This window comes from uncultured Caulobacter sp. (assembly GCF_947036865.1).
GTDB lineage: Bacteria > Pseudomonadota > Alphaproteobacteria > Caulobacterales > Caulobacteraceae > Caulobacter.
This window is the reverse complement of record NZ_CAMQSF010000023.1, coordinates 1-53,502: the sequence shown is the minus strand read 5'-3', so window position 1 is coordinate 53,502 and position 53,502 is coordinate 1. Positions and strand designations below refer to the sequence as shown.

The window sequence follows — 53,502 nt, the reverse complement described above, 5'->3', positions numbered from 1 at the left end:
GGCGCCGAGACGCGCTGGCCGAGCGTTCGCGCTGCCAGGATCGCGCCCGCCGCGCCGGCCAGGATCGCGAGCGCCGGCGCCCAGCCGGCGAGCAGCGCCAGGGCAAGGCCGGCGCCCAGGCCCGCCGCCGCGCTCCACGGGGCCGATAGGCGGACGAAGCGGGTCTCGACGGCGTCGACGTCCTGCACCAGCCGCGCCGAGGCCTCGCCCCGCGACAGGGCCAGCGACTCCGAGGGCGGGGCGGCGGCCAGGCTCTCGAACACCGCCGGCCGGATGGCGGCCAGGGCGCGCAGGGCGGCGGCGTGGCCGGTATAGCGCTCGCCGTAGCGGGCGACGGTGCGCAGGATGGCTAGCAGGCGGATCGCGGCGCTGGGCAGCAAGACGTTGAACGCGTGCGCAGCGGCCAGACCCGCGGCGCCGGCCACGGCGCTGGCGACGATGAACCAGCCCGACAGGCCGAGCAGCAGGGTCGAGGCGGCGCCGACCACGACCGCGCTGGCGATGGCCAGGCGCAGGTCGCCGGCGCGCGCGCGCTTCTGGGCGCGGATCAGGGCGTCGAGGGGGGAGTTCGAGGCGCGCATCAAACGACGTCCTCGAAAGAAGCCGATGGAACGGGGCTTGTGGGAGGACCGGACATGGTCACAACCGCACCACCTGGTCGGCCAGGGCGGCGACGGCCTCGGAATGGGTGGCGATCAGGGTCGTGCGCCCTCGGGCGGCGGCGCGAATCGCGGTCAGCAGCTCGGCCTCGGCGGCGGCGTCCAGATTGGCGGTCGGCTCGTCCAGCAGCAGGATCGGGGCGGGCTTGAGCAGGGCGCGGGCCAGGGAGAGCCGCCGCCGCTCGCCGCCGGAGAGCCCCGAGCCGCGCTCGTCCAACAGGGCGTCGAGACCCCCGGGACGGTCGAGGACCAGGCCGACGGCCCGGGCCGCCGCCTCGATCTCGGCTCGAGTCGCCTCACGGCGCGACAGGGCGATGTTGTCGGCGATCGAGGCGGGCAGGATCAGCGGCGCCTGGCCGGCCCAGGCGATGTTGGCGGCGTCGGGCGCCTGCCCGTCGACCAGCACCCGCCCGGCGGTGAGCGGCGCCAGGTCCAGCAGCAGGTTCAGGATCGTGCTCTTGCCGGCCCCGCTGGGGCCGACCAGGGCGGTGACGGTTCCGGGCGCGAGGGAGAGATCAAAGCCCTCCAGGGTCGGGGCGTCGGCGTCGGGATAGCGCACGGTGACGCCCTCGAAGCGGATCGCGGGCGCCTGGGCCAGCGGGGCCGGGGCGGGCCGCGCGGGCGGCGGCTCGAACGTCGCCAGGCGGACGGCGGCGGCCTCGGCGGCCTGGCGGTCGTGATAGGCGGCGGCCAGGCGCCGCAGCGGGGCATAGACCTCCGGCGCCAGGGCCAGGACGAAGAAGGCGCGCTTCAGGTCCAGTTGCTCGGGGACGGGGAAGGGCAGCAGGCGCAGCAGGTTGAAGCCGCAATAGACCGCCACCAGCGCCACCGACAGGGCGGCGAAGAACTCCAGCGCCGCCGAGGACAGGAACGCCACGCGCAGGACCTTCAAGGTCCGCTCGGCCAGGTCGGCCGCCGAGCGCCGGAGCGCGGCGGTCGTGGTTGCTTCGGCCTGGAAGGCCAGCACCACCGGCAGGGCCCGGACGCGGTCGAGGAACAGGCCCGACAGCCGCTCCAACGCCTGGAACTGGGCGCGGCTCTCGGCGGCGGCGGCCGTGCCGGTCAGGATCATGGCGATCACGAACGGGACGAGGGTCGCCAGCTGGATCGCAGAGCAGATCGGGCTGGCGATCGCGGCGACGGCGATCAGGGCCAGCGGCAGGGCGGCGGCCGACAGGCGCGCGGGCAGGAAACGGGCGACATAGCCGTCCAGCGCCTCGACGCCCTCGACCAGGGCGGTGGCGGCCGCGCCGGTCGATCGCCTCGGGCCGCCGAACACCGCGCGGGCCAGATCGACGCGGACGCCGGCCTTGGCCTCGGCGGCGGCGCGCGCGCCGGCCTCCAGCGCCAGCTTGGCCAAGACGCCGCGCGCGAGCCCGGAGACGGCGACGAGCAGCAGCCAAGACGCCAGGGCCCACGGACCCCGCTGCTGGCCGATCGCGTCGACGCCGAACGCCAGCCCGGCCGCGAAGCCGACGGCGGCCAGGCCATCCAGCAAGACCAGGACGCGCGCCCGCCCGCCGGCCGCGCCGCCCTGGCGACCCGCGCGGTTTAGCCACGCCTTGGATCGCGCGATACGCTCAAACTGTACTATGCCCGACATGGCTTGAGTGTAGGCTGTCGCCGCCCGCGAGCCTTGATCTTGATCAAGGACCGGGCGGTTGGCCGGGTCTAGGGCAGGGCTCTCGATCGGCGCAATCATCGGCCGTTCGTCTCGGAGCCGTCCATGGACCCCGCCGTCATCGACCTGTCCCGCCTGCAGTTCGCGCTCACCGCTCTCTACCACTTCCTGTTCGTGCCCCTGACCCTGGGGCTCAGCTTCATGCTGGTCATCATGGAGAGCATCTATGTGATGACCAAGCGTCCGATCTGGCGCACGGTCACGCGGTTCTGGGGAACGCTGTTCGGCATCAACTTCGCGCTCGGCGTGGCCACCGGGATCACCATGGAATTCCAGTTCGGCATGAACTGGTCCTACTACTCGCACTATGTCGGCGACATCTTCGGCGCGCCGCTGGCGATCGAGGGCCTGATGGCCTTCTTCCTGGAGGCCACCTTCGTCGGCCTGATGTTCTTCGGCTGGGACAAGCTCAAGCCCGTCACCCACCTCTTCGTCACCTTCATGACGGCCCTGGGCACCAACCTGTCGGCCCTGTGGATCCTGGTCGCCAACGGCTGGATGCAGAACCCGATGGGCGCGGCCTTCAATCCCGACACCATGCGCATGGAGGTGACCAGCTTCCGCGACGTGCTGTTCAACCCGGTGGCACAGGCCAAGTTCGTGCACACGGTCAGCGCCGGCTATGTGATCGCCGCCGTGTTCGTGCTGGGCGTCTCGGCCTGGTACCTGCTGAAGGGCAAGTATGTCGGCGTCGCCAAGCGGTCGATGACCGTGGCCGCCGCGTTCGGCCTGGCCTCGTCGCTGTCGGTCGTCGTGCTGGGCGACGAGAGCGGCTACACCCTGACCGACAACCAGAAAATGAAGCTGGCCGCGCTCGAGGCCATGTGGAACACCGAGCCCGCGCCGGCCGGCCTGACGGCCTTCGGCATTCCCGACCTGAAGACGCGCCAGACCCACTACGAGGTCAAGATCCCCTACGTGCTGGGCCTGATCGCCACGCGCAGCTTCGACCGCCCCGTCGAGGGGATCTTCCAGCTGGTGGCCAAGGCGCAGGACCGGATCGAGAGCGGAATCGTCGCCTATGGCGCGGTCGAGGCGCTGAAGGTCAATCCGAATGATCTGACCGCCCGCGCCACCTTCGAGCAGCACCGCCGCGACCTCGGCTATGCCCTGCTCCTGAAGCGCTATGTCGCCGATCCCCGCCAGGCCTCGCCCGAGCTGATCAAGAAGACCGCCTGGGACGCGGTGCCCAACGTGCCGGTGATGTTCTGGGCCTTCCGGATCATGGCCGGGATCGGGGTGCTGATGATCCTGCTGTTCGCCACCGCCTTCACCCTGGTCACCCTGCGCAAGCACGACAGCAAGTGGTTCCTGGTGCTGGCCGTCGCCGCCATCCCGCTGCCGTGGATCTCGACGGAGCTGGGCTGGGTGCTGGCCGAGGTCGGCCGCCAGCCCTGGGCGGTGGACGGCGTGCTGCCCACCTTCCTGGGCGCGTCCAGCCTGACCGTGCCGCAGCTGCTGACCAGCATCGCGGTCTTCACCCTGCTGTACGGCGCCCTGGCGGTGGTCGAGATCGGCCTGATCCTGAAGACCATCAAGCGGGGGCCGTTCGCGACGCATGAGCCCGTCGCCCTCGGCGAACCGGCCGAACCCGAACCGATCGCGGCCTAAGGAGACACCGTCATGGAACTCCCCATCGACTTCGCCACGCTGCGCGTCATCTGGTGGGCCCTGGTCGGCGTGCTGCTGATCGGCTTCGCCCTGACCGACGGCTTCGACATGGGCGTCGGCGCCCTCCTGCCCTTCGTGGCCAAGGACGACGCCGAGCGGCGCATGGTGATCAACACCGTCGGCGCCACCTGGGAAGGCAACCAGGTGTGGTTCATCCTGGGCGGCGGCGCGATCTTCGCGGCCTGGCCGTTCGTCTACGCCATCAGCTTCTCGGGCTTCTATCTGGCGCTGTTCGTCGTGCTGGCGGCGATGATCCTGCGGCCGGTCAGCTTCAAGTACCGCTCCAAGCGCGCCCATCCCCGGTGGCGCGCGTTCTGGGACTGGAGCCTGTTCGTCGGCGGCTTCGTGCCGGTGCTGTGCTTCGGCGTGGCCATCGGCAATGTGCTGCAGGGCGCGCCGTTCCGCCTGAACAGCGACCTGCGCGCCTTCTATGACGGCTCGTTCCTGGGCCTCTTCTCGCCGTTCGCCCTGCTGTGCGGCCTCTTGTCGGTGTCGATGCTGGTGCTGCACGGGGCGGCCTGGCTGACCATCAAGGCCGAGGACGGGCCGGTCACCGAGCGCGCCCGCCGGATCGGCGAGATCGCGGGCCTGGCCAGCATCGTGCTGTTCGCGGCGGGCGGCTTCTGGGTGGCGTTCGGCGGTCTCGGCTTCCGGATCGAGGGCCTTGCCGACGCGGCGGGGCCGTCCAACCCGCTGCGCGGCGCGGCGGCCGTGCGCGCGCCCGGCGCCTGGCTCGACAATTATGGCCGCCACGGCTGGATGCTGCTGGGCCCGGTGCTGGGCTTCGCCGGCGCGGCCCTGGCCCTGGCCGGCATGCGCTGGAACAAGGCCTGGGCGGCGTTCGGCGGCTCCTCGGCCTCGGCGATCGGCATCGTCGCCACCGTCGGCCTGTCGATGTTCCCGTTCATCCTGCCCAGCAGCGTCGACCCGCGCTCCAGTCTGACGGTGTGGAACGCCTCGTCGACCCACCTGACCCTGTTCGTCATGCTGGTGGTGACGGTGGTCTTCCTGCCGCTGGTGCTGCTCTACACCGCCTGGGTCTACAAGGTGCTGTGGGGCAAGAGCACCACCGGCGCGCTGCTCACCAACCCCGACCTCTACTGATCCGAAGGAGACCGACCCGATGTGGTATTTCACCTGGATCCTCGGCCTTGGCCTGGCGGTCGCCTTCGGCGTGCTGAACGGCGTCTGGTACGAGTTCAACCTATCGGATGACGGCGACGAGGGCCTATCGGAGCCGTAGATCCCCGCGTCGTCCCGGAAACCTCGGAGAGGCCGTCCGGGACGCCCGGTTTTCGCCGCCCGCGACATTCCGGCGCGCGCGGATCTCGTCAGTCTTAACGCTTACTAAAGGCGACGCGGGCTTTTCTGGCATGAAGCTCGAGAGCGCGTCGTCCGCCGCTCCGGGCCAGACCATTCGATCCGGGGATATCGTGATGACCGACAACGCCGCGCCCGCTCTGGAGCTGATCTCGTTCTGCATCGGCGAGCAGGAGTTCTGCATCGACGTGAAGACCGTCCGCGAGATCCGCGGCTGGACGCCCGCCACGCCGATCCCGCACGCGCCCCCCTATATGCGCGGCGTCATCAACCTGCGCGGCGCGATCATGCCGGTGATCGACCTGCGCAACCGCCTGGGCCTGGGCGTCACCATTCCCGAGACCCGCCACGTGATCGTCGTCGTCGAGTGCCAGGACCGCCTGGCCGGCATCCTGGTCGACGCCGTGTCGGAGACCTTCACCGTGCCGCGCGAGAGCCTGCAGCCGGCCCCGGACGTGGGCGTCGAGGAACTGCGCTACATCCAGGCGATCATCTCGATGGAAAACCGCCTGATCACCTATCTGCGCATGGACGACGTCTTCCCGGCCCACGTCAGCGAAGCGGCTTAACATTCTCCTCCCCCAAGAGGGGAGGAGAGAAGCTGCCCTTTAACCCTTGCGCACGATCCGCGCCGCCTGGGCGTGGAAGCTGGCTTCGGCCTCGGCGGCGTCGGCGACCGCGCCGTGGCGGTCGGCCGCGACGCTCATCTTGCTCCTGGCGTAGCCGTCCGAGACCTTCCGGGCCTCCTGGCCGCGCAGCGAGGCGTTGGCGGCGGCCGTCTCGTGCCAGCTCGCCAGGTCCTCGGCGGTCAGGGCGCCCTCGGCCGGCGCGCTGGGATGGGTCATGACGTCGCCGAAGCCGATCGCCACGAAGCCGTGGATCACGCCGCCATAGTCCTCCTCCGACAGCAGGAAGGTGATCTGCCGCTCCTCGGACTGGCCGGTATAGGTGTCGCTCGCCGGGTCGAACTCGCGCAAGACGAGGATGTCGCCCACGGCGAAGTCGCGGTCGTTGCGGCGGATCTCGAAGCGCTTCTGGCCCGACCGCACGGCGGCGAAATATTTGGGCCAGGTCTTCAGCTCGTGGCGGTTCATGGGGGGCTTCGATCTTGGTGAGGGAGAGGCGGGGTTCTGGCGGTCGTACCCTAGAGCGTGACGCCGAAAGTGGGAACCGGTTTCGGCGCAAGTCACGCTCTAAGTCTTTGATTTAGAGCCTCGTTTTCGCGTCAAAACGATTCCGTTTTGACGCGCGAGGCTCTAGCGCGGGGTTAACAGCTCAAACATATCCCCAACAACCGATTTCCCCGGCGAATGCCGGGGCCCAGATCGAACCCACGAGCCGATGAAGATGGGTAACGCTCTGGGCGCGACCACCCAAACCTCTCCGGATGGATCTGGGCCCCGGCATTCGCCGGGGAAATCGGGTTAAGGGATCACGCGTCGATACACAGCCGCACGATCTCGGCGCGCAGCTCGGGCATGCCCAGGCCCTTCTCGGACGAGGTGGCCAGCACGCGCGGGAAGGCCGCCGGGCGCTTGGCGATCGCCTTCTGGGTCTCGGCCACCACCTTGTCGACCTCGGCCGGCTTGATCTTGTCGGCCTTGGTCAGGACGATCTGGTAGCTGACGGCGGCGACATCGAGCGCGTCCAGCGCCTCCAGATCGACCGTCTTCAGGCCGTGGCGGGCGTCGATCAGCACATAGACCCGCTTCAGGTTCGGCCGGCCGCGCAGATAGGCCCGGCCGAGGTCCTGGAACTTGTCGGCGACCGAGCGCGAGACGCGGGCGAAGCCGTAGCCGGGCAGGTCGACCAGGCGCACGCGCTCGGCCAGCAGGAAGAAGTTGATCTCCCGCGTGCGGCCCGGCTCGTTCGAGGCGCGGGCCAGGTACTTCTGGTTCACCAGGCCGTTGATCAGGCTGGACTTGCCGACGTTCGAGCGGCCGGCGAAGGCCACCTCGGGCAGGTCCGCGGACGGCATGGCGTCCATCCGCACCGCGCCCATCACGAAGGCCACGGGCTGGGCGAAGAACACCCGCGCCCGCTCGATCTCCTCGTCAGAAAACTCTTGGGGGGTGAACAGGACCTCGTCGCTCATCACGTCGTCGCGCTTACGGTCTTGCCTCGCAGGCGCGCGATGATGCGGTCGATCGGGTTCTCGACCTTGTAGCGGCGCATCATCACGTACTGCTGGACGATGGTCAGCACGTTGCTCCAGCACCAGTAGATCACCAGGCCCACCGCGAACTGCGACAGGGTGAAGGTGAAGATCACCGGGAAGAACTGGAAGATGCGCTGCTGCATCGGGTCGCCCGCCGGCGGGTTCATCGCCGTGGTCAGCCACATGGTGAAGCCGTACAGCAGCGGCCACACGCCGATGTGCAAAGGACCGTCCAGGAAGCCGCCGATGAACGGCGCGGTCGCCGGGTTCCAGTGGATCAGGCCAAAGAGCGTGAACACCGTCGACGGGTCGCGCGAGGACAGGTCCTGGATCCAGCCGAAGAACGGCGCGTGGCGCATTTCGATGGTGACGGTCAGCACCTTGTACAGCGAGTAGAAGACCGGGATCTGGATCAACATGGGCAGGCAGCCCATCATCGGGTTGATCTTCTCCTTGGCGTACAGCGCCATCATCTCCTGCTGCTGCTTGGCCGGATCGTCCTTGTGCTTGGCCTTCAGCTTCTCGACCTCGGGGGCGATCTTCTTCATCTTGGCCATGCTCTCGTAGCTCTTGTCGGCCATCGGATAGAGGGCGAGCTTGAGCACGACGGTCAGCAGCATGATGGCCAGGCCGAAGTTGCCGACCAGCTTGTAGAAGATCTCCAGGATATTGAAGATCGGGCGCGTGAAGAAGCTGAAGATGCCCCAGTCGACGGCCCAGTCGAAGCGCGGGATCTCGGCCTTCGGATTGTTCCAGAACTCCCAGATCGCCGGGGCCGGGGTCGCGCCGAACTCGTACTTGCGCAGCAGCGGCACGGTCTTGGCGCCAGCGAACAGGCGCGTCTTCTGGGTCAGGGTGGCGCCCGGATTCAGGGCCTGGGTCGGACCGACGAAGTTGACGTCATAGATGTCGACGCCCGCGACATTGGTGAACAGGTACTGGGCCTTGATGGTCTGGTCCTGGCCCGGGACCAGGGCCGCCAGCCAGTATTTGTCGGTGATGCCCGCCCAGCCGCCGACCGAGTCGAAGCTTTCGGTCGGGTGATCCTTCTTCCACTTGCCGTACTTCGACTGCTTCAGCTCTTGCTTGTCGCCGGCGCCGAGGACGCCGATGGCGCCTTCGTGGACGATCTGGGTCTTGCCCAGGTGGTCGGTGATGCCTTGACGCTGAACGCGGGCGTAGGGGGCCAGCTGGAAGGCGCTGGTCCCGTTGTTCTTGACGCTGTCGGTGACCGAGAACATCGCCTGGTCGTCGACGGCGATGACGCGGGTGAAGACCAGGCCCTGGCCGTTGTCATAGGTGAGGGTGACCGGCGAGTTCGGGCGCAGCACCTGCCCGGGCGCGGCGGTCCAGACCGTGCGGCTGTCGGGCAGGCCCGGCAGGTTCAGGCCGTTCCAGCCGAACTCGGCGAACCAGGCGTGCTCGGCGCCCTCGGGGCGGAAGAGCTCGACCGGGGGCGAGTTCTTGTTGGTGGTCTCGGCGTATTTGCGCAGGAACAGATCGTCGATGCGGCCGCCCTTCAGCGCGATCGAGCCTTGCAGGGCCGGGGTGTCGACCGGGATGCGCGGGCTCTGGGCCTTGGCCGCGTCGCGCGACAGGCGCAGGGGCGCGGGGTTGCCGTTGGCGTCCAGGGTCACGCCCTTCTGGGCGGCGACCTGCTGCTGGGCGATCTTCTTGGCCCGGATCTCGGCCTCGACCTTGCGCTGTTGCGGACCGGCCCACAGCACCTGGTACCCGATCAGGATCACGAACGCGCAAGCGATGAACGCCAGCGTGTTTTTGTTGTCGTTCTGCATTGGAGCGCTAACCGGAAACTCTGGGATCGGGTTGTTGGGAAGAGGCGGCGGTCTGGGCGCCGGACGACGGCTGCGGGTTTTTCGGCCCCGCCCGATCGTGCTCGGCGGCGAGGCTTATCAGCGCGGTTTTGACGTCGTCAAGCAAACGCCCCCATTCGCGCGTGGTCGTTCCGCCCCGCGCGATGAACACATAGTCGTGCGAGGGCCGCGCATGAAGGGGCAGGACCAGACGGGCGGCCTCGCGCAGGCGGCGCTTGGCGCGGTTGCGATCGACGGCGCCGCCGATCTTCTTGGTGGCGGTGAAGCCCACCCGCACCGTGGGATCCTCGTCGGCGCGGCGGCGCATCTGGATGAACACCGCGCCGCGCGACAGGGCCGGGGCCTTGGCCGCCAGCAGGAAGTCGGCGCGCTTGCGCAGGCGTTCGAACTTCAGAGCCTCAGCCATGAAAAAAGCCGCCTTTCCGGCGAGAACCTGAGACCAGGTCTGGGGAAAAGGCGGCTTTGATCATCGTCTTGCCTCCCGAAGGAGGAAGAGAATTAGGCGGTCAGGCGCTTGCGGCCCTTGGCGCGGCGACGCGCGACGACCTTTTGGCCGTTCTTGGTGGCCATGCGCGCGCGGTAGCCGTGACGACGGGCACGCACGAGCTTCGACGGCTGGAAGGTGCGCTTCACGACGTGGCTCCGAAATGCAAAAACGTTGAACGCGAAGCCATGAGCCCCGCGAGTGAGGCGCGGTGGATAAAAGAACGGGCGCGGGATGTCAACCTGAGTCGCCCAGGTTCCGACCTTCCCCGCGAAGGCGGGGATCCAAGCAGGGCCGGACCAGAAAGCACGGCGGAACGATCAACTCGGCTTGGATCCCCGCTTTCGCGGGGAAGACCGGTGGAGGGGCCTCAAGGCGCAATCACCGCCTTGCCCACCACCTTGCGCTGGCTCAGCAGGTCGAAGGCTTCGCGCCAGCGGTCGAGCGGCAGCTCGGCGTGGACGTGTGGCCGGATCACGCCTTCGTCCGCCATCCGCCACACCGCCTCGGCGTTCTCGCGGCCCTTGTCCGGAAACTGCCGGCCATACTCGCCGGCCCGCACGCCCATCACCGAGAAGCCCTTGATCAGCGGCATGTTGACCGACACCGTCGGGATCCGTCCCGAGGTGAAGCCGATCACCAGCAGCCGGCCGTCGAAGGCGATGCAGCGGACGCTCTCGTCGAACACGTCGCCGCCGACCGGGTCGTAGATCACGTCGGCCCCGCGCCCGCCGGTGATCGCCTTGACCTGCTCGCGGAAGCCGCCGGTGACATTGACGACGGCGTCGGGGGCGTAGAGCGCCTTCACGGCTTCCAGCTTCTCGTCCGAGGCCGAGGCGGCGATGACGCGCGCGCCCAAGGCCTTGGCCAGGTCCACCGCCGCCAGCCCGACCCCGCCAGCCGCGCCGTGGACCAGCACCCATTCGCCGGGCTCGAGCCGCGCGCGGCGCACCAGGGCGACATAGGCGGTCAGGTAGGCCGCGCCATAGGCGGCGGCCTCGGCGAAGGACAGCCGCGCGGGCTTGGGCTTGAGAGCCTCGGCCGACAGCACGGCGTACTCGGCGAACCCGCCTAGCCGCGCCCCGCCGACGACCGGATCGCCGATGGCGAGGCCGGTGACGCCCTCGCCCAGCGCCACGACCTCGCCGGCGAGGTCGAGGCCCGGGGTGAAGGGCAGGGGCGGTTTGAACTGGTATTCGCCCCGCGTCATCAGGAGGTCGGGGAAGTTGACGCTGGCCGCGCGCACGCGGACCAACGCCTCGCCGGGACCGGGCGTCGGGGCGGCGACCTCGCGGACGGCGCAGCCGGCGAAGTCGGGCGCGAGGGTCTCGACGACCAGGGCGCGCATGGTGGGGGGAGTGCTCATCCTAGATCCCAAAAAATCTTGTCATCCCGGCCGTAGCGAAGCGGAGAGCCGGGACCCAGGGGCAGGTGCTGATGCGGTGTCCCCTGGGTCCCGGACAAGCCCTGCGGGCTTTCCGGGATGACAAGGGTTGGATGGGATTTAGGCGCGCTGGTCGAACATCTCCCGCACCAGCCCGGCGATCTCGCGGCAGGCCGCGTCGGCCGCGGGAATGGCGCCGGTGAAGGCGGTGAAGCCGTGGGCCAGGCTGTCGTAGCAGCGATAGCTGACCGGCACGCCGGCCGCCTTCAGGCGCTTGGCGTAACCCTCGCCCTGATCGTTCAGCGGGTCGAAGCCGGCGGTGGCGATCACGGCGGGCGCGAGGCCCGTCAGATCCGCCGTCTTGTCCGGCGACAGGCGCGGGTCGGCCGGGTCGGCGTCCGCGCCGATATAGTGGCCCATGAACCAGTCCATGGTCGCGCGCGTCAGCGGATAGGCGTCGGCATAGGTGGTCATCGACGGCGTCTCGCTGGCCACGTCGACGGCCGGATAGATCAGGATCTGCGCGGCCGGTTGGGGCTCGCCCTTGCGGGCCATCTCCTGGGCGACGATGGCCGAGAAGTTGCCGCCCATGCTGTCGCCGCCGATGGCCGGCGGGACCGGCGCGGCGCCAAACCGCGTGGCGTGCTCGCGCGCCCAGCGATAGGCCGCCAGCACGTCTTCCAGGCCGGCCGGGAACTTGTGCTCGGGCGCCAGGCGGTAGTCGACCGAGATCACCGCCGTGCGGCAGATCCGCGCCAGGATCGAACAGAAGGCGTGGCAGGTCTCCAGGTCGCCGATCACGCCCCCGCCCATGTGGGCGTAGACGATCAGCGGCGCGGCGCTGTCCTGCGCCTCGGGCCGGTAGGCGCGGCAGGGGATGGGGCCGTTCGGCCCCTCGACCGACAGGCTCTCGGTGCGCACGCCGGGCTCCAGCGGGCCCTGCACGGCGGCGAGGCCCCGGGCGCTGCCGGCCACGGCCTCGGCCGGCGACAGCGACGACATCGGCGGCAGCTTCTTGGCCGCGTGAGCGAAGAACTGGAAGCGCGGGTCCAGCGTCCGGCCGCCCTTGTAGACGACCCCGCCGCCGGACAGGGCGCGCAGGATCGGGCTGGGCAGCGACAGGATCAGCTTCAGGATGGTCTTCTGCGTGGCGTCCGAGGCCATGGTTCCCCCCTTTGTTGTCGTTGGTTCTAAAGTCTTGGCAGGGCGGGCACGCCGCCCAGGATCAGCTTGACCGCGAAGTCCGCCGCCCCCTGGGTGTCGACCGGCCGCCGGTCCAGCATCTTGTCGCCGATCTCGCGGGCGATCGCGATACAGGCCGAGGTCAGGTAGTCGAGGTCGACCGGCGGGGCGTTGTCGTGGGCCAGCACCCGGGCGAAGGCCTCGCGGACCTCGTCGAACACCGCCACCACCTCGGGCGTCGAGCGCGCGTGCGGCAGCTGCTCGCCCGGCGGACGGTCCAGGCGCCAGGCCTCCTGCTCTTCGGCCACGAAGTTGAAATAGGCCAGGATCGCGCCGCGCAGGAACGTCTCGAAGTCGGTGGCCTTCTCGGACTCGGCCCGCAGCAGCGGCCGGAAGCGCCGGGCGCCGTCGTCGGCCAGGGCGTCGAACACCTCCTCCTTGGACTTGTAGTAGTTGTAGAAGGTGCCGGAGGCCAAGCCCGTGCGGCGGATGATGTCGCGCACCGTGGCGGCGTCGTAGCCCAGCTCGCCGAACACCTCGCGCGCGGCGTCCAGGATCGCCTGGCGATTGGCGGTCTTGGTGCGTTCGCGCTTGCCCGGCCGCTGGTCGATGTGAGGCTTGGGGAAGTAGGCGATGTTCGACATGGGACACGACTCGAAGCGGGAGCGATGGTGACGCCCCGTCACGATCGTGGACTTAACCGGGGGTAGGAGGCAAGGGTTGTTGCTCCTCGGTCTCCCCGGCGAATGCCGGGGAAATCGGGGAAAGGGTCTCCTCACAGCCCCTTCACCGGCTGCTCGATCTCGTAGACCACCTCGCTGATCGCCTCCAGCTTCTCGCGGTACAGCGCCTGGGCGTCGTGGAGGCCCTGGTTGTAGTAGTAGGGTCCGAGCCGCTCGCCGATGAAATCCAGCAGGAACTCGGCGTCGAAGCCCTTCACCTCCAGATCGAGCTCGTCCTTCAGATAGCGCGAGAGCCCGCCGACCAGCTTGGCGCGGGTGTCCTTGTCGAAGGTGATCTTGGGCATGACAGGCTTTCTCCCTTCCCCCTCGATGGGGGAAGGGCCGGGGATGGGGGTGACGCGGCGGTGGCTATACCTCGCCCCTTTCGGAACCCATGTCACCCCCATCCCAAACCCTTCCCCCATCCAAGGGGGAAGGGCTTCAGGCTTCCGCCGCGGCGCGTCCGAGCGTCGCCCGCGCCGCCACCGGCAAGGTCCCGCCCTGGCTTCGCGCGCGCGCCTCGCCCTTGGCGATCTCCTTCTTCAGGTCGGCGCAATAGACGTTGAAGTCGACCTGGATGGTGTGGCGGGCCGAGGCGTAGAACTGGCCGGTATGGCGCTCCTCGTCCTTGGCGATGATCCGCGCCATCTCGGCCGTCGAGGGCAGGGCGTAGCGGCCCGCCAGATAGGCCGCCGCCAGCTTGGCCTGCTGTTCGGCGAAGTTGACCAGGGTCGGCAGCGGCTGGGCCAGGCCCATGAAGAAAAGGTTCGGGATCCCCGGCTTGACCATCCGCTTGAACAGCGGAAAGCGGTGCTCGGCGTCGGGCTTGAGGTCCGGGTCGTCGAAGAACGGGAAGCTGATCTTGTAGCCGGTGGCGAAGACGATGGCGTCGACCTCCTCGACGCTGTCGTCGGCGAAGCGGACGCGCTTGCCTTCCAGCGCCTTGATCGCCGGCTTGAACTTGATGTCGCCGCAGCCCGCGCGGGTCAGGAACTCGCCGGAGACCGAGGGATGGGCCTCCAGCGGCTCGTGGTCGGGCTTGGGCAGGCCGTAGTCCTCCATCCGGCCGATCGTCTTCTTGATCGTCGCGCGGGCCAGCGACAGGCCCAGGCCCTTGGGCATCCAGGCGGGCATGGCCGACTTGTCGGCCGGTCTGCCGTTCAGATATTTCGGAAACACCCAGACCCCGCGCCGGGCCGAGACCCAGAGGTTCTTGGCGATCGGCCGCTGCGAGAGCTCGCTGGCGATGTCCATGGCCGAATTGCCCATGCCGACGACCACGACATTCTTGCCGCGCATGTCCACCGGATCGAACGGGTCGCTATAGGCGTGGGCGTGGAAGGCCGGACCGTCGAACTCGCCGGGATATTCCGGCACGCGCGGATCCCAGTGGTGGCCGTTGCAGACGAACAGCACGTCATAGAGCCGCGTCTCGCCGCTCGACAGCGTCACCGCCCATAGGCCGTCGTCGGTGCGGCGGGCGCTCTCGACCTTGGTGTTGAAGGTGATGGTCGGCCGCAGGCCGAAATGGTCCACATAGTCCTTGAAGTACTGGAAGAGCTGGGCGTGGTGCGGGAAGTCCGGCCAGTCCTTCGGCACGGGAAAGTCCTCGAACGCCAGCCGCCACTTCGAGGTATCGATATGCAGGCTCTCGTAGCAGGCCGACATCCCGTTGGGGTTCTTGTAGTACCAGTTGCCGCCGATCTCGTCGGACATCTCGAAGCAGTCGTAGGGGATGCCGAAGTCCTTCAGCCGCTTGATCGTGGTGAAGCCGCTGCAGCCCGCGCCGATGACGCACGCCTTCGGGAGTTTCGCCGACATTCCGCCCATCCCTGACTTATCGTTGTTCAGGTTAGCGTACCAGCGTTAGGCGAGCCGGCAAGTCGCCCCTACGTCAGGGGGAAGACCTTCAGCGGCCGAACCGAGGGGCGACATAGGTCGCCGAGCACGAGGCGTTGCACTGGGCCCAGCGGGAGCCGCAGCCGTCGTCGTCGCCGCCCGAATTGCAGAAGTACAGCGTCTTGGAGCAGGTCGCCTTGCACTGGGCCTGATCTCCCGCCGGACGGGCGCTGGCCAGCGGGATCGGGGCGGGCAGCACGAAGCTGGGCGTCTCGACCGGCGCCGCGGGGATCGAAGTCGGCTTCGGCTGGGCGACGACCACCGTCGGCTTGGCCGGCGCGGCGGCGGCCGGGGCGGCGAGGGCGACGAGCAGAAGGGCGAGCGCGCGGCGCATGGCGTGAGCATGCGCCTGCGCGGTTAAGGCGCGATTAACCATGATCGCCGGCTCAGACTTCCGTCTCCAGCGCGTCGAAGGCCTCGTTCAGAAGGGCCGCGATGGGGCGGCGCCCGTCCTCGCGGTTGAAAGCCTCCAGCGACAGGCGCAGCGCGCCGATCGACAGCATGGCCACCAGCCGCAGCCCGGTCTCCCGCTCGGCCTCCGGCCAGAGCGCGCGCAGGGCGGCGAACAGCGTCGCCTCGTGCTGGACATAGCTGGCCTGTTTGCGGGCGAGCACGGCTTCGCTGGACCGCATCACCCGGTCCAGGATGAGCATTTCGCCGGGATCATAGGCGCCGCTGATGCGGACCAGCGCCTTGCGCACGGCGTCGATCGGCCTTTGATCCCGCGTTTCCTGGGCCAGGGCGGCGGTCAACAGGTCGCCGAGCCCCGCCTGCATGGCCAGCAGAATCTCGTCCTTGGACTTGAAGTAGTGGAAGAACGTTCGCCGGGAAATCCCGGCCTCGGCGGCGATAGCGTCAAGGGTTGTCGCCTCGTAGCCGTGAGCGATGAACAGCCGTGTCCCCGCGTCCGTGATGCGCTGCAAGGTCTCGCGCCGCTTGCGTTCCCGCAGGCCTTCTCCGGACGCGCGCGAGGGATCGCCGTGGGTCATCGATCTCGACCGCTTGAAATATTGCACTCAGTGCACTAATTTATGCACCGAGTGCGATTTTCTCACGGGGACAAGGCGATGGCTAGCTGGACCACAAAGAACATTCCGCCGCAGGACGGCCGCTGCGCGGTCGTCACCGGGACCGGAGGGCTGGGCTTCGAGGACGCCCTGGCCCTGGCGCGGGCAGGGGCGGAGGTGATCGTCGCCGGCCGCCATCCGGGCAAGGGGGCGGACGCCGTGGCCCGGATCCGGCAGGCCGCTCCGGCGGCGAACATTCGCTTCGAAACACTGGACCTGGCCAGCCTGCGGTCGGTGGCCGACTTCGCCGCGCGGCTGCGGGGCCAGCGCGACAGCCTCGACCTGCTGATCAACAACGCCGGCGTGATGACCCCGCCCGCGCGCCGCACCACGGCTGACGGATTCGAGTTGCAGCTGGGGACCAACTATCTGGGTCACTTCGCCCTGACCGCGCACCTGATGCCGATGCTGCGCGGGGCCCGGAAGGCGCGAGTGGTCACCGTGTCGAGCGTCGCGGCGCGGGGCGGAAGGATCGACTTCGACGACCTGAACGCCGAGCGCGGCTATCGGCCGATGTCGGCCTACAGCCAATCCAAGCTGGCCTGCCTGATGTTCGCGCTCGAGCTGCAGCGGCGCGGCGACGCGGGCGGCTGGGGCGTGGACAGCATCGCCGCCCATCCGGGCATCGCGCGCACGGAGCTCCTGTTCAACGCGCCCGGCCGGGAGAGCGCCGCGGCCCGCGCCCGAGGCCTGCTGTGGTTCCTGTTTCAGCCCGTGGCCCAAGGCGCCTTGCCGACCCTTTACGCGGCGACGTCGCCAGAGGCGCGGGGCGGCGGCTATTACGGTCCGAACGGTCTGGGCGAGACACGAGGCTATCCGGCGCCGGCCCGCTTCCCGGCCCAGGCGCTGGACACCGCCGCCGCCGCGCGCCTTTGGGCGGTCTCCGAGCGAATGACCGGCGCCCGCTTCGCCTAGCCGCGCAGCATCTCCCGTCCGGCCCAGACGCTGTGGGTGCCGCTGCTCAGCTTATGGGGCAGGGCGATGCGGCAGACGATCTGGAAGCGTTGGGCGTCGATGATCGCGCATTCGGACGTTCCCCGGTTCTCGTCGATCAGGAAGGTGACGAGATAGCCGTCGTCCTCGGCGCTCGCGCCGACGCGGGGCGCGAACGGCGCCTCGCTGGCGTAGACGCCGTCCGGGAGGGCGATCGACCAGCTCTCGCCGGTCGCGAGGTCGTGCTTGACGAAGCCGTTGAACAGGAACCAGCCCGGCTTGGCGGTGGTGGAATAGGCGTAGCGATAGGGCTTGCCGGCGTATTTCTGATTGAACATGCCGAACTCGAGGATCCGGTCGTCCAGATGCTTCTCGGTGGTCTCGCCGGTGGCGAGGTTGAAGCGCCAGCGATGGAGCTTGGGCCGGAAGCTGTGCTCGTCCAGATAGGCCATCAGGTGGCCGTGGCCGTCGGGGGCGGTCTCCAGCGGGCGGGGGATCGGATTTTCCTGGAAATAGCCGTCCAGCACCACCTCGTCGCCGTCCTCGTACGCATTGAGCCAGTGCAGCACATAGGTCGGCTCGGCCTCGAACCAGCGGACCTCGCCGCCGTGGCGGGGGATCAGGGCGAAGCGGCTGGGCAGGCCCTTGTGCAGGCGCACGGCATGGATGTTCCGCGCCATCAGGTCCTGGTCCCAGAACACCGGCAGGTCGTTGAGGATCGCGTATTTCGACGAGAAGGCCATGTCGTGCGGCAGGCGCGGTCCGGCCAGCGGCACGGGCTGATAGACGATCCGCCGGCCCGTCGCGTCGACGACGCCGTAGTGCATGTGCGGCGCGGCCTTGGAGTAGTTGAAGAACAGCAGCTCGCCGCTGGCCTCGTCGACCTTGGGATGGGCCGAGACGCCGTCCAGCGGCGCCCAGGCCGCGACGCCCAGATTCTCCAGGGTCAGCGGATCCAGGCGATAGGCCTCGCCGCACTGGTAGAAGGTGGCGATCGCCTCGCCGTTATGGACGACGATGTCGGTGCTGGCGGTGTCCTTCAGCGCCCCGTGCGCGCCGAAGCCGGGACGCTTGGAGACGCCGGGACCGTCCATCAGCCCGCCCCACAGGCCCTCGCCGGCCTCCTGCTCGGCCTCGAAACACCGTGTACGGATGAATCGGTTGCGGTAGGTCGCCTCGCCGCGCTTGAACTCGATCTGATGCACCATGCCGTCGCCGTCGAACGGGTGATAGCGGCCCAGCGGGTCGTGGACGGGGTTCTCGGTGTTGCGCAGATAGACGCCGTCCAGATCGGTTGGGATGGCGCCCTCCAGCACCTCCAGGTCCCAGGCGTTCACCTCCTCGTGCTGCGGCGTCCACGGGCCGGTCATGTACGGGTGGTTGGTCGGTCCCAGCGAGACGCGCACCTTGGGCAGGCGTTCGATCTTCATGGCGGCTCCTCCCTGAGCTGGGGGAAGCTAAGGCCAGTTAGTCCTGTTGTGCAAGCTGCCCTTGGGGCGCCAGCCTGCCCTACTTCGCCGCGCTGACCCGCCAGACGACATTGCCGACGTCGTCGGCCACCAGAAGCGCGCCCGAGGCGTCGACCGCCACGCCGACCGGCCGGCCCTGGGCCTTGCCCTTGGCGTCGAGGAAGCCGGTCAGGAAGTCCTCGACAGGGCCCGCCGGCTTGCCGCCCGCGAAGGGGACGAACACCACCTTGTAGCCGGCCTGCGGCTTGCGGTTCCACGAGCCGTGCTGGCCGACGAAGACGCCGTCCTTGTAGCGGGCCGGGAAGGTCTGGCCCTGGTAGAAGGCCAGGCCCAGCGAGGCGGTTTGGGCGCCCAGGGCGTAGTCGGGGACGATGGCGCGCTCGACGAGGTCGGGGCGGCGGTCGCGGTCCTTGACCCGCTTGTCGACGTTGCGGCCGAAATAGCTGTAGGGCCAGCCGTAGAAGCCGCCTTCGCGCACCGAGGTCATGTAGTCGGGCACCAGGTCGTTGCCCAATTCGTCGCGCTCGTTGACGGCGGTCCACAGCTGGCCATTGGCCGGATTCCAGGCCAGGCCGTTGGGATTGCGCAGGCCCGAGGCGAAGACGCGCTTGGCGCCCGTCGCCAGGTCGACCTGCAGGATCGCCGCGCGGTCGGTCTCGTTCTCGAGGCCGTTCTCGCCGACATTGCTGTTCGAGCCGACCGTGGCGTAGAGGGTCTTGCCGTCGGGGCTGGCCAGGATGTTCTTGGTCCAGTGGTGGTTGATCGGCCCGCCTGGCAGGTCGGCGATCTTGCGCGGCGGGGCGGTGATCCGGGTGGCCCCCTCCGTGTACGGAAAGGCGACGATGGCGTCGGCGTTGGCGACGTAGAGCGTGTCGCCGACCAGGGCCATGCCGAACGGCGAATAGAGGTCGGTCAGGAACGGGACCTTGGTTTCGGCCACCCCGTCATGGTCGGCGTCGCGCAGCAGGCTGATGCGGTTGGCGCTGGGCACGCCCGCGCCGGCCTTCTTCATCAGCATCTTCTCGAAGAAGGCGCGCAGGCCGTTCTTCTCCTTCTTGGGCGGGCCGTTGGTCTCGGCCACCAGCACGTCGCCGTTCGGCAGCACCAAGAGCCAGCGCGGGTGATCCAGGCCCGTCGCGAACGGCTGGACCTTGAAGCCCGCCGGCGCGGCGGGCGTGACGCCGGCGGGCCAGCCGACCACGTCGGAGACCTTCACCGTCGGCAGCAGGGCGTGCTTGGGCGCGGGCAGGGCGGGATTGGGTCCATAGCCGACCGGGCTGGCCTGCTGGCCCTGGCTCTGACCGCAGGCGGCCAGGGCCGCGAGGGCGGCGCCGACGATCAAGATTTCGCGAAACCTGCGTTGCATCGGCGCGTCTCCCCTTCAGCCCCCGTTCAACGCGCGGGGGCTTTGATCCGTTCTGGACATTGATACGGTTGAGGCATGGTGAAGTTCCAGTCCCGTCGACTTCTGCTGGCCGGCCTGGCGGCCCTGACGGCGGTCGGCCCGGCGTCGGCGTCGGTCCGAAGGCGCGCGCCGGCCAAGCCGCCGCCCCCGCCGCCCAAGCCGCCCCTGGTCACGGTGCTGGGCGACTCGATCACGGCGGGCCTGGGCCTGCCCGCGGACCAGGCGATGCCGGCGCGGCTGCAGGCGGCGCTGGACCGGCTGGGCGCGCGCGCTCGGGTGCTGGGCCAGGGCGTGTTCGGCGACACCAGCGCCAACGGCCTGGCGCGCGTCGACCGGGTGCCCGCCGAGACCGCCGTCTGCGTGGTGGCCCTGGGCGGCAACGACCTGCTGCGCGGCCTCGACCCCTCGCTGACCAAGGCCAATCTACGGGCGATCGTCCAGCATCTGAAGTCGCGGAACACCCGCGTGGTGCTGGCCGGCGTGCGCGCCCCCGGCCTGCTAGGCGTGGCCTATGCGCGCCGCTTCACCGCCCTCTATCCGGACCTGGCCCGCGAGCAGGGCGTGCTCTACGCCCCGGACTTTCTGACCGGCGTGATCGGGGTGTCGCGCTACATGCAGCGCGACGGCATCCACCCCAACGCCGAGGGCGCCCGGATCATCGCCGAGCGCCTGGCGCCGGTCGTGGCCCAGGCGCTGAGGGCCTGAGCCACCGTTCGGACTACTCCGCCGCGCCCCTGACGTCCGAGGGCGTGGCGGCCGCCTGGTGCTGGTGGCCGAACAGGCGGCCCATCAGCCGCTCGGCGCGGGTCTTCAGGCCGTCCATCAGCACGAACACCACCGGGATGTAGAGCAGCGACAGCAAGGTCGAGGTGATCAGGCCGCCGATGACGGCGATGGCCATCGGCGCGCGGAACTCGATCTCGGCGCCCAGGCCGATGGCGGTGGGCAGCATGCCCGCGCCCATCGCCACCGTGGTCATCAGGATCGGTCTGGCCCGCTTGTGCGCGGCGTCGATGATCGCCGTGCGCTTGTCCATGCCCTGTTCCTTCATGGCCATGATCGCGTACTCGACCAGCAGGATCGAGTTCTTGGCCGCGATGCCCATCAGCATCAGGATGCCGATCAGGGTCGAGATCGAGAAGCTGGAATGGACCAGCACCAGCAGCCCGAAGGCGCCGCCGATCGCCAGGGGCAGGGCGACCATGATGGTGATCGGGTGGGCGAAGCTGCGGAACAGCAGCACCAGCACGACGTACATCAGAAGGATGCCGGTGATCAGCGCGCCCAGGAAGCCGGTGACCATCTCGGCGATGAACTCGGCGTCGCCGGCTGGGGTCTCCTTGACGCCGGGGGGCAGGTGCTTGACCGACGACAGGGCGTGAACCCGCTTGGCCGCCTCGCCGACGACGATGCCGTCCAGCTCGGCGGTGATGGTGGCGACGCGCGAGCGGTCCTGGCGGTCGATCTGCGAAGGGCCGGCGCCGAAGCGGATGTCGGCCACCGCGTTCAGCGGCACGGGGCCGTTGGCCGAGGGCACCTTCAGCGTCTGCAGCACGGCGATGTCGCCGCGCGCGTCGTCGTTCAGGCGCAGGCGGATCGGCACCTGGCGGTCGCCCAGATTGTACTTCGGCAGGTTCTGCGCGACGTCGCCGATCGTGGCCACGCGCACGGCCTGGGAGATGGCCCCGGCCGAGACGCCGGCGCGCGCGGCCTGGTCCGGCTTCGGCGTCACGACGATCTCGGGCCGGGCGATCGCGGCGGTGTTGACCACGTGGGCCAGGCCCGGAACCGTGCGCATCTCGGCCTCGACCTTGCGCGCGGCGGCCTCCAGAGCCGGGCCGTTGTCGCTGAGCAGGCGCAGCGTGTAGCTGCCGCCGTTCGAGGGGCCGCCGCCGCTGTTGCCGCCCGCGCCGATCCGCACGCCGGGGATGGCGGCGAACTGGTCGACCATCTCGCGGCTGAACTGCTTCTGGCTTATCCGTTCCTTCTTGTCGGTCAGGTCGGCGGTCAGGCTGGCCTTGTTGACCGAGCCGTTGCTCCCGATCGCGCTGTAGACGCTGACGACTTCCTTGCGGGCCAGCAGGGTCTTGGCCACGCGCTGCACGACGGCGTCGGTCTCGTCCAGGGTCGCGCCGGGCGGCAGCTCGACCGAGAAGTCGGCCTGGCCGCGGTCGACCTGGGGCTGGAACTCGAACGGCAGGCGGGTCGCGAGGATGCCCGAGATGATCAACATCGGCAGGCCCATCCACAGGACCTTCCAACGGTTCCGCAGCGCCCAGTTCAGGCTCTTCAGATAAGGCCCCATCCAGGGCGGGTCCTTGTCCTCGTGCTTGGCGTCGGCCTTCAGCATGTAGGCGCCCATCAGCGGCGTCAGCAGGCGGGCGACCACCAGCGAGAACAGCACCGAGACGCAGGCGGCCAGGGCGAAGGCCTTGAAGAACTGGCCGATGATGCCCGGCATGAAGCCGACCGGCGCGAAGACCGCCACGATGGTGAAGGTGGTGGCCACGACCGCCAGGCCGATCTCGTCGGCCGCCTCCATCGCCGCGGCGTAGGGACTCTTGCCGCCGCGCATGTGGCGGACGATGTTCTCGATCTCGACGATCGCGTCGTCCACCAGGATGCCCACGGTCAGCGACAGGGCCAGCAGGGTGATGCCGTTCAGCGACTGGCCCATCGGCGCCAACACCGCGAAGGTCGGGATCAGCGACATCGGGATCGCCACCGCCGCCAGCAGGGTGGCGCGGCCGTCGCGCAGGAACAGCAGCACGACCAGCACCGCCAGGATGGCGCCGACGATCAGGGCCTCCATCGAGGCGACGTAGCTCTGCTCGATATATTTGACGGTCGAGGTGATCTCCTCGATCCGGACCTCGGGGTGGGCCTTCTCCAGCTTGGCGATGGCCTTGCGGACCTTGTCGGCGGTCTGCACCTCCGAGGCGTCGCGGCCGCGCACCATGTTGAAGGTCACCACCTCCTGGCCGTCATAGCGGGCGCGCGAGCGCGGCTCGGCCCAGTGGTCGGTGATCTCGCCGAGATCGGCCAGGCGCACCGTGCCGCCGGAGGGCAGGGGCACGCGGGTCTCTCGCAGCTGCTCGACCGAGCCCGCCGCGCCCAGGGTGCGGATGGCGCGTTCCGAGCCCGAGATCGTCACGCGGCCGCCCGGCAGGTCGGCGTTGGCCGAGACCAGGGCCTGGCTGACGGTGGCGGCGGTGACGCCCCGCGCGGCCAGGCGGTCGGGATCCAGGGCCACCTCGATCTCGCGGTCGACGCCGCCCTGACGGTTGACCTGGCGCACGCCCTTGATGGCCAGCAGGGCGCGGCTGACCTCGTTGTCGACGAACCAGCTGCGCTGCTCCGGCGTCAGGGTGGGGGCCCTGACCACATAGGTGATCAGGCCGCCGCCGGTCACGTCGACGCGGTTGACGATCGGCTCCTGCATGTCCTGGGGCAGGGAGCCGCGCAGGTTGGACATGGCGTTGCGGACGTCGTTGGTCACCCGCTCGTGGTCGACGCCCAGCTCGAACTCGATGACCGTGGTCGAGGCGCCGTCGACGACGGTGGAGTTGATGTGCCGCACCTGGCCCAGGCCCGCGACCGAGTCCTCGATCAGGCGGGTGACCTGGGTCTCCAGCTCGCTGGGGGCCGCGCCGGGGCGAACGGCGGTGACGACGACGAACGGGAAGTCGACGTCGGGATTGTTGTTGATCCGCATGCTCTTGAAGCCGGCGACGCCGGCCAGCGACAGCAGCAGGAACAGCAGGATGACGGGGATCGGGTTCTTGATCGCCCAGGAGGAGATGTTGCGCATCGGGCGCGTCCTCAGCGAGCGGGCTTGGGCGCGGCGCCGGCCACGCGGACCGGATCGCCTTCACCCAGGAAGCCGGCCCCGTCGACCACCACCCGCTCGCCGGCGGCGACGCCGGTGGCGGCGACACGGTAGCCGGTGTTGGCCAGGATCGTGATGCGGCGGAAGTGAACCTTGTCGGTCCCGTCGACGATGAAGACGCCCGGCCGGTTCTCGCGGTACAGCACCGAGGCGCTGGGCACGACCAGGGCCGGCTGGTCGCCGGCGTCGATGGTGGCGCGGGCGAACATGCCCGGTCGGAAGCCGCCCATGGCCGACAGCGCCACGCGGGCCGTGCCCAGGCGGCTGGTCGGATTGACTTCCGAGGTGACGATGCGGACGCGGCCGGTCATCTCGCCGACCTTTTCCGAATAGACCTTGGCCGACATGCCGGCCTTGACCGCGCCGAGGTCGGTCTCGGGGATTTCGGCGTCCAGCTCCAGGCGGCTGTCGCGGACGATGCGGAAGACCTCCGCGCCCGTCGTGACGATCTGGCCCTTGGTGACGCTGCGCCGGCTGATCAGGCCGCCGACCGGGGCGCGGATCGCGGTCTGGGCCACGCGCGCGGCGGTCTCGCCCAGCGCCGCCTGGGCCGAGGACAGATTGGCCGCCGCCGTGCCCTGCTTGGCGATGGCGGTGTCCAGGCCCGCCTGTGAGAGATAGCCCTTGGCCTGCAGTTCGCGGGCCCGGTTCAAGGAGGCGTTGGCCTCGGCCAGGGTGGCCTTGGCGCTGGCGACGGCCGCCTCGTGCTGGCGCAGCTGGGCCACCAGCAGGGTGTCGTTCAGCTTGACCAGGACCTGGCCGGCCTTGACCACCTGGCCTTCCTCGGCGTTGACGGCGACGGCGGTCAGGCCGCCGGTCTCGGCGCCGACGGGGACTTCCTCCCAGGGCGAGATGGTGCCGGTGGCGTTGATCTGGCGGGCGATCGGCTGGCTGGTCACGTCCACGACGCTGACCGTCTGGGCCGAGCTGGAGGCCTGGGCCTTGACCTTCTTGGGCGGCGCCTTGCCGCAGCCGGCCAGGGCGATCGCGCTGGCGCCCAGGACCAGGACAAGCGCGCTCAAGGTCGGGCGACGCCCGTTGATCCGGTAAAGCACGACCTAGTCCCCAGCTGACATTGAAAGCCCGCCGGCCTTCTAGCCGACAAACCTTGGGTCGCTGAGTTAATTTACCGTAAGACGATAAAAGGTTTCAGGGCGACGCGGTCGATCGCGCCTGGGCGGCCTTGGCCCGCTGGAAGCCCGGGCGTTGGCGCATGCGCGCCCAATAGGCGGCCACGGCCGGCGGAAAATCGGCGTCGAGGCCCAGCGATTCCGCCAGCAGCAGGGCGTAGGCGACAGAGATGTCGGCGCCGGTGAAGCGGTCGGCGGCATAGTGCTCGCGATCCTGGAGCGCCCCGTCCAGGCCGCGCAGCCGGGCCAGGAACCAGCGGGCGTAGTCGCTGGCCACCTGGGGATTGCGGCGTTCCTCCGGTTCCAGCCGCGTGTAGCGCAGCACCAGGGTCTGCGGAAAGGTCAGGGTGGCCTCGCCGAAGACCAGACCGTTCAGATAGGCGCCGTAGCCGGGCTCGTCCGGCCGCACCGACAGCGCGCCGCCGCCATGGCGCATCGACAGGTACTCGATCATCGCCGCGGACTCGGTCATCCGCGTCTCGCCGTCGACCAGCAGCGGGATCGTCCCCAGCGGGTTCTCGTCCAGGTATTCGCGGGCGAGGAAGCGGGGCGGGAAGGGCAGCACCCTCAGCTCATAAGGAACGCCCAGCTCCTCCAGCGCCCAGAGCGGCCGGAACGAGCGGGCGTCATGGCAGTGCCAGAGGGTGATCATCGATTGCGCGCCAATTTCCGACTTTCCCGGCGAATGCCGGGACCCAGATCCATCCTGAGCGCCTTGGGCTGACGCGCCTAGGACCATCGCCAGCCCCGCGCTCTTGTGGGTGCGATCTGGGCCCCGGCGTTCGCCGGGGAGATCGGCTGAAACTACAGCCGCTCCACGATCGTCACATTGGCCAGGCCGCCGCCCTCGCACATGGTCTGCAGGCCATAGCGGGCGCCGCGGTCCTTCATCGCGTGGACCAGGGTGGTCATCAGCTTGGCGCCCGAGCCGCCCAGCGGATGGCCCAGGGCGATGGCGCCGCCGTGGACGTTCAGCTTGTCCGGATCGCCGCCGGTGACCTTCAGCCACGCGGTCGGCACCGAGGCGAAGGCCTCGTTGACCTCGTAGAGGTCGATGTCGTCGATCTTCATGCCGGCCCGTTCCAGCGCCTTCTGGGTGGCGGGGATCGGGGCCTCCAGCATGATCACCGGGTCGTGGCCGATGACGGTCATGTGGTGGATGCGGGCCAGGGGCTCGACGCCCAGGGCCTTGAGCCCCCGTTCGTTGACGATCATCACCCCGGCCGCGCCGTCGCAGATCTGGCTGGAGGTGGCGGCGGTGATCCGGCCGTCCTCGGCCAGCAGCTTGACCGAGCCGATCGACTCCAGCGAGGCGTCCCAGCGGATGCCCTCGTCGGCGTCGTGGCGCTGGGTGGTCCCGTCCTCCAGGGTCACGTCGATCGGCACGATCTCGGCGGCGAACTTGCCGGCCTTGGTGGCGGCCATCGCCCGCTGGTGGCTCTTCAGCGCGTAGGCGTCGAGTTCGGCCCGCGACAGGTCGTACTTCTTGGCCATCATCTCCGCGCCCATGAACTGGCTGAACTGGATGCCGGGATAGCGGTCCTCGATGCGCGGGCTCTTGTAGGTGCCGAACCCGTTCTTGTAGGGCAGCTGCGAGGACAGCCCCATCGGCACGCGGCTCATGCTCTCGACGCCGGCGGCGATCACCACGTCCATGGCGCCCGACATCACGGTGGCGGCGGCGAAGTGGATGGCCTGTTGCGACGAGCCGCACTGGCGGTCGACCGAGGTGCCCGGCACGCTTTCCGGCAGCTTCGAGGCGAGGATGGCGTTGCGCGCGACGTTCAGGCCCTGCTCGCCGACCTGGCCGACGCAGCCCATGATCACGTCCTCGACCAGGGCCGGGTCGGCGCCGCTGCGCTCGATCAGCGCGTCCAGCACCACGCCGCCCAGATCGGCCGGATGCCAGCCCGAGACCTTGCCGCCCTTGCGCCCGCCGGCCGTCCGCGCGGCCGCCACGATATAGGCTTCGCCCATTGGTTCCTCCCTGTGTTGACGGGGAGTGAAACAGGCGTTCGAGCCCCTGTCAGCGGTGACGCGGCGTCAGGACCCGTCGTTTCGCGTCAGGCCCTCGTGGCGTCGGTTCAGGGCCCCGAAAAACAGCGCCGCCATCGCGAGGTAGCTGAAGACGCCGCCGCCGGCGAGCAGGCTGGCGTGGTTCGGGATCCCGGGGTCGGCCAGGGTGGCGACCAGCAGGATCAGGCTCAAGCCGTGAAAGCCGCAAGCCCACATCGGCCACCAGCGATCGGATCGCAGGGCGATGAACAGCAGCACCAGCATCAGCGCCAGGTCGACGAGGAACACGCCGGTCTGCGGCCCGAACTTTTGGTCGTTGTCATAGAGGTAGCCGGTGGCGAACCAGGCCAGGATCATGGCGGCGCCGGCCAGGCGTTCAGGCCAGCCTCCACGCCACAGCGCCACGCCCGCCGTGATCAGCAGGGCGGCGAGGCTTGACCATTGCGGAATTGAGTTGAGCGGCGCCATCGCGCCAGGGTGGAGGGTTTCCGCCAGATTGCAACGATCCTCGCCGATCGGAACCGGCGAGGATCTTGCGTCGCGTTGAAGCCCCGGAGCGCTTCGGGTTTGGCGTGAGCGGTCAAACCGCTCGAAAGCGCGCCAGGTCCCTGGCTCTAGGCGGCGACGTTCAGGCGGCTGGCGACGACGGCCACGCTGGGCGGCGCCTTGCCGAACTCGTCCTCCTCGAAGGACACCGCCGACAGGCCGATGTCGTGCTGGGCGACGCTCAGGTGCTTGTGGGTGGCGACGATGCCTTCGCGCGCCGCGCCCAGGGCCTGCATGGTGTTGATGGCCGACATCAGGGCGTCCTGGCCGATAAGGGCCGAGAGGTTGGCTTGCTGGCGGCTGGCGGGCATCAGGCCGGCCAGGGCGGCGGTGCTGGCGATCGCGGCGTCGATGGCTTTCTCGGCGGCGAACAGGGCTTGGGCCACGGTTTCGGCGGCTTCACGGCGTTGCTTGAGCATACGAAGTCTCCCTCGCGCCGACCCTGTCGGCGCGTTGCCAGTTTGCTGATGGTGAATGGGGCGCCCGGCTCCGCGGGCTTGGAACGCTAGGTCGAAGGAAACAGGCTTTCCAGCGCGTGGAGCCCCGTCAGGATCGAACCGAACGCGAAGGCGGTCACGATCATCACGGTCGCGATGAAGGCCAGTCGGAGGGGGACGCTCAGCTGATTGGGTCGTCCTCTTCCGACTCCGAGGATAAGGAGTCCGCTGGAAAGGTCTCGTCCATCACCGCGCTCGCGATGCACAGGATCTCGCGCATCACCAGTTCGTTGGGCTTGAACGAAGCCTGCTTGCGCGTCGCGGCCACCAGGTCGCGCACCATCGACGCCCCAGCCGGCGAGGCCGACAGGTTCGTGAGCTGGCGCTCGAGTTCGCTCCAGGTGATCGGCGGCAGCATCTCGGCCGAATTCAGCCGAGGCCAGTGGTCTTGGAAGCTCGTCACCTCGCGGCGCAGATGCGTCGCTTGGCCGATCGCGTCCTTCTGATAGGGGGTCAACTCGTGCACTGGAAACTCCTTCCTCGGTGCGGTCAGCTGACCGCGAGGAGGGGGTCTCGCCTAGCCGGGCCGGATCGGACCCCGACGCGATCGGAGGGGGGCAGGGGTCCCTCCGATCGGGGTCGAAGGCGCGGCGCGCGGCGTCGTAGCGATCGACCGCGCCCAGGCGCCGCCGCGCCTTGTCCAGATGCCAGTCGACGGTGTGCTTGGAGAGGCCCAGCTCCCGGGCGATCTCCTTGGAGCTCATGTGGCGATCGACGAGGCGCAGGCATTCGCGCTCACGGTCGGTGAGACGATCAAGGCCCCGAGCCTGGTCAGAAACGGTGTGAGCGCCCTTGCCCATCGCCAAGAAACCTTATGCGAAGCCCCGAATTGGGCAAGCGTCGGAACATTAAACCTTCGCGACCGCCGCGATGCGCCGACAGGTTGGTCGCGGCGCCCGGCGACGCCGCGATGATCGCGCCGGGGGAAGGATCCGGAGGGCGGTCGGCGGGGACGTAACGGGTCTGCACGGCGGGCCTCTTCGCGCTCTGCGAGCGGCACCATACCACGAAATCGTGACAGCGTTGTCCGTTTCCGCCGCGGCCCTCGCCTGGGTCGCACGAGCTCGGCGGAGCCAGCTTCGATCGGCGCGTTCCGCGGGCGGCTAGACTCTGGTGTTCGCGGGGTGGGGCGGCGTTCGCCGAGTCTGGCCTTAAGGCGCGTTAGTACAGTTGTGCCATTTTGAGACAAGCGGCTTTACTTCGGGGCATCTGTATTTACTTAATGGGCCGGCAATCATTAATAACATTGTGCCAAATGTTAATTATGCTATGAATTTTCTTCAATAAAGTTGAAAGGTCGATGTCGGATGCTGGCGGTGGGTAAAACGCCCACCGGCCGTCAAAATGACGCCGGAACACCTCGAATAGGAGTTGTTTCGTAATGGCGCTGAACAGCATCAACACGAACTCGGGCGCTTTGATCGCCCTGCAGAACCTGAACTCGACGACCAACGAGCTGCAAACCGTCCAGCAACGCATCAGCACCGGTAAGAAGGTCGCCAGCGCCAAGGACAACGGCGCGATCTGGGCCACCGCCAAGATCCAGTCGGGCACCGCCGACAGCCTGAACGCGGTGAAGGACTCGCTGCAACGCGGTCAGTCCACCATCGACGTCGCGCTGGCCGCCGGCGACACCATCACCGATCTGCTGGGCAAGATGAAGGAAAAGGCCCTGGCCGCTTCCGACACCTCGCTGAACACCGCCTCGTTCAACGCGCTGAAGTCCGACTTCAACTCGCTGCGCGACCAGATCGAAAAGGCCGCCAGCAACGCCAAGTTCAACGGCGTCAGCATCGCCGACGGCACCACGACCAAGCTGACCTTCCTGGCCAATACGGACGGCACCGGCTTCACGGTCAGCGCCAAGAGCCTGAACCTGACCGGCATCGGCCTGTCCGCCGCCTTCACCTTCACCTCCGCGGCGAACGCCAAGTCGGCGCTCGCCACGCTGGACAAGGCGATCGGCACGGCCACCAACAAGCTGTCGTCGCTGGGCACCAGCTCCAAGGGCCTCGACACCCACCTGACCTTCGTCGGCAAGCTGCAAGACAGCCTGAACGCCGGCGTGGGCAACCTGGTGGACGCCGACCTGGCCAAGGAAAGCGCCAAGCTGCAGTCGCTGCAAACCAAGCAGCAGCTGGGCATCCAGGCGCTCTCGATCGCCAACTCGTCGAGTTCGTCGATCCTGAGCCTGTTCCGCTAAACGCGGGCCAAGAAAACCCCCTTGAGGAGCGGGCCGAAACGCCCGCTCCTTTTCTTTTTCATTAGTTTGGATCGGCGATTTTGCGGGGCGCTTCGTGAGTCGCGCGTTCGCTTCGACTCAGCCCTCGCGAGCGAAATCTAAGCGCCACTATAGAATAACCGCGTTCTCTCAACCTATTCGAAATATCATCGTTCTACGATCGTGACGGGTAAAACGCCCTCCGGTGTCAAAAGGACGTCGGAACACCTCTGAAAGGGAGCGTTTCGTCATGGCGCTGAACAGCATCAATACGAACGCTGGAGCGCTTATCGCGCTGCAGAATCTCAACACCACGAGCGCTGAGCTCAGTATCGTCCAACAGCGCATCAGCACCGGCAAGAAGGTCGCCACCGCCAAGGACAATGGCGCGATCTGGGCCATGGCCAAGATCCAGTCGGCGACCTCCAGCAGCCTGAACGCCGTCAAGGACTCGCTGCAACGCGGTCAGTCCACCATCGACGTCGCCCTGGCCGCCGGCGACACCATCACCGATCTGCTGGGCAAGATGAAGGAAAAGGCCCTGGCCGCTTCCGACACCTCGCTGAACACCGCCTCGTTCAACGCGCTGAAGTCCGACTTCAACTCGCTGCGCGACCAGGTGGCCAAGGCGGCGAGCAACGCCAAGTTCAACGGGATCAGCATCGCCGACGGCAAGACCACCCAACTGACCTTCCTGGCCAACACCGACGGCTCGGGCTTCACCGTCGCCGCCAAGACCCTGACCCTGGCCGGCATCGGTCTGTCCGCCGCCTTCACCTTCACCTCGGCCGCCAACGCCAAGTCGGTGATCGCCAAGGTCGACACGGCGATCGGCACCGCGACCAACAAGCTGGCCTCGCTGGGCACCAGCTCGACCGGCCTCGACACCCACCTGACCTTCGTCGGCAAGCTGCAGGACAGCCTGGACGCCGGCGTGGGCAACCTCGTCGACGCGGACCTGGCGAAGGAAAGCGCCAAGCTGCAGTCGCTGCAAACCAAGCAGCAGCTGGGCATCCAGGCGCTGTCGATCGCCAACCAGTCCAGTTCGTCGATCCTGGCGCTGTTCCGCTAAGCCAGGACGCGCGCCTGACTATGAGGGGCGGGCCTAGCGCTCGCCCCTTTTTTGGTCGCCAAGGCGCCAAGATTGGTATGACCACTTGCGCTCCACGTGGTCGCCATGACAACGTTGTCCAAAGAGCGGCGCGGGCCGCGCGAGACAAGGTTGGGGAGCATGAACACCAGGACCCTCGGCGTCGCCCTGCTGGCGGCGACCTTCCTCACGAGCGCCGCCGTCGCGCGGACCGATCCCGCCGCCACCGCTCATCCCGACAAGTGGCCCGCGGCCAAGAGCCAGGGTCTCGTGGACCCGGCCACCGAGGCCTTCGTCGACCGGCTGATGGCCAGGATGACGCTGGAGGAGAAGGTCGGCCAGGTGATCCAGGCCGATATCGGCCAGATCAAGCCCGAGGATCTCAAGACCTATCCGCTGGGCTCGATCCTGGGCGGGGGCAGCTCGCCGCCGCTGGGCGCGCCCGATCGCTCGCCGCAGAAGCCATGGGTCGACACCGCGCGGGCGTTCCGCGAGGGCGCGGCCCAGCGCGCGGGCGGCACCCACATCCCGCTGATCTTCGGCATCGACGCCGTGCACGGCGACAACAACGTCGTCGGCGCCACGCTCTTCCCGCACAATATCGCGCTCGGCGCGGCGCGCGATCCCGCGCTGATCCGGCGGATTGGCCAGGCCACCGCGCTGGAGACCGCCGCCGCCGGCTTCGACTGGGCGTTCGGCCCGACCCTGGCCGCGCCGCGCGACGACCGCTGGGGCCGCACCTACGAGGGCTATTCGGAGGATCCCGAGATCATCCGCCAGTACGCGGGCCAGATGATCCTGGGCATCCAGGGCGTCGCCGCCCAGGGCGGGCTGCTGCAGAAGGGCCATGTCGCCGCCAGCGCCAAGCACTTCCTGGGCGACGGCGGCACCGAGAACGGCCACGACCAGGGCGACGCCAGAGTCTCCGAGGACGAGCTGATCCGCGTCCACGCCCAGGGCTATGTGCCGGCCATCAACGCCGGGACCCTGACGGTCATGGCCTCGTTCTCCAGCTGGAACGGCCAGAAGATGCACGGCAACAAGAGCCTGCTGACCGACGTGCTGAAGGGGAGGATGGGCTTCGACGGCTTCGTGATCGGCGACTGGAACGGTCACGGCCAGGTCCCCGGCTGCAAGCCGACCGACTGCCCGGCGGCGCTGAACGCCGGCGTCGACATGTTCATGGCCCCCGACAGCTGGAAGGCGCTGTACGAGAACACGCTGGCCGAAGCCAGGTCGGGCGTGATCCCGAGGGCGCGGCTCGACGACGCCGTGCGCCGCATTCTGCGCGTGAAGGCCAAGATGGGTCTGTTCGAGGCGGCGCGGCCCTATGAAGGGCGCGAGGGCGTGATCGGCGCGCCCGAGCACCGGGCCATCGCCCGCGAGGCGGTGCGCAAGTCGCTGGTCCTGCTGAAGAACGACGGCGTGCTGCCGATCCGGAGCTCGGCCCGCGTGCTGGTGGCGGGCTCCGGCGCCGATGACATCGGCAAGCAGGCCGGCGGCTGGACCCTGTCGTGGCAGGGCACGGGCAATACCAATGCCGACTTCCCCGGCGCGGAGTCGATCTGGGCGGGCCTGAAGTCCGCCGTCGAGGCCGGCGGTGGCCAGGCGACCCTGTCGGTCGACGGCGCGTTCGACCGCAAGCCGGACGTGGCTGTCGTCGTCTTCGGCGAAAATCCGTACGCGGAAGGTGTCGGCGACCTGAAGACCTCGCTGGAATATCAGCCGGGCGCCAAGACCGATCTCGCCCTTCTCAAGAGCCTGAAGGCTCGGGGCGTGCCGGTGGTGGCGGTGTTCCTCAGCGGCCGGCCGCTGTGGGTCAATCCCGAGATCAACGCCTCGGACGCCTTCGTCGCCGCCTGGCTGCCGGGCTCGGAGGGCGGCGGGATCGCCGACGTGCTGATCGGCGACAAGATGGGCAAGCCGCGGCACGACTTCACCGGCAAGCTGTCGTTCAGCTGGCCCAGGACCGCCGTCCAGTTCCGGGTGAACCGCGGCGATCCGGGCTATGACCCGCAATTCGCCTATGGCTATGGCCTGAGCTACGCCAAGCCTGGCAAGGTCGGCCCGTTGCCGGAGGTCGCCGGCGTCCAGGCGATCGCGCCCAACGCCACCCAATACTTCGTCGGCGGCAAGACCCTCGCGCCGTTCGAGTTCAAGGCCTCGCCGTCGTCGTCGGTGCAGATCGCGCCGGTCGACGCCGGCAACGTCCAGGAGGCCGGCCGCCGGATCACCTTCGCCGGCGAAAAGCTCGGCCGGCTGACCCTGGTGGGCGACAAGCCGCTGGACCTGTCGGGCCACACCTATGCCGACATGGCCCTGGCCTTCGAGTATCGGCTGGACGCCGCCGCCTCGGGGCCGGTCTATTTGTCCATGGGGGCCGGCAAGCTGGACGTGACGCCGCCGGCCGGCACGCCGCTGGGCCAATGGGCGACTTTGAAGATCCCGCTGAAATGCTTCGGCGACGCCGGGGCGGACCTCGGCAAGGTCGTCGCGCCGTTCGACCTGTCGACGGCCGGGACCTTCCAGGTCTCGATCGCCAATGTGAAGCTTACGGCCGCGCTGTCGGGCGCCGTCTGTCCGCCCAAGGTTCGTTAAGAGCTTGAGCGCGATTTGCTGGTTAGCGCCGCGTTAACCAGCAACTCGTTGTTCCGCCGAACCATTTGGCTTTCGAAAGGAGCCGGTTCGGTGGACTACGACGAGCGTCAGGCGTGGATCGCGCTATGGATCGCGGTGTTCGGCGAGCCGCCGCCGGTGGAGCCCGAGCGCGAGCCGACGGCGCGGATCCTGGTCCAGCACCTGCCGCCGTCGCCGCCGTACGAGGTCAGGTCCCGAACTGAGTGAACGGCACGCGGTTGAAGAATTCCCGCTCGGCGCCGCGCGGATCGTCCTCCATCCGCGAGACCGTGTCGAACACCATCGTCTGGCGGCGCGGCAGGCCATAGGGCTCCCACTTCGGCAGCGCCCCGCCGTTGGGGTCGCCCGTGCGGGCGAAGGCGATGAAGGCGTCGCTCATGGTGTTCGACATGGCCACGGACTCCGGGCCGGTCCCGACGATCGAGCCCTTGGCGTCCAGCGTGCCGAACACCAGGCCGATGTCGATGGTGTGCGGCGCGCCGAAGACGCCGCCGTCCTTGGGCGACTTCCAGTTGACCTGATAGACATAGGCCGGGGCGCCGGCCTTGGCCCGTTCCTCGGCCTGGATGATCGCCGCCTTCCACGAGCGGCCGGCGGTCGAGGCGGCGAAATAGACGTCCGAAGGCGAATAGTTCGGATAGGTCCGGCGGTAGAAGGCCACGACCGTCTCGGGATCGATGTCGACGCGGGCGTTTAACTGGCCCGGCAGCCTGGCGATCACCTCGTCCCAGGTCTTGGGGAAGGCCTTGGCGTCGAAGCCGATGAAGCCCTTGGTCTCGTCGTGGGTGTTGCCGCACATCAGCGGCACGGACAGGCCGACCGGCGAGGCGTCGGGGAAGAACGGATGGCGGGTCAGGGTACGCTCGTCCAGCACCGGACCCATATAGACCCCGCCCGAGGCGGCGATCGGATCGACGGCCTTCAGGCCCTCCAGCATCTGCTCGGCCGGCAGGGCGCGCAGGGCGGCCAGGTCCTTGACGCCCAGCTTGTCCAGGAAGGCCTTGGCGCGGCGCGTGGCGTTGAACGGTCCGCCCACGGTGACCTGCTGGCCGCTCATGGTCGCGGCGCGGTGGAACAGGCCCTTGGCGGCCGGCATGGCCAGCAAGGTGGCGATCTTGGCGCCGCCGCCGGACTGGCCAAACAGCATCACCCGGCCCGGATCGCCGCCGAACCGCTCGATATTGTCGCGCACCCATTGCAGAGCCAGGACGAGATCCAACTGGCCGACATTGCCGCTGTCGGCCACCGACGGGTCGTTGAACAGCCGCGCCAGATAGAGATAGCCGAAGGCGTTGAGGCGGTGGTTGACCGTCACCACCACCACGTCGCCGCGCTTGGCGAGCTTGGTTCCCTCGTACCAGGGGCTGGCGCCAGAGCCGCCGTTATAGGCCCCGCCGTGGATGTAGAACATCACCGGCCGCTTGCCGCCGTCAGCCAGCCCGGCCTTGCCCGGCTTCGCGGGAGTCCAGACGTTCAGGAACAGGCAGTCCTCGGACAGGGTCTCGCCGTCCTCGCCCTTGCCCTGCTGCATCGAGGCGGGGCCGTAGGCGAGAGCGTCCTTCACGTCAGTCCACGGCTCGGGCCGAACCGGCGGCGTGAACCGCCGCGCGCCCCCTGTGTCGGCGCCGTAGCGCAGGCCCTTGAAGACGCTGACCTCGCCATCGAGATAGCCGCGCACCTTGCCGTTCGTCGTCGCCACCACCGGCGAGCGCTTCTCGGCCGTAAAGCCGGCGCGGGGCAGGGCGGCATAGGCGGCCAGGGCGGCGGCGCCGGTGATCAGGGCGCGGCGATTGGGGACGGTGTTCACGGGCTTCCTCCGACGCTTCTGGGGCGCGTCCGCCGAAGCGGTATCACGGATGACACCGGTGACAATCCCCTTTCGGACTTAGAGCCCCCGCACCGCCGCCGCGTGGTCGGCGATCACAGCCAGGGTCGAGGCGTCGGTGTCGAAGACGCCGTACAGGCCCTGCTCCTCCTGGGGCGGATCGCCGACGAAGGCCTTGTCGCCCGCCGCGAACCAGCCGTCGGCATGCTGCGCGCGGCCTTCGCCGTTCCAGGCCCAGAAGTTGGTTCCGGCGGTCGGGCCGCCGGCCTTCATGTCGGCCAGCGCCAGGTCGTAGATCGCGCGGTAGAAGCGGTCCTTGTCGGTGGCGGCCGAGCCGGGGGTCAGGGCGCGGGCGTCGCGGGCCAGGCCGAACTCCTCGATCACCAGCGGCTTTCCCAGCTGTCGAGCCAGGGCGATGTGGCGGGCGACATAGTCGCGGCAGCGGGCCTCGCCGGCGGCATAGGTCGCCGCCTGGTTCTTGGGGTCGATCCAGCCCCAGTTGTTGGGCCAGACGTGGGCGGTGACATAGTCGATCGTGGCGGGGCGATGGGCCGCGAGCACGCAGGCCTCGCTGCCCAGGCACCCGATGACGCCCTCGCTGCCCGTGCAGACCAGGTGCTTGGGGTCGAGGGTCTTGAGGATGGCCGAGGTCTCCTCGATCCAGTGCAGATAGGGCGGCAGGAGGCGGTCGAGATGGGCCTCCGTCCCGCCCGGGCGCGGCTCGTTGGCCAGTTGCCAGGCCATGATCGTCGGGTCCGCGCGATAGGCGCGGCCCGTGACCGTGTTGACCCGCCCGACCAGGCTCACGAGGTAGCGGCGGAAGAGGGCGTTGGCCTTGTCGTCGGCGTAGAAGCGGGCGGCGTAGTCGGGGTATTCCGGCCACGGATGGTTCGGGTCGCCGGCCGCGAACCAGGGCCCGTTTCCCGCCCAGTTCAGATAGGCCGGCATGCCGCCCGACCAGTCCCAGAAGTTGTTCAGATAGATCACCGCCTTCATGTCGCGGCGGGCCATCTCGGCCAGCAGGAAATCGAGACCCTTCAGCAGGTCCTGATCGTAGACGCCGGGCTGTTCCTGCACCGTGGGCGAGACGGCCGCCTTGGCCGGCGAGCGCTCGCCCGCGCCCAGGACCCGCAGATTGCCGACGCCCAGCGCCTTCAGCCGATCCAGCTCGCGCGTCAGCCGCTCGCGATCCCCGGCGCGGCCCGGCGAGCCCAGCCACGCGCCGTACCACAGGTTCGCGCCGACGAAGCGATAGGGGCGGCCATCGAGGGTCAGGCGGCCGTCCTTCACCGCGACGAAGCCTGTCGTCGGGTCCGGCGGCGCGTTTCGAGGCGCGGCCAACGCCGGGAGCGCCGCCCCGCCGGCCCAGAGACCCAGCGCGACCAGCCAATCGCGCCGGAGAAGGGTCACCGCGCCGCCCGCTTCGCGGCGTGGGCGACCGTCCAGTCGACGATCCGGGTCAAGGCCTCCGGGGCCAAGGTCTGCTCGATCTTACCGTATTCGTCCGGCAGGCCCGTCCCGGCCGTCTGGAAGAGATGGTTGAGGCCGGGCAAAGCCACGATCTCGACGTCCTTGTGGCCGGACAGCGCCTGACGGGTGGCGGCCAGGTTGGCGGCGGCGGGCACCTGGGTGTCCTTGGCGCCGTTGAGGGCCAGCACCGGAACCTGGACCGTCTTCAGAACCTCGGCGGGATGGGACTTCAGAAACTCGCGCCACCAGGGGACGGCCAGGGCCAGGACGGCGGCGCGTTGGGGCGCGCCGGCGGGGACGCCCTGCTGGTCCAGGACCGCCGAGAGCCGGGTTCGGGCGTCGTCGTCGTCGCGGGCGTCGCGCGCGGCCTCGAACCAGGCGCGCTTGGTCTTCAGCATCGCCGCGACCTCGCCCGCCGACGCGCCGGAGGCCTCGGCGATGGCGCGGTTCTGCGCGACGAGCAGCTCGAGTCCGTCGATCGCGGGTCCGGCCATCAGGACGAGGAAGGCGACGCGGGGGTCCTTGGCGGCGACCATCGGCGCGATCTGGCCGCCCTCGCTGTGCCCGATCAGGCCGATCCGATCCGGGTCGATGTCTCCGCGCGCTCGCAGGAAGGCGACGCCGGCCGCCACGTCGGTGGCGAACTGGCTGGTGGTGGCTCGCGCCAGGTCCCCGGCCTGAGAACCGCCCACGCCGCGATCGTCGACGCGCAGCACGGCCACGCCCCGGCGCGTCAGGGCGTCGGCGATCACCCAGAACGGTTTGTGGTCGAAGAAGGTCTCGTCACGATCCTGCTGGCCCGATCCGGTGATCAGCACCACGGCTGGAAAGGGACCGGCTCCCGGCGGCAGCGTCAGCGTTCCCGCCAACCTCAGGCCCGAGGCCGGATTGACGTAGGCGACCTCCTCGGCCCGGTAGGGAAACGGCGGCTGGGGCGTCTGCGGACGCTTGGGCGCGGGGGCGGCCGCCGGCGCGGTATGGCTCAGGGTCAAGGGAAGCCGAACCCCGCCCTGAATCCACTCGCCGACGAGCGTCTTACCGTCGGCCGACAGCGCGCCTTGGAAGCCGGCGGGAACCGCTTTCAGCGTCACGCTGAGCTTGCCGTCCGCCACCGTGGCGGCGGCGGCCAGGCCGACGGCGTGCTGGGCGGGGCTGTCGACGCTGGCGCCGCCATCGGCCGCCACGTGGATGACCAGCGGAACCTGGCCTCCGCCGGCGTTCAGCGCGCCATACCAATCCCCCGCGAAGGCCCCGGTCTGGGCCTGGGCGAGGCTCGGCGCGAGAAGGGCGGCGGCGATCGCCGCCGGGGTCAGGAAACGCATGGACTTCAAGCTCCCCCAAGGACGGGCGAGCTTAAGCCGATCGACCGCCGGTTGTGAAGGCGGCTACAGGTTCAGCAACGCCGGATCCCCGCCCTGGGCGGTGATGTTGACGCTCAGCGCCCGCTCGACGGCGAAGCGCAGCAGGGCGTGCGGACCGCCGGCCTTGGGACCGGTGCCCGACAGGCCCTCGCCGCCGAACGGCTGAACGCCGACCACGGCGCCGGTCATCGAGCGGTTGACGTAACAGTTGCCCGCCGGGACCAGCCGCTGGACGTCGGCCGCGAAGCTTTCGATCCGCGAATGGACGCCCAGGGTCAGGCCGTAGCGGCGGGCCGCCAGGGCGCCGGCGACCCGCTCGAGGTTCTCCGGCTTGTAGCGGACCACGTGCAGGATCGGGCCGAACACCTCGCGCTCCAGGAAGTCGGCGCTGGGGATCTCGGCCAGGACCGGGGCGAAGAAGGTCCCGTCCGTCGGCGCCTTCAGGGCGTGCAGCAGCTTGGCCTCGCGGCGCAGGCGGCCTTGGTGCTGCTCCAGGGCCTCGCGGGCCTCGGCGTCGATGACGGGGCCGACGTCGGTGACCGCCTGGGCCGGATCGCCGAGAACGAGGGCGTCCATCGCGCCCTTCAGGCCGTCGATGATGTGCTCGGCGGTGTCCTCGGGCAGGAACAGCAGGCGCAGGGCCGAGCAGCGCTGGCCGGCCGAGCCGAAGGCGCTGACGATCACGTCGTCGATCACCTGCTCGCGCTGGGCCGTGGTGTCGACGAACATGCCGTTGAGGCCGCCGGTCTCGGCGATGAACGGCACGATCGGACCTTGGCGGGCGGCGAGCGTCTGGTTGATCCGCCAGGCGGTGTCGGTGCCGCCGGTGAAGGCGACGCCGTCCAGGCCCTCGTGCGCGACCAGGGCCGCGCCGACGGTCTCGCCGCGACCGGGCAGCAGGGCCAGGAGGCGCGGATCGAGGCCGGCGGCGTGATAGAGCTTCACGGCCTCGGAGGCGATCAGCGGCGTCTGCTCGGCGGGCTTGGCCAGCACGGCGTTGCCGGCGGCCAGCGCCGCGGCGATCTGGCCGGTGAAGATGGCCAGCGGGAAGTTCCACGGGCTGATGCAGACGAAGACGCCGCGCCCGGCCAGGCGCAGGCTGTTGGTCTCGCCGACCGGGCCTTTCAGGATTTCGCCGTCGCCGAACTGGTCCTCGGCCAGGGCGGCGTAGTAGCGGCAGAAGTCGACCGCCTCGCGCACCTCGGCGATCCCGTCGGCCAGGGTCTTGCCGGCCTCGCGGGCCAGGATGGCGATCAAGCGGTCGATATCGGCCTCTAGCGCGTCGGCCATGGCGCGCAGCACCTTGGCGCGGGCGGCGCCGCCCGCCCGGTCCCAGGCCGGCTGAGCGGCGCGGGCCAGGCGGAAGGCCTCGTCGATCTGCGGCCCTTGCGCCTCGGAGACCGCGCCGACCACCTTGTGCTCGTCGGCCGGGGCGGTGACCGGCAGCGGCGGGCCGCCGGCGACGATCTTGCCGCCGATCAGCGGTCCGGCCGACAGGGTGAGCGCGTCGAGCGCCGCCACCGCCGCTTGCAGCCGCGCGCGATCGGCCTTCACCGACAGATCAAGGCCGGCGCTGTTCTTGCGGCGCGGGCCATAGACCTCGATCGGGGTCGGGATCTTGGCGTGGCGGTCGGGGTGGGCTTCCACCGCGTCGACCGGGTCGGTGACGACCTTCTCGACCGGCACGCGCTCGTCCAGCAAGGCGTGGACGAAGCTGGTGTTGGCGCCGTTCTCCAGCAGGCGGCGGACCAGATAGGGCAGCAGGTCCTCGTGGCCGCCCACCGGCGCGTAGGCGCGCAGCACGATCCCGTCATAGAGCTCGTCGGCGGCCTTATACAGCGCCTCGCCCATGCCGTGCAGACGCTGGTGCTCGATGGCGACGCCGGCGTTCTTGGCCATGCGAACCACGGCGGCCAGGGTGTGGGCGTTGTGGGTGGCGAACTGGGCGTAGAGGTGCGGGGCGGCGTCGATCAGGGCCTTGGCGTTGACCAGGTACGACAGGTCCGTGGCCGGCTTGGTCGTGTAGACCGGATAGTCCGGACGGCCGGCGACCTGGGCGCGCTTGATCTCGCTGTCCCAATAGGCGCCCTTGACCAGGCGGACCATCAGGCGGCGGCCGGTCTCCTCGGAGAGGGCGCGCAGCCGGGCGATCACCTCGCCGCAGCGCTTCTGATACGCCTGGACGGCCAGGCCCAGGCCCTTCCAGTCGCCCAGCGCCGGCTCGCGGCACAGCTTGTCCAGCAGCTTCAGCGACAGCGCCAGGCGGTCGGCCTCCTCGGCGTCGATGGTGAAGTTCAGGTCGTGCTTGGCCGCGATCAGGGCCAGGCGCAGGGTGCGGGGATAGAGCTCCTCCCAGACGCGGTCCTCGTGCGTGGCCTCGTAGCGCGGGCAAAGGGCCGAGAGCTTGACCGAGACGCCGTGGCCCTTTTCCGGACCCGCGCCCTTCGACAGCTTGCCGACCGTCTCGATGGCGTCGGCATAGGCCTTCTCGTAGCGCGCGGCGTCGGCCGCGGTGCGGGCGCCTTCGCCCAGCATGTCGAACGAGCACATGGTGTCTTCGTGCGCGGCGCGCTTGATGGCCGCCTCGATCGTGCGGCCCAGCACGAACTGCTCGCCCATGATGCGGATGGCCTGGCCGACGGCGGCGCGGATGACGGGCTCGCCGAGGCGGCCGGCCAGCTTCTTGACGAAGCCCGGCAGGTCCTTTTTGGCCTCGTCGTCGGGCTCGACGATCTTGCCGGTCAGCATCAGGCCCCAGGTCGAGGCGTTGACGAACAGGCTGTCGGAGCCGCCCAGGTGGCTGGCCCAGTCGGCCGAACCGATCTTCTCGGCGATCAGCTTGTCGCGCGTCTCGTCGTCCGGCGTGCGCAGCAGGGCCTCGGCCAGGCACATCAGGGCCAGGCCCTCGCGGGTGCCGAGCGAGAATTCCTGCAGGAAGCTCTCGACCACGCCCTGCTTGCGGACGCCGCGGCGGGCGCCCCGGACCAGGGCCTCGGCCTCGGCGCGGACGGCGGCCCGATCCTCGTTGGACAGGGGCTTGGCGGCCAAGAGGTCGGCGATCACCGCCGCTTCGTCCCGATACTTGCCGTCGTCCAGCGAATCCCAGTCGGTCATGATCGATCCTGTCTTTGGAATATCGTCGGTTTAACGCGACTTCGACCGAAGGTGCTTCGTTTGTAGCGCGCCGCTCTTGTATCGCGTTCGGCCAAAGGCCGCCAAACGCGCGTCCGCTCCAGCGCGGCCGGAGCGGCGCGGCGCGGGCTGGCGAAGCGTGGCGGTTGGGGAGGGAGGAAGGGGCGCTTGCTTGGGGAGACCGCGCCCCTTCCTCTCTAGCGCGACGCCCTGTTGGGGGAGAGGGGCGAGCGTCGCGTCGGTTCCATCCCGACGGCGGTGGCCGTCGACGCGGGGCGCCCTTCGAGGAGGGGGGAGAGAGGCGCCCGACGAGACTGGAACGATCGAGGGTGTACCCCTGACGCAGCCGAATGTGCTACGTTTGTCGCCACTAAATTCCGAAGCTTGTTCGAAGAAAGTTCAAGATGGCCAGTTCTGCTCTGGATGACACCGATCGCCGGCTGTTGAAGGTTCTGCAGGCCGATGGGCGGATCACCAACGCCGAACTGGCCAAGCGCTGCAACCTTTCGCCGGCGGCGACCTTCGACCGGGTCCGGCGGCTGCGCGAGCGCGGCTACATCACCGGCTACGCCGCCCTGCTGGACCCGGCCAAGGTCGATCGGGCGCTGCTGATCTTCGTCGAGGTGGTGCTGGACCGGACGACCCGAGAGGTGTTCGAGGACTTCGCCGCCTCGGTGCGACGGGCGCCGGAGATCCTGGAATGCCACATGGTGGCCGGGGGCTTCGACTATCTGATCAAGGCCCGGGTGCGCGACATGGACGCCTATCGCAGCTTCCTCGGCGACATTCTGGTCAAGATGCCAGGGGTGCGCGAGACACGGACCTATGCCGTCCTCGAAGAGGTCAAGAGCACCGTGCAGCTGCCGCTGTGAACTCTAATTGCCCTGCGAGTGAAACAGAGCGTCAAGGATCGAAGGTTGCGCGAGACAGGCAGTGCTGATCGCCGCCAAAGACAGCAAGCTCGCCAGAACAATACCCGCCACGATCGGCAGGTCTTTACGCTCACGCATCGCAACCTCGCTGAGCCGAATCTGTTCACGGTTTTATTTACTACAAAGGCGGACGGGCGTCCGCGAAGGCCCCCAATACGGGTACGGCTTGGCGTCCTCGAGCCTCGGGTAAAATCCTCGAAAGCGCTCGAGGCTCATGGCGACGGGCTCTAGCGTTCACGCTGGCGGAAGGCGGCGACCTTGGCGCGGTTGCCGCACGCGCTCATCGAGCACCACCGACGGTCCCCCGCGCGCGAGGTGTCCAGGAACAGGATCGCGCAGGTGGGGCCTTGGCACTGGCGGACGCGCTGCCCGTCGGGACCGCCCAGGAGCTCGATGGCTTCGCGCGCGACGCTGGCCAGCAGGGCGCGGACGCCGCCGTGCAACCTCCTGTCGCCCGCCGGGTCGAGCCACGGCGCGGCGGCGGGCTGGGCGGCGAAGGCGTTGAGCGCCTCGCGTCCCGCGTCGGGCAAGGCGCGACCTTCGGCTCGCGCGGTCGCCAGGGCGTAAAGCGCCTCGCGAAGGGCGCGCGCGGCGAGGAGATCGTCGGCGGTGGAGCCCGCGGCGCGGTCGGTCAGGCCGGCGGCGACCAGCCAGCGGTCGAGGTCCGCCGGCGCGTTCAGGCTTTCCCGATGGGCGCCGCTGATCCGTCCCGCCAGGGTGGCGGTCAGATCGAGCGGCAGCCTGCCGCCTCTGAAACGAAAACCGTCGCGGGTCTCTTCGGAGCGGGACGTCACGAATCCTCACGTGAAACCAGATTGACAGGTTAGGGCGCCTCCCGCAGTCTGCGCTACTAACCTGTTCAACAAGTTACATGGGTGCGACATGCGTGGAATGAAAGCGGGCTTGGCGTTCGCCCTGGCCCTGACCATGACCCAAGCGATGACGGGTGCGGCGCGCGCCGACGACTTTCCGTTGGCCGGAACCTGGACCCTGACGCTCGCGGACCAGATCACCGCGAGCGGGGCGCGAGCGCACGACTATGGCGAGGCGCCCAAGGGCCGGCTGATGATCGACAGCCAGGGCCGCTACAGCCTGCAGATTTACAAGAGCGAGCGGACGGGGTTCGCCTCGGGCGACAAGAAGCGGGGGACGGCCGAGGAATATGCGGACGCGGTGCTGGGCTCCTCGACCCACTATGGGACGATCGTCATCGACGACGTCCGCCACGCGCTGCTCTTCAAGATCGCGGGGGCGTCGTTCAAGACCTGGGAAGGCTCGACTCAGGCCCGCCCCTATGTGCTGAACGGCGACGTGCTGAGCTATCGCGTGCCGGCGCGGCCGGACGGCTCCACGGCGATCTCGGAATGGAAGCGGGACCGGTAGGCCCCCGAAAGGGTGGAAGGGCGCCTCCAGGGATGGGGGGGAGGAGAGCGCCCTTCCGTTCGCGACCATCGGGGGTGGGGGATGATGGCCAGCGAACTTCCCCGGCGCGCCGGGGAAGGCGTGATCGCTCAGGCGGCGGGCGCGCCGCCGCCGAGCGTCTTATAGAGGGTGACGAGATTGGTCGCTCGCGCCAGGCGCGCGGTGATCAGGCCCTGCTGGGCGGTATATAGGGTGCGTTGGGCGTCCAGAACAGTCAGGGCGCTGTCGATTCCAGCGTCGCGACGCTGGCGCGAGAGATCCTGCGCGCTGGCCGCCGCCGTCACCAGGCGCTGCTGGGCCGCGACCCGGTCGGCGACCGTGGCCCGCACCGACAGCGCGTCGGAGACCTCGCGGAACGCCGCCTGCACCGTGCGCTCATAGGTGGCCACGGCGATGTCGCGGCTGGCCTCCGCGCCGCGCAGATTGGCGACATTGGCGCCGCCCGCGAAGATCGGCAGGCTGATCTGCGGCACGAAGCTCCAGGCGCCGGTTCCGCTCTTGAACAGGCCGTCGAGCGCGGTGCTGGTCGTGCCCGTCGAGCCGGTCAGGCTGATGCGCGGGAAGAAGGCCGCCCGCGCCGCGCCGATGTCGGCGTTGGCGCCGCGCAGCTGATGCTCGGCGGCCAGCACGTCGGGCCGGCGGACCAGCACGTCCGACGGCAGGCCGGCCGGCAGGTCGGCCAGGATCTGGGCGTCGGCCAGGCCGCCGTTGGGCAGCAGGTCGGCGGGCGTGTCGCCGCCGGCCAGCAGCGTCAGGGCGTTGCGGTCCTGAGCGACCTGGGCGGTGTAGACCGCGACGTCCGAGCGCGCGGTCTCGGCCAGGATCTGGGCGTTGCGCAGGTCGGCCAGCGAACCGACCCCGCCGTCCACCTGCTGCTGGACCAGGCGCAGCGACTCCTCGCGGGTGCGCAGGGTGTCGCGGGCCAGCGCCAGGCGATCCTGGTCGGCGGCCAGGGTCAGCCAGGCGTTGGCGGTCTCGGCGATCAGGCTGATCCGCGCCGACCGGCTGGTTTCCTGGGTGGCCAGGAAGCTCTGCAAGGCCGCGTCGTTCAGGCTGCGCACCCGCCCGAACAGGTCCAGCTCATAGGCGGTGAAGCCGATCGTGGCGCTATAGACCTCGGTGTCGAAGGCCTTGCCGGTCTGGGAGACCGACGCCGGGGTGCGCGAGCGGGTCTCGCTGGCGCCGGCGTTGACGGCGGGGAACAGCTCCGCGCGCTGGACGCCATACTGGGCCCGCGCCCGCTCGATGTTCAGCACCGCCACCCGCAGGTCGCGGTTGCGCTTCAGAGCCAGGTCGACGACGCCGCGCAGGCGCGGGTCGATCAGCACCTGGCGCCAGTCGAGGTCGGCGGCCGTGACCGAGCCGGTCGCTTCGGGCGTCGGCGTCGACCAGGTCTGGGCCACCGGCAGGGCCGGGCGCTCGTACTTGGGGGCGAGCGCGCAGGCGCCCAGCGCCGTCGAGGCGGCGAGGATCAGGATGAGGTTACGCGACATGATCAATGCGCCTCCGAGGTCTCGCCGCGCTCGGCGACGGCCTGGTCGTGGCCCTTGTGCTTGGGCTTGAAGACCCGCTCGACCACCACGAAGAACAGCGGGACGAAGAAGATCGCCAGCAGGGTGGCCGACAGCATGCCGCCGATCACGCCGGTGCCGATGGCGTGCTGCGCGCCCGATCCGGCCCCGTTGGAGATGGCCAGGGGCAGCACGCCGAACACGAAGGCCAGCGAGGTCATGATGATCGGGCGCAGACGGATGCGCACCGCCTCCAGCGTGGCGTCGACCAGCGACAGGCCCTTTTCGTAGAGGTCCTTGGCGAACTCGACGATCAGGATGGCGTTCTTGGCGGCCAGGCCCATGGTCGTCAGCAGCCCCACTTGGAAGTAGATGTCGTTGCTGAGGCCGCGGGCGAAGGTCGCCAGCAGGGCGCCGATCACGCCCAGCGGGATGACCATGATCACCGCCAGCGGGATCGACCAGCTCTCATAGAGGGCCGCTAGCAGCAGGAACACTACGAGGATCGAGATGGCGTAGAGGGCCGGCGCCTGGTTGCCCGACTCGCGCTCCTGGGCCGACAGGCCGGTCCATTCGAAGCCGATGCCCGGCGGCAGCTGGGCGGCCAGCTTCTCCATGGCGTCCATGGCCTGGCCCGAGCTCCTGCCCGGCGCCGGCGCGCCCTGGATGTTGGTCGAGGACAGGCCGTTATAGCGCTCCAAACGCGGCGAGCCGAAGGTCCAGCTGGCCGAGGCGAAGGCGGGGAACGGGACCATCTGGCCCTGGTTGTTGCGCACGTACCAGCGGTTCAGGTCCTCGGGCGTCATGCGGAACGGCGCGTCGGCCTGCATGTAGACCTTCTTCACCCGGCCACGATCGATGAAGTCGTTGACGTAGCTCCCGCCCCAGGCGGCGCTGAGGGCGCTGTTGATGTCGGCGGTGGTCAGGCCCATGGCGCCGGCCTTGGCCTGGTCGACCTCGATCTTCAGCTGCGGGGTGTCGTCCTGGCCGTTGGGGCGCACGCCGGCCAGGTTCGGGTCCTTGGAGGCCATGCCCAGCATCATGTTGCGGGCGTTCATCAGGGCCTCGTGGCCGACGCCGCCGGTGTCCTGCAGCTGGAAGTCGAAGCCCGACGAGGTGCCCAGCTCCGGCACGGCCGGCGGGATCACGGCGAACACCATGGCGTCGCGGATGCCGCCGAACACGCCCATCGCCCGACCCGCGACGGCCTGCGCCTTGAGCTTGCCGGCCTTCCGCAGGTCGAAGTCCTTGAGCCGCACGAAGGCCAGGCCCGCGTTCTGGCCCGCGCCGCTGAAGCTGAAGCCCGAGACGGTGAACACCGACTGCACGGCGTCCTTCTCGTCGTTGAGGAAGTGGTCGCGGACGGTGTCGAGCACCGAGAGCGTCCGCTCCTGGGTCGCGCCCGGCGGCAGCTGGACGAGGGTGATCATGATCCCCTGGTCCTCTTCCGGCAGGAAGGCGCTGGGCAGGCGGATGAACAGCAGGCCCATGGCCACGATGATCGCGGCGTAGATGGCCATCCAGCGGCCGCCCTTGCCCAGGACGCCGCGCACGGCCCCTTGGTAGCGGTTGGAGGCGTCGTTGAAGCTGCGATTGAACCAGCCGAAGAAGCCGGTCTTCTCGTCGTGGTGACCGGCCTGGACCGGCTTCAGCAGCGTGGCGCAGAGCGCCGGGGTCAGGATCAGGGCCACGATCACCGACAGGCCCATCGCCGAGACGATGGTGATCGAGAACTGGCGATAGATCACGCCCTGCGAGCCGCCGAAGAAGGCCATCGGCACGAACACCGCGGCCAGCACCAGGGCGATGCCGATCAGGGCGCCGGTGATCTCGCTCATCGACTTGCGCGTCGCCTCGACCGGCGAGAGGCCCTCCTCGGACATCACCCGCTCGACGTTCTCGACCACGACGATGGCGTCGTCGACCAGGAGGCCGATGGCCAGCACCAGGCCGAACATGGTCAGGGTGTTGATCGAGTAGCCGAAGGCGGCCAGCACGCCGAACGTGCCCAAGAGCACGACCGGCACGGCGATGGTCGGGATCAGGGTCGCGCGCCAGTTCTGCAGGAACAGGAACATGACGATGAACACCAGCACGATGGCTTCGATCAGCGTCTTGACGACTTCCTCGATCGACAGCTTCACGAACGGGGTGGAGTCGTAGGGGACCACGTACTTGTAGTTGGCCGGGAAGCTCTTCTCGAGCTGGGCCATCTTGGCCTTGACCGCCGCGGCGGTGTCGAGCGCGTTGGCGCCGGGGGCCAGGCGGATGGCGAGACCGGCGGCGGGGTGGCCGTTGAACTTGGCGACCGAGCCGTAGTTCTCGGCCCCCAGCTCGACGCGGGCCACGTCGGCCAGGCGCACGGTGGCGCCGCCGGCGCTGTTCTTGACGATGATCTGGCGGAACTGCTCGGGCGTCTGCAGGCGCGACTGGGCCGTGATCGTCGCGTTCAGCCCCGTGCCCGGCAGGTTCGGCGTGCCCCCGATCTGGCCGGCCGAGACCTGGGCGTTCTGGGCGCGGATCGCGGCGGCGACGTCGGCGGGGGTCAGGCTGAAGCTGGCCAGCTTCTGCGGGTCCAGCCAGATGCGCATCGCGTACTGCGCGCCGAACAGCTGGATGTCGCCGACGCCGTCGACGCGGCTCAGCGGGTCCTGGATGTTCGAGGCCAGATAGTCGGCGACGTCGGTGTTGGTGACCTTGGGGTCCTCGGAATAGAGGCCCACCACCATCATGAAGTTCCGCGCCGACTTGGCGACCGTCAGGCCTTGCTGCTGCACTTCCTGCGGCAGCAGGGCGGTGGCGGTTTGCAGCTTGTTCTGCACCTGCACCTGGGCGATGTCGATGTTGGTCCCGGCCTTGAAGGTCAGGGTCAGGGACGCCGCGCCGGAGCTGTCGCTGGTCGACGACATGTACTCCAGGCCGTCCAGGCCCTTCATCTTCTGCTCGAGGACCTGGGTGACGCTGTCCTCGACCGTCTTGGCCGAGGCGCCGGGATAGACGGCCGACACCGTCACTTGCGGCAGGGCGATGCTGGGATACTGCGCGATCGGCAGGGTCCGGATGGCGAGCGCCCCGGCCAGCATGATCACGATGGCGATGACCCACGCGAAGATGGGCCGGTCGATGAAGAAACGCGAAAGCATCCTGGGCCCGCCTTAGTGTTGGGCTTGCGGGGCGGCGGGCTTGGAGCCGGCCGGCACGGGTTTGATCGGCGCGCCGGGGCGCATCTTCATCAGGCCCTCGACGATGACCTTGTCGCCGGGACGCAGGCCGCCGGTGACGAGCCACTTGTCGCCCAGCGTCTGGCCCAGCGTGACCGGGCGAGGCTCGGCCTGGCCCTGGGCGTTGACCAGCATCACCGTGGCGCCGCCCTTGGGGTCGCGGTTGATCGCCGTCTGCGGGACCAGGATGCCGCCGGCCGCCACGCCTTGGCCGAGGACGGCGCGGACGTACATGCCCGGCAGCAGCACGCCGTCGGGGTTGGGGAACACCGCCCGCAGCGTCACCGAGCCGGTGCCCGGATCGACGGTGACGTCCGAGAATTCCAGCCGGCCCGGCAGCGGATAGGTCGAGCCGTCCTCCAGCTTCAGGCTGACCTGCGCAGCGCTGGCCTGGCCCAGCTTGCCGCTGGCGAACTGCTGCTTCAGCTTCAGGAGCTCGGCCGAGGTCTGGGTCAGGTCGACATAGACCTTCGACAGATCCTGCACCGTGGCCAGGGCGGCGGCCTGGTTGGCCGTGACCAGGGCGCCGGGCGTGACGCTGCTCTTGCCGACGCGGCCGGAGATCGGCGCGGCGACCTTGGTGTAGTTCAGATTGATCCGCGCGTTGTCCAAGGCGGCCTTCTGCACCGCGACGGCGGCGGCGGTCTGGGCCGCGGTGGCCTGGGCGTCGTCATTGTCCTGCTTGGACACCGCCCCGGTCTCGACCAGGGTCCTGTAGCGGTCGGCTCTCAGCTTGGCCGCGGTGGCGGTGGCCTGGGCCTGGGCGAGGGCGGCCGCGGCGCTGTTGTAGGCCGCCTGATAGGTCGCCGGATCGATCTGATAGAGCGACTGGCCGGCGCGCACATACGAACCTTCCTGGAACAGCCGCGCCTTGATCACGCCGCCGACCTGCGGACGCACGTCCGACACCAGGAACGCCGAGGTCCGACCGGAAAGCTCGGTGGTCAGACCCACCGACTGGCTCTGGACCACGATGTAGCCGACCTCGGCCGGGCCGCCCATGCCCATGCCGCCGCCGGGCTTCTGGCCACAGGCGGCGAGGGTGAGGGCGATGGCGGCGAGACCGACGGCCGCCGTCGCGGCCGAGCGTTGAAAGAGCATGTCTGACCCCGGGTGCGGTGGCTTCGTTGGCTCTTGCCCTTGACGAAACCGGCATGATGAACAATTTGAGAATGAACGTTCATTCTCAGGCGGGCTGGACTTAGGCGCGGTAGTGTCGCAAGTCAAGGTCGGCCCTTCGAGAATGCGGCTGACCTAACGGAAATGTAATGCCCACCAGGATTCTCCCCAAGGGGACCCGCGATGATTGACGAGCCGTCCTCGAACCGTCCGTCGCCGGAGTCGCGCCGCCAGCAGATCCTGGACGCGGCGTGCGAGCGGGTGCGCCAGTCTGGCTTCCATGGCGCCAGCATGGCCGACATCGCCAAGGCCGCTGGGCTCTCGGTCGGCCAGATCTATCGCTATTTCGAGAACAAGGAGGCGATCATCGCCGCCATCGTCGCCCAGGACCTGGCCGAGATGCGCGACAAGTTCGCCGAACTGGAAAGCCAGCCGGGCACCCTGCTCGACGCGATCGAGGACCATCTGCCCGAGGCCATCGAAAAGTCCTTCGACCCGCGCCGCGCGGCCCTGGCCCTGGAGGTGGTGGCCGAGGCGGCGCGCAATCCCAAGGTCGCCGCCATCGTCCGCGCCGCCGACCAGCAGGAGCGCGACCTGGCCCGCGTGATGATGGAGCGCAACCGTCGCCCCGAATGGAGCGAGGCCGAGTTCCAGGCTCGCTGCGAGGCGGTCGGCATGATCTTCGACGGCCTGCTGATGCGCGGCGTCAACCACCCCGAGGTCGACCGCGAGGCCATGGCCGCGGTGCTGCGCTCGGCCGTGCGGCACCTGCTGAGCTGACGCGCTTTTGCGCTGGCGAAGGACACGGCGCCGACTGGACCGACGCGCGTTCGACGGGCTATCCACGATCAGAGGTCGTGGGTGGAGCCAACAAGCGTGAGGCGCTTCTCGTTCGGCGTGGTGATCGCCCTGTTTCTGACGACGCAGGCTCGGGCCGAACTCGCGCCGGTGCGTTATGTCCTGTCGCCCGTGATCGAAAAGGGCGCTCTTCGCGCCCTCGCCGTCGATATCGACTTCAAGGCCGACCTCAGCGGCGTCACGCGGCTGCGGTTCTTCGACCATGTCGAGAGCGAGAAGCGCCCCGGCCGATACGCCGAGGATCTGGTCATCACGGGCGCCGACCGCGTCACGCCCTTGGACGGCGATCAGACCGAAATCCGCTCCGCGCCCGGGGCTCCCTTGCATGCGCGCTATCGGATCCGCTCGGGCTACGCCGCGCCGCCGACCACGCAGGACGTCGATCAGACCCGGCCGATCATCCTTCCGGACTGGTTCTACACGGCGGGCGAGATGGTCTTCGCCTTTCCCGCGGGCCGACGCGACGCCCCGGCGACCTTCACATGGGCGGGCGCCCCCGAGGGGTTCGCCTTCGACTCCAACCTGACCCACCCTGGCGCCCGGACGGTCGAGGACATCCTACACAGCATCTTGATCGGCTCGCCACGCCTGCGGACGATCCGAGGCGGGGGACGCGACGCGGGCCTGCGCATCGCCGCGCTCGGCGCGTTCGATCGGTTCGACGACCCAGCCTTCGCCGAAGCCGCCTTCGCCGTGGTCCGCGCCGAGCGCGCCTTCTGGGGGGATCGGGCCCGCGCGCCGTTCCTGATCGCGTTGGCGCCGCTGCGGACCCAGGTCTTCGAGTCCTACAGCGGACGCGGCCTCGACGGCGCCTTCGCCCTCTGGGTGGGGACCTCGCTCACGCTGAAGGAGGTGCTTCCCCTGCTGGCCCATGAGCACTTCCACGCCTGGAACCCGGCGCAGCTGGGCGCCCAGGACGCCGATCGCTCCAGCGCCTGGCTGTCCGAGGGCTTCACCGACTTCTACACCAAGCGGATGCTGCTTCGGGCGGGAATGATGGATCTCCCGGCCTATGTCGCGTCGTGGAACGAGTGGCTGCGCGCCTATGGCGTTTCTCCGGCGCGCAATGCGCCAGAGGCCCGGATCGCGCAGGCCTATTGGACCGACCACGATGTGGAGGAGATCACCTACAAGCGCGGCGCCATGCTGGCGGCGCTGTTCGATGCGCAGCTGCGCCGGAGCGGCAAGAGCCTGGACGCGGTGATGCGGGAGATGCGCTCGCGCTACCGCCACGCGCCCGAGAGCCGTCTGCGCGTGAACTTCGAGGCGGCGTTCCAGACGGTCGCGGGCCGTTCGGCCTTGGCGGACATCGATCGCTACGAGACTCGAGGGGAGACCTTGTCCCTCCCGACGGACGCCTTCGCCTGCCTGCAATTACGGACGGTGACCCAGCCGGCCTTCGACCTCGGTTTCGACGCCGATGCGACGGCCGAGGCCGGCCACTTCACGGGCGTCGATCCCGCTGGACCGGCCTATGCCGCCGGCTTGCGCGATGGCATGACGCGGCTCGGGCGCGAGGGCGGCGCAATGAACGACTCCAGCGTCGAGATCGTCTACCGCGTGACGGACGCAACCGGACAGGAGCGCGTTATCCGTTACCGGCCAGTGGGCAAGACGATGGTGACCTTCCAACGGTTGGAGGTCCCCGCTGGTCTCTCGCCGGCCAGGACGCGCGCGTGCGTCAGGACGCTGGGCGGCCCAGGCGCGCGTTGAGAGCGTCGAAGGGGCGTTACCCGGCCTCGGCCAGCCGCAGCCCGCCTTCCGCCAGCGCCGTCCAGGCGGTCTCGGCGTCGTCGGCGAAGCGCAGCAGGTCAAGGTCGGCGGCGTCGATCATGCCGTGCTCGACCAGGCCGTCGAAATTGATCACCCCGCGCCAATAGGCCTCGTCGAACAGGACGATCGGGATCGGCGGCGCCTTGTCGGTCTGGCGCAGGGTCAGGATCTCGAACAGCTCGTCGAAGGTGCCAAAGCCGCCGGGGAACACCACCAGGGCGTTGGCGCGCATGGCCAGGTGCATCTTGCGCATGGCGAAGTAGTGGAAGCGGAAGGTCAGGTCCGGCGTGCAGTAGGGATTGGGCGTCTGCTCGCGGGGCAGGGTGATGTTGAAGCCGATGCTGGGCGCGCCGGCCTCGTAAGCGCCGCGATTGGCCGCCTCCATAACGCCCGGGCCGCCGCCGGTGGCGATGACGTTGTCGCGGACGTGCTCGCCGGTCTCCAGCCTGGCGCCGCCGCGCTCGGAGACGATCCGGCCCAGGCGCCGCGCCTCTTCGTACCAGTGGGCCTGCCGGCCCGGGCCGTTTTCGCGCACGCGGGCGCTGCCGAACACCACGACGGTCGAGCGCACGCCCCAGCGGCGCAGGGTCTCGTCGGCCTTCGCGAACTCCAGCAGGAACCGCACGCCGCGCATCGACTCGCCGAGCAGGAAGTCCTGGTCCAGCGCCGCCAGCCGGTAGGACGGCGAGGTCAGCTGCGCATGGTTGTCGGGGGCGGAAGACGGGGCGGGGATCTCGGTCACGGAGGGTCTCGGCTTGTGAAGACGCCAGACTAAGCGCCCGCTCCCCGCAAGTCTTGACCTGGATCAGGGCAGCAGGTCGCGCCCCAGTTCCGGAACCGCCTCGGCCAGGGCCTTGGCCATCAGCGCCGAGACCTGGTCGGCGCCCTCGGGGCCGAGGTGGGTGTAGTCGAACACCGGCTTGAAGACGCCCATCGGCGAGGGCGGCGCCGGCGGCGCGGCCGGCGGCCGGGGCGGGACGACG

Annotated in this window: 46 protein-coding genes and 3 pseudogenes; 15 read left to right on the top strand and 34 right to left on the bottom strand. The window is 69.3% G+C overall.

The window, feature by feature from the left end; genetic code table 11:
* Together Q0V34_RS13395 and cydD are read right to left on the bottom strand one after the other, a co-directional pair.
* A pseudogene (locus tag Q0V34_RS13395) lies at nt 1-581 on the bottom strand (amino acid ABC transporter ATP-binding/permease protein); the annotation flags it as partial.
* Nucleotides 582-639: 58 nt separating this feature from the next.
* Nucleotides 640-2,262, bottom strand: coding sequence for a thiol reductant ABC exporter subunit CydD (gene cydD, locus Q0V34_RS13390; protein WP_297512689.1), 1,623 nt, complete (start codon nt 2,260-2,262; stop codon nt 640-642).
* 123 nt (nt 2,263-2,385) lie between these two features.
* On the opposite strand from cydD, the gene Q0V34_RS13385 reads away from it, so the two are divergent.
* From Q0V34_RS13385 to Q0V34_RS13370, 4 genes are all read left to right on the top strand, one after another.
* The gene (locus Q0V34_RS13385; RefSeq protein ID WP_297512687.1) at nt 2,386-3,951 is read left to right on the top strand and encodes a cytochrome ubiquinol oxidase subunit I; all 1,566 of its coding nucleotides are present in this window, start codon (nt 2,386-2,388) and stop codon (nt 3,949-3,951) included.
* Nucleotides 3,952-3,963: 12 nt separating this feature from the next.
* Nucleotides 3,964-5,115, top strand: coding sequence for a cytochrome d ubiquinol oxidase subunit II (gene cydB, locus Q0V34_RS13380; RefSeq protein WP_297512685.1), 1,152 nt, complete (start codon nt 3,964-3,966; stop codon nt 5,113-5,115).
* A gap of 19 nt (nt 5,116-5,134) precedes the next feature.
* The gene (cydX, locus tag Q0V34_RS13375) at nt 5,135-5,254 is read left to right on the top strand and encodes a cytochrome bd-I oxidase subunit CydX (RefSeq protein WP_035043223.1); all 120 of its coding nucleotides are present in this window, start codon (nt 5,135-5,137) and stop codon (nt 5,252-5,254) included.
* Between the two features lie 190 nt (nt 5,255-5,444).
* On the top strand, nt 5,445-5,900 hold the full coding sequence (locus Q0V34_RS13370; protein WP_297512693.1) for a chemotaxis protein CheW: 456 nt from the start codon (nt 5,445-5,447) through the stop codon (nt 5,898-5,900).
* Between the two features lie 39 nt (nt 5,901-5,939).
* Here Q0V34_RS13370 and Q0V34_RS13365 read toward each other — a convergent pair whose 3' ends face one another.
* The 6 genes from Q0V34_RS13365 to Q0V34_RS13340 all read right to left on the bottom strand — a co-directional run bounded on the left by Q0V34_RS13365 (nt 5,940) and on the right by Q0V34_RS13340 (nt 11,174).
* Complete coding sequence (locus Q0V34_RS13365) at nt 5,940-6,425, bottom strand: ASCH/PUA domain-containing protein (RefSeq protein WP_297512682.1); 486 nt, start codon at nt 6,423-6,425, stop codon at nt 5,940-5,942.
* 338 nt (nt 6,426-6,763) lie between these two features.
* Nucleotides 6,764-7,426, bottom strand: coding sequence for a ribosome biogenesis GTP-binding protein YihA/YsxC (gene yihA / locus Q0V34_RS13360; protein ID WP_297512680.1), 663 nt, complete (start codon nt 7,424-7,426; stop codon nt 6,764-6,766).
* Nucleotides 7,426-9,285, bottom strand: coding sequence for a membrane protein insertase YidC (gene yidC, locus Q0V34_RS13355; RefSeq protein WP_297512678.1), 1,860 nt, complete (start codon nt 9,283-9,285; stop codon nt 7,426-7,428). Before yidC ends, yihA begins: the two co-directional genes overlap by 1 nt.
* Nucleotides 9,286-9,292: 7 nt before the next feature.
* Complete coding sequence (rnpA, locus tag Q0V34_RS13350; protein ID WP_297512676.1) at nt 9,293-9,730, bottom strand: ribonuclease P protein component; 438 nt, start codon at nt 9,728-9,730, stop codon at nt 9,293-9,295.
* Between the two features lie 92 nt (nt 9,731-9,822).
* Complete coding sequence (rpmH, locus tag Q0V34_RS13345) at nt 9,823-9,957, bottom strand: 50S ribosomal protein L34 (RefSeq protein WP_004622337.1); 135 nt, start codon at nt 9,955-9,957, stop codon at nt 9,823-9,825.
* 221 nt (nt 9,958-10,178) lie between these two features.
* Nucleotides 10,179-11,174, bottom strand: coding sequence for an NADPH:quinone oxidoreductase family protein (locus Q0V34_RS13340; protein WP_297512671.1), 996 nt, complete (start codon nt 11,172-11,174; stop codon nt 10,179-10,181).
* Here Q0V34_RS13340 and Q0V34_RS13335 point away from each other — a divergent pair.
* Nucleotides 11,155-11,296, top strand: a pseudogene (locus tag Q0V34_RS13335) (hypothetical protein); the annotation flags it as partial. The gene Q0V34_RS13340 and the pseudogene Q0V34_RS13335 overlap by 20 nt on opposite strands.
* A 16-nt stretch (nt 11,297-11,312) precedes the next feature.
* Here the strand turns inward: Q0V34_RS13335 and Q0V34_RS13330 are convergent.
* The 6 genes from Q0V34_RS13330 to Q0V34_RS13305 all read right to left on the bottom strand — a co-directional run bounded on the left by Q0V34_RS13330 (nt 11,313) and on the right by Q0V34_RS13305 (nt 15,984).
* The gene (locus Q0V34_RS13330) at nt 11,313-12,356 is read right to left on the bottom strand and encodes an alpha/beta hydrolase (RefSeq protein ID WP_297512669.1); all 1,044 of its coding nucleotides are present in this window, start codon (nt 12,354-12,356) and stop codon (nt 11,313-11,315) included.
* Nucleotides 12,357-12,382: 26 nt separating this feature from the next.
* A complete protein-coding gene (locus Q0V34_RS13325) occupies nt 12,383-13,018 on the bottom strand; it encodes a TetR/AcrR family transcriptional regulator (RefSeq protein ID WP_297512668.1) in 636 nt (211 codons plus the stop codon).
* 131 nt (nt 13,019-13,149) lie between these two features.
* Entirely contained in the window at nt 13,150-13,401 is a 252-nt protein-coding gene (locus Q0V34_RS13320) for a DUF2164 domain-containing protein (protein ID WP_297512666.1), read from the bottom strand.
* A 136-nt stretch (nt 13,402-13,537) separates the two neighbouring features.
* Nucleotides 13,538-14,917: an NAD(P)-binding domain-containing protein gene (locus tag Q0V34_RS13315; RefSeq protein WP_297512664.1), complete on the bottom strand. Its 1,380-nt coding sequence runs from the start codon at nt 14,915-14,917 to the stop codon at nt 13,538-13,540.
* Between the two features lie 88 nt (nt 14,918-15,005).
* Nucleotides 15,006-15,329, bottom strand: coding sequence for a hypothetical protein (locus Q0V34_RS13310; RefSeq protein ID WP_297512662.1), 324 nt, complete (start codon nt 15,327-15,329; stop codon nt 15,006-15,008).
* Nucleotides 15,330-15,381: 52 nt separating this feature from the next.
* On the bottom strand, nt 15,382-15,984 hold the full coding sequence (locus Q0V34_RS13305; RefSeq protein WP_297512660.1) for a TetR/AcrR family transcriptional regulator: 603 nt from the start codon (nt 15,982-15,984) through the stop codon (nt 15,382-15,384).
* 78 nt (nt 15,985-16,062) lie between these two features.
* Between Q0V34_RS13305 and Q0V34_RS13300 the strand changes: the two genes are divergently transcribed.
* Nucleotides 16,063-16,977, top strand: a complete 915-nt coding sequence (locus tag Q0V34_RS13300) for an SDR family oxidoreductase (protein ID WP_297512658.1) — start codon at nt 16,063-16,065, stop codon at nt 16,975-16,977.
* Here Q0V34_RS13300 and Q0V34_RS13295 read toward each other — a convergent pair.
* Entirely contained in the window at nt 16,974-18,425 is a 1,452-nt protein-coding gene (locus Q0V34_RS13295) for a carotenoid oxygenase family protein (protein WP_297512656.1), read from the bottom strand. The genes Q0V34_RS13300 and Q0V34_RS13295 overlap by 4 nt on opposite strands.
* Nucleotides 18,426-18,504: 79 nt before the next feature.
* A complete protein-coding gene (locus tag Q0V34_RS13290) occupies nt 18,505-19,830 on the bottom strand; it encodes a sorbosone dehydrogenase family protein (RefSeq protein ID WP_297512654.1) in 1,326 nt (441 codons plus the stop codon).
* Nucleotides 19,831-19,905: 75 nt separating this feature from the next.
* Between Q0V34_RS13290 and Q0V34_RS13285 the strand changes: the two genes are divergently transcribed.
* Nucleotides 19,906-20,574 carry an arylesterase gene (locus Q0V34_RS13285; protein ID WP_297512652.1) on the top strand — a complete coding sequence of 223 codons (669 nt, stop codon included), beginning with the start codon at nt 19,906-19,908 and terminating at the stop codon, nt 20,572-20,574.
* 13 nt (nt 20,575-20,587) lie between these two features.
* Here the strand turns inward: Q0V34_RS13285 and Q0V34_RS13280 are convergent, their stop codons facing one another.
* From Q0V34_RS13280 to Q0V34_RS13245, 8 genes and pseudogenes are all read right to left on the bottom strand, one after another.
* Nucleotides 20,588-23,680 (bottom strand): efflux RND transporter permease subunit, encoded by a 3,093-nt coding sequence (locus tag Q0V34_RS13280; protein WP_297512650.1) that lies wholly within the window; start codon nt 23,678-23,680, stop codon nt 20,588-20,590.
* A gap of 11 nt (nt 23,681-23,691) precedes the next feature.
* Nucleotides 23,692-24,780, bottom strand: a complete 1,089-nt coding sequence (locus Q0V34_RS13275; RefSeq protein WP_297512648.1) for an efflux RND transporter periplasmic adaptor subunit — start codon at nt 24,778-24,780, stop codon at nt 23,692-23,694.
* Nucleotides 24,781-24,907: 127 nt separating this feature from the next.
* On the bottom strand, nt 24,908-25,540 hold the full coding sequence (locus tag Q0V34_RS13270) for a glutathione S-transferase family protein (RefSeq protein WP_297512646.1): 633 nt from the start codon (nt 25,538-25,540) through the stop codon (nt 24,908-24,910).
* A gap of 152 nt (nt 25,541-25,692) precedes the next feature.
* Nucleotides 25,693-26,865 (bottom strand): acetyl-CoA C-acetyltransferase, encoded by a 1,173-nt coding sequence (locus tag Q0V34_RS13265; RefSeq protein WP_297512644.1) that lies wholly within the window; start codon nt 26,863-26,865, stop codon nt 25,693-25,695.
* 66 nt (nt 26,866-26,931) lie between these two features.
* On the bottom strand, nt 26,932-27,372 hold the full coding sequence (locus tag Q0V34_RS13260; RefSeq protein WP_297512642.1) for a hypothetical protein: 441 nt from the start codon (nt 27,370-27,372) through the stop codon (nt 26,932-26,934).
* Between the two features lie 146 nt (nt 27,373-27,518).
* Nucleotides 27,519-27,869 carry a hypothetical protein gene (locus Q0V34_RS13255; RefSeq protein WP_297512640.1) on the bottom strand — a complete coding sequence of 117 codons (351 nt, stop codon included), beginning with the start codon at nt 27,867-27,869 and terminating at the stop codon, nt 27,519-27,521.
* A gap of 199 nt (nt 27,870-28,068) precedes the next feature.
* Complete coding sequence (locus Q0V34_RS13250) at nt 28,069-28,413, bottom strand: hypothetical protein (protein ID WP_297512638.1); 345 nt, start codon at nt 28,411-28,413, stop codon at nt 28,069-28,071.
* A gap of 178 nt (nt 28,414-28,591) precedes the next feature.
* Nucleotides 28,592-28,651, bottom strand: a pseudogene (locus tag Q0V34_RS13245) (hypothetical protein); the annotation flags it as partial.
* A 677-nt stretch (nt 28,652-29,328) separates the two neighbouring features.
* Here Q0V34_RS13245 and Q0V34_RS13240 point away from each other — a divergent pair.
* The 4 genes from Q0V34_RS13240 to Q0V34_RS13225 all read left to right on the top strand — a co-directional run bounded on the left by Q0V34_RS13240 (nt 29,329) and on the right by Q0V34_RS13225 (nt 34,102).
* Entirely contained in the window at nt 29,329-30,150 is an 822-nt protein-coding gene (locus tag Q0V34_RS13240; RefSeq protein WP_297512635.1) for a flagellin, read from the top strand.
* A 268-nt stretch (nt 30,151-30,418) separates the two neighbouring features.
* Nucleotides 30,419-31,240 (top strand): flagellin, encoded by an 822-nt coding sequence (locus Q0V34_RS13235; RefSeq protein WP_297512633.1) that lies wholly within the window; start codon nt 30,419-30,421, stop codon nt 31,238-31,240.
* A gap of 150 nt (nt 31,241-31,390) precedes the next feature.
* Complete coding sequence (locus tag Q0V34_RS13230) at nt 31,391-33,856, top strand: exo 1,3/1,4-beta-D-glucan glucohydrolase (RefSeq protein WP_297512630.1); 2,466 nt, start codon at nt 31,391-31,393, stop codon at nt 33,854-33,856.
* A 90-nt stretch (nt 33,857-33,946) separates the two neighbouring features.
* Nucleotides 33,947-34,102, top strand: a complete 156-nt coding sequence (locus Q0V34_RS13225) for a hypothetical protein (protein WP_297512628.1) — start codon at nt 33,947-33,949, stop codon at nt 34,100-34,102.
* Here the strand turns inward: Q0V34_RS13225 and Q0V34_RS13220 are convergent.
* The 4 genes from Q0V34_RS13220 to putA all read right to left on the bottom strand — a co-directional run bounded on the left by Q0V34_RS13220 (nt 34,083) and on the right by putA (nt 41,665).
* Nucleotides 34,083-35,702, bottom strand: a complete 1,620-nt coding sequence (locus Q0V34_RS13220; protein ID WP_297512626.1) for a carboxylesterase/lipase family protein — start codon at nt 35,700-35,702, stop codon at nt 34,083-34,085. The genes Q0V34_RS13225 and Q0V34_RS13220 overlap by 20 nt on opposite strands.
* 78 nt (nt 35,703-35,780) lie before the next feature.
* Nucleotides 35,781-37,130 carry a mannanase gene (locus Q0V34_RS13215; RefSeq protein WP_297512625.1) on the bottom strand — a complete coding sequence of 450 codons (1,350 nt, stop codon included), beginning with the start codon at nt 37,128-37,130 and terminating at the stop codon, nt 35,781-35,783.
* Nucleotides 37,127-38,512, bottom strand: a complete 1,386-nt coding sequence (locus tag Q0V34_RS13210; protein WP_297512623.1) for an alpha/beta fold hydrolase — start codon at nt 38,510-38,512, stop codon at nt 37,127-37,129. The genes Q0V34_RS13215 and Q0V34_RS13210 overlap by 4 nt, the downstream gene beginning before the upstream one ends.
* Nucleotides 38,513-38,575: 63 nt before the next feature.
* Complete coding sequence (gene putA, locus Q0V34_RS13205) at nt 38,576-41,665, bottom strand: bifunctional proline dehydrogenase/L-glutamate gamma-semialdehyde dehydrogenase PutA (protein WP_297512621.1); 3,090 nt, start codon at nt 41,663-41,665, stop codon at nt 38,576-38,578.
* A 422-nt stretch (nt 41,666-42,087) separates the two neighbouring features.
* Here putA and Q0V34_RS13200 point away from each other — a divergent pair, with 422 nt between their 5' ends.
* The gene (locus Q0V34_RS13200; RefSeq protein ID WP_297512619.1) at nt 42,088-42,555 is read left to right on the top strand and encodes an Lrp/AsnC ligand binding domain-containing protein; all 468 of its coding nucleotides are present in this window, start codon (nt 42,088-42,090) and stop codon (nt 42,553-42,555) included.
* A 3-nt stretch (nt 42,556-42,558) separates the two neighbouring features.
* On the opposite strand, the gene Q0V34_RS13195 is transcribed toward Q0V34_RS13200, so the two are convergent.
* Entirely contained in the window at nt 42,559-42,693 is a 135-nt protein-coding gene (locus tag Q0V34_RS13195; RefSeq protein ID WP_297512616.1) for a hypothetical protein, read from the bottom strand.
* A gap of 149 nt (nt 42,694-42,842) precedes the next feature.
* Nucleotides 42,843-43,409, bottom strand: coding sequence for an ABATE domain-containing protein (locus Q0V34_RS13190; RefSeq protein ID WP_297512615.1), 567 nt, complete (start codon nt 43,407-43,409; stop codon nt 42,843-42,845).
* 88 nt (nt 43,410-43,497) lie between these two features.
* Here Q0V34_RS13190 and Q0V34_RS13185 point away from each other — a divergent pair, with 88 nt between their 5' ends.
* On the top strand, nt 43,498-43,998 hold the full coding sequence (locus tag Q0V34_RS13185; RefSeq protein ID WP_297512613.1) for a lipocalin-like domain-containing protein: 501 nt from the start codon (nt 43,498-43,500) through the stop codon (nt 43,996-43,998).
* Nucleotides 43,999-44,126: 128 nt separating this feature from the next.
* Here the strand turns inward: Q0V34_RS13185 and Q0V34_RS13180 are convergent, their stop codons facing one another.
* From Q0V34_RS13180 to Q0V34_RS13170, 3 genes are read right to left on the bottom strand one after another with little or no spacing between them, the layout of a single operon-like run.
* A complete protein-coding gene (locus tag Q0V34_RS13180) occupies nt 44,127-45,530 on the bottom strand; it encodes an efflux transporter outer membrane subunit (RefSeq protein WP_297512612.1) in 1,404 nt (467 codons plus the stop codon).
* A 2-nt stretch (nt 45,531-45,532) separates the two neighbouring features.
* Nucleotides 45,533-48,691: an efflux RND transporter permease subunit gene (locus Q0V34_RS13175; RefSeq protein ID WP_297512610.1), complete on the bottom strand. Its 3,159-nt coding sequence runs from the start codon at nt 48,689-48,691 to the stop codon at nt 45,533-45,535.
* Nucleotides 48,692-48,703: 12 nt separating this feature from the next.
* On the bottom strand, nt 48,704-49,870 hold the full coding sequence (locus Q0V34_RS13170; RefSeq protein WP_297512608.1) for an efflux RND transporter periplasmic adaptor subunit: 1,167 nt from the start codon (nt 49,868-49,870) through the stop codon (nt 48,704-48,706).
* A gap of 201 nt (nt 49,871-50,071) precedes the next feature.
* On the opposite strand from Q0V34_RS13170, the gene Q0V34_RS13165 reads away from it, so the two are divergent.
* Together Q0V34_RS13165 and Q0V34_RS13160 are read left to right on the top strand one after the other, a co-directional pair.
* Nucleotides 50,072-50,668 carry a TetR/AcrR family transcriptional regulator gene (locus Q0V34_RS13165; protein WP_297512606.1) on the top strand — a complete coding sequence of 199 codons (597 nt, stop codon included), beginning with the start codon at nt 50,072-50,074 and terminating at the stop codon, nt 50,666-50,668.
* A 96-nt stretch (nt 50,669-50,764) separates the two neighbouring features.
* Nucleotides 50,765-52,459 (top strand): hypothetical protein, encoded by a 1,695-nt coding sequence (locus tag Q0V34_RS13160; RefSeq protein WP_297512604.1) that lies wholly within the window; start codon nt 50,765-50,767, stop codon nt 52,457-52,459.
* A gap of 16 nt (nt 52,460-52,475) precedes the next feature.
* Here Q0V34_RS13160 and Q0V34_RS13155 read toward each other — a convergent pair whose 3' ends face one another.
* Nucleotides 52,476-53,252: a TIGR00730 family Rossman fold protein gene (locus tag Q0V34_RS13155; protein WP_297512691.1), complete on the bottom strand. Its 777-nt coding sequence runs from the start codon at nt 53,250-53,252 to the stop codon at nt 52,476-52,478.
* Between the last annotated feature and the right edge of the window lie 250 nt (nt 53,253-53,502).

Coding starts and splice junctions, on each gene's coding strand:
- Q0V34_RS13180 (WP_297512612.1), bottom strand. CDS start 45,530: ATGTCGCGTAACCTCATCCTGATCCTCGCCGCCTCGACGGCGCTGGGC.
- Q0V34_RS13290 (WP_297512654.1), bottom strand. CDS start 19,830: ATGCAACGCAGGTTTCGCGAAATCTTGATCGTCGGCGCCGCCCTCGCG.
- Q0V34_RS13165 (WP_297512606.1), top strand. CDS start 50,072: ATGATTGACGAGCCGTCCTCGAACCGTCCGTCGCCGGAGTCGCGCCGC.
- Q0V34_RS13170 (WP_297512608.1), bottom strand. CDS start 49,870: ATGCTCTTTCAACGCTCGGCCGCGACGGCGGCCGTCGGTCTCGCCGCC.
- Q0V34_RS13270 (WP_297512646.1), bottom strand. CDS start 25,540: ATGATCACCCTCTGGCACTGCCATGACGCCCGCTCGTTCCGGCCGCTC.
- cydB (WP_297512685.1), top strand. CDS start 3,964: ATGGAACTCCCCATCGACTTCGCCACGCTGCGCGTCATCTGGTGGGCC.
- Q0V34_RS13320 (WP_297512666.1), bottom strand. CDS start 13,401: ATGCCCAAGATCACCTTCGACAAGGACACCCGCGCCAAGCTGGTCGGC.
- Q0V34_RS13175 (WP_297512610.1), bottom strand. CDS start 48,691: ATGCTTTCGCGTTTCTTCATCGACCGGCCCATCTTCGCGTGGGTCATC.
- Q0V34_RS13365 (WP_297512682.1), bottom strand. CDS start 6,425: ATGAACCGCCACGAGCTGAAGACCTGGCCCAAATATTTCGCCGCCGTG.
- Q0V34_RS13260 (WP_297512642.1), bottom strand. CDS start 27,372: ATGGCGCCGCTCAACTCAATTCCGCAATGGTCAAGCCTCGCCGCCCTG.
- Q0V34_RS13340 (WP_297512671.1), bottom strand. CDS start 11,174: ATGAGCACTCCCCCCACCATGCGCGCCCTGGTCGTCGAGACCCTCGCG.
- Q0V34_RS13315 (WP_297512664.1), bottom strand. CDS start 14,917: ATGTCGGCGAAACTCCCGAAGGCGTGCGTCATCGGCGCGGGCTGCAGC.
- rnpA (WP_297512676.1), bottom strand. CDS start 9,730: ATGGCTGAGGCTCTGAAGTTCGAACGCCTGCGCAAGCGCGCCGACTTC.
- Q0V34_RS13240 (WP_297512635.1), top strand. CDS start 29,329: ATGGCGCTGAACAGCATCAACACGAACTCGGGCGCTTTGATCGCCCTG.
- Q0V34_RS13330 (WP_297512669.1), bottom strand. CDS start 12,356: ATGGCCTCGGACGCCACGCAGAAGACCATCCTGAAGCTGATCCTGTCG.
- Q0V34_RS13285 (WP_297512652.1), top strand. CDS start 19,906: ATGGTGAAGTTCCAGTCCCGTCGACTTCTGCTGGCCGGCCTGGCGGCC.
- Q0V34_RS13210 (WP_297512623.1), bottom strand. CDS start 38,512: ATGCGTTTCCTGACCCCGGCGGCGATCGCCGCCGCCCTTCTCGCGCCG.
- Q0V34_RS13325 (WP_297512668.1), bottom strand. CDS start 13,018: ATGTCGAACATCGCCTACTTCCCCAAGCCTCACATCGACCAGCGGCCG.
- Q0V34_RS13295 (WP_297512656.1), bottom strand. CDS start 18,425: ATGAAGATCGAACGCCTGCCCAAGGTGCGCGTCTCGCTGGGACCGACC.
- Q0V34_RS13195 (WP_297512616.1), bottom strand. CDS start 42,693: ATGCGTGAGCGTAAAGACCTGCCGATCGTGGCGGGTATTGTTCTGGCG.
- cydD (WP_297512689.1), bottom strand. CDS start 2,262: ATGTCGGGCATAGTACAGTTTGAGCGTATCGCGCGATCCAAGGCGTGG.
- cydX (WP_035043223.1), top strand. CDS start 5,135: ATGTGGTATTTCACCTGGATCCTCGGCCTTGGCCTGGCGGTCGCCTTC.
- putA (WP_297512621.1), bottom strand. CDS start 41,665: ATGACCGACTGGGATTCGCTGGACGACGGCAAGTATCGGGACGAAGCG.
- Q0V34_RS13265 (WP_297512644.1), bottom strand. CDS start 26,865: ATGGGCGAAGCCTATATCGTGGCGGCCGCGCGGACGGCCGGCGGGCGC.
- Q0V34_RS13235 (WP_297512633.1), top strand. CDS start 30,419: ATGGCGCTGAACAGCATCAATACGAACGCTGGAGCGCTTATCGCGCTG.
- yidC (WP_297512678.1), bottom strand. CDS start 9,285: ATGCAGAACGACAACAAAAACACGCTGGCGTTCATCGCTTGCGCGTTC.
- Q0V34_RS13300 (WP_297512658.1), top strand. CDS start 16,063: ATGGCTAGCTGGACCACAAAGAACATTCCGCCGCAGGACGGCCGCTGC.
- Q0V34_RS13255 (WP_297512640.1), bottom strand. CDS start 27,869: ATGCTCAAGCAACGCCGTGAAGCCGCCGAAACCGTGGCCCAAGCCCTG.
- Q0V34_RS13385 (WP_297512687.1), top strand. CDS start 2,386: ATGGACCCCGCCGTCATCGACCTGTCCCGCCTGCAGTTCGCGCTCACC.
- Q0V34_RS13185 (WP_297512613.1), top strand. CDS start 43,498: ATGCGTGGAATGAAAGCGGGCTTGGCGTTCGCCCTGGCCCTGACCATG.
- Q0V34_RS13200 (WP_297512619.1), top strand. CDS start 42,088: ATGGCCAGTTCTGCTCTGGATGACACCGATCGCCGGCTGTTGAAGGTT.
- Q0V34_RS13280 (WP_297512650.1), bottom strand. CDS start 23,680: ATGCGCAACATCTCCTCCTGGGCGATCAAGAACCCGATCCCCGTCATC.
- Q0V34_RS13305 (WP_297512660.1), bottom strand. CDS start 15,984: ATGACCCACGGCGATCCCTCGCGCGCGTCCGGAGAAGGCCTGCGGGAA.
- yihA (WP_297512680.1), bottom strand. CDS start 7,426: ATGAGCGACGAGGTCCTGTTCACCCCCCAAGAGTTTTCTGACGAGGAG.
- Q0V34_RS13310 (WP_297512662.1), bottom strand. CDS start 15,329: ATGCGCCGCGCGCTCGCCCTTCTGCTCGTCGCCCTCGCCGCCCCGGCC.